Origin of the sequence: Chryseomicrobium imtechense (assembly GCF_041475995.1) — a bacterium.
GTDB classification, from domain to species: Bacteria; Bacillota; Bacilli; order Bacillales_A; family Planococcaceae; genus Chryseomicrobium; species Chryseomicrobium aureum.
Genome location: NZ_JBGOBM010000015.1, coordinates 1 through 50,460, shown reverse-complemented (window position 1 = coordinate 50,460; position 50,460 = coordinate 1). Strand labels below are relative to the sequence as shown.

The following is a 50,460-nucleotide window of genomic DNA, read 5'->3' as shown; positions in this document are numbered from 1 at the left end:
ATTAGGCACGCCGCCAGCGTTCGTCCTGAGCCAGGATCAAACTCTCCATAATAGAGAACTTAATGTAAGCTCATTTTGTTGCTGGCATCATAATGATGTCCATTTTTGAACGTCCATCACAACCCGTTAAAGGATGCGACTTGGTTCGTGTTTGCGTCACGCACACCCAACGGGGGTCGGGGCAGTGACGCTCTATCTTGACGTCTTGCATGTTCAGTTTTCAATGTTCATTTTATGCGCCGCTCGTTTTGGCGACTTTACTATGATACCAAATTACGAATCGTGATGTCAATCACTTTTTTGAAAAAGTTTTCTCGATGCATTTCGTAATTTAGCAACTTGATTACTATAGCACGGGATTTTGATAGAGACAAGCACTTTCACTCAACTTTTTTCAACAAAGTTTCCCGCATTCAACATTTAGTCGAATGCTTGCTACTGTTCACTAGATATTGTGCTTTCATCTGAATACTTACAAGAAGAAAAACAATTCGCGCAACTTCTATCTCAAACAAAACAAAAGCCCTTGCCCCGATATTCCTTGGGGCAAGGGCTCTCTCATTTATTAAACTATTCTCTGTGGCGCATTAATGGGAAGAGAAGGACGTCACGAATCGATGGTGAGTTCGTTAATAACATCACTAAACGATCGATACCAATCCCTAGTCCACCTGTTGGAGGCATTCCGTATTCAAGCGCTTCGATGAAATCATCATCCATTTCATGCGCCTCGTCGTTTCCTGCTTCTTTTTCCACAAGCTGCGCTTCAAAACGCTCGCGTTGATCGATTGGATCATTCAATTCCGTGAAGGCATTCGCATGCTCACGACGAACGATGAACAATTCGAAACGATCTGTGAAGCGACCGTCTTCTGGATTCTTCTTCGCTAGAGGAGATACTTCTACCGGATGTCCGTAAATGAATGTCGGTTGTACAAGTAACTCTTCGACTTTTTGCTCGAAGAACTCATTCAATACATGGCCTACTTCCATAGAAGGTTTCACTTCTACACCATGCTCATTTGCCAAAGCATGCGCTTGTTCTTTGGTCATCTCTTGCCAGAAGTCTACACCTGTCACTTCTTTCACTGCATCTGCCATGTGCCAGCGTTTCCAGCCTGGTGCTAAATCGACTTGGTCATCGCCATATTGAACAGTCGTTGAACCAAGTACTTCTTGTGCGATATGGGCGATCAAGTTTTCTGTAAGGTTCATGATGTCTTGATAGTCTGCGTATGCTTCGTACAATTCAATCATTGTGAATTCTGGGTTGTGACGAGTCGAGACGCCCTCGTTACGGAAGACACGACCGATCTCATATACTTTTTCAAGACCACCGACAATCAGACGCTTCAAGTGAAGTTCGATTGCGATACGCATGTAGAGTTCCATATCTAATGCATTGTGGTGCGTAACGAACGGACGAGCCGCTGCTCCACCTGCGATGGAATGCATCATTGGTGTCTCTACTTCTAAGAAACCTTCGTTATCCAGGTAACGACGCATCGCTTGGATGATACGGCTACGTGTGATGAATGTGTTTTTGCTGCTGTCACTTGTCATCAGGTCTAGGTACCGTTGACGGTAACGCTGTTCAACATCTTTTAAGCCGTGGAACTTCTCCGGCATCGGACGAAGGGATTTCGTCAAAAACGTAAATTCCGTCGCTTTAATAGAAAGTTCTCCAACGTTTGTGCGGAACACTAAACCTTTCACACCGACGATGTCTCCAAGATCAGCTGTAAGGAATGTTGCGTACGCCTCGTCACCGATTGCGTCTTTACGAACGTAAATCTGGATTTGGCCACCCAGGTCTTGAATGTGCGCAAAGCCAGCTTTTCCTTTTCCACGCTTTGTCATGATGCGCCCTGCAGCGATGACTTCATGTAGTGTTTCGTCGAGTTGTTCTTTCGTGTATCCTTCAAACTCCTCTTTTATTTCATGACTCAGGTGACTGCGGTCAAAACGTGTTCCAAATGGATCCATGCCTTGCTCTTGCATTGTCGTCATCTTTTGACGTCTCACCTGTAATTGATCGTTTAATTCTTCCATGTTCGACATAGTGTCACTCCTTCGCTCTGTTCTACGCCAGATTGCAATAGTTCTATTGTACACAAATTCCGTTTAAACTTCATCTCGTTGAACTGAAGTCTGCGAATTCAGTTTATTACCATAAAAAAAACTACCACCTCTAGGTGATAGCTCTGTTTAGACATACGCGATTTCTTCTTGTGATGTCATCGCCTCTTCTGCAAATGCATTCAAGTACGCTTTCATCTCTGTTGCATCATCGAGTTGATTGATGACGGTGCGAGCGCGACCATTGCCGCGAATACCTTTCAAGTACCACGAGGCATGCTTGCGCATTTCTCGTACAGCTACTTTCTCACCTTTCAATTGTGCAAGACGTTCAAAGTGAAGTAAGCAAACATCAATCTTTTCACGAACAGAGGGCTCTGGTTTCAGTACACCTGACTCTAAGTACTCTACTGTACGGTAAATCATCCACGGGTCACCGAGAGCTGCGCGGCCAATCATCACACCATCTACACCTGTCTCATCGAGCATTCGCTTCGCATCTTGCGGGGTCTCCACGTCTCCATTTCCGATGACCGGGATAGAAACGGACTGCTTCACATCGCGAATGACGTTCCAGTCTGCATGACCTTCATACATCTGTTGACGTGTGCGTCCATGAACAGCAACTGCTGCGCCCCCTGCACGTTCGATTGCTTGCGCGTTTTCTACGGCAAGGATGTGGTCCTCGTCCCAACCGATACGCATCTTAACTGTTACGGGCTTGGATACCTTGTCGACAACAGCTGAGACCATCTCGTAAATCTTATTTGGGTCAAGTAACCAGCGGGCACCCGCTTCACACTTGATAATTTTATTGACCGGACATCCCATGTTGATATCGATGATGTCAGCGGTTGTATTTTGGTCGACATATTGAGCGGCTGCAACGAGCGTGTCTTTTTCGCCTCCAAAGATTTGGAGAGACAATGGATTTTCTCGCTCATCGATATACAGCATGCTCAGTGTCTTCTCATTCTTCTGGACAATTCCTTTGTCACTGATCATCTCAGCATATACGAGTCCTACGCCAAACTCTTTGACCGTCAAACGGAATGCCGAGTTTGAAATCCCCGCCATCGGGGCTAGTACAACGCGGTTGTCCATCTCGATGCCGCCGATCGAGAACGGCTTCGTTGGCTTATGTGTCACGTTGTTCACCTTCCTTACTACCTTTAAGTTCTTCTAATTCTATATCAAGGGCTTGGGCAATCTGTATCCATTGTACTTCTGTCGGCTCATTGACACCTCGTTCAATCTTACCAAGCGTCGCTGGAGCCATTTGCAGGATTCTCGCCAATTCAATCTGGCTCATCCGTTTTAACTTTCGGTATGCACGAATGCGTCGTCCCCATCGAATGCTGTCCATAAGCGAATGCCTTCTTTCTCGGGATCGAATTCCGCTGCCAGTTGATGAAGTGCTGGGTCCGTAGAAATCGATGCCAGTGGGATTACTACAAAAGCACGTTCTGCCATGCGCGGATGCGGAATGACTAAATCATCCGACTCTATATTTTCATCATTATACAATAAAATGTCAAGGTCCACAGTCCGTGGCCCCCAGCGAATGATACGTTTACGCCCAAGTTCTTGTTCGATTCGTTGACATGCGGCGAGCAGTTCATGCGGAGACAGTGTCGTCTCAAGTTCGACTGCAATATTTAGAAAAGCAGCTTGGTCCGTATAGCCGACAGGATCTGTTTCATATATAGAAGAAACCGTCTTTACTGTGATTTCTGGGTCAAATTGCACCATTTGGACGGCGTCTTTTAAGAACTGTAGGCGGTCGCCCATGTTCGAGCCGATTGACAAGTACGCTTTCTTCATACCTCACCTCGTGTAATTTCAACAGCCACAGATGCGTAATGCCCAGCAATAGGAGGTGTTGGCTTCACAATCAACACCTTGCATCCCTTCACTTGCTCCGCGTATCCATCGAGAATCGCAGCTGCAATCTTTTCAGCGACCGACTCAATCAATTGATAGGGACGGCCTTCTACAATCTCCTTACACAACGCATACACTTCCGCATAATTAACAGTCGCAGCCAAATCATCCGTCTCGCCCGCTTGTCTTAAATCGACTGCCATCTCGACCGTGACACGAAACAACTGTCCAAGGACGGTCTCTTCCGGAAGCACGCCGTGATAGCCATAAAATTGCATATCATTTAAGTAGATTTTATCCATTAGGTTTCCTCCACATAGTGTGTTTTGCCAACGAGGACATCCATCATACGTGTTGTCCGTACCAATTCTTTTACATCATGCACACGCACCATGTGCACCCCTTTATCAATACCGAAGCTTACAGTCGCAGCTGTCCCTTCAACTCGCTCCTCTACAGGCAATTTTAAGACATTGCCAATCAGACTTTTACGTGAAGTTGCAAGTAACACGGGATACCCCATTGCCACAAGTTCCGGAAGGTATTGCATCATGAAAATGTTTTGAGTCGTGTTCTTCCCAAACCCGATGCCTGGATCTAACCAAATTTGTTCATCATGAACACCGTGGTCTTTCGCAATCTTCAGCGACTCTTCCAAGTCCGCTTTCGCATCTGACCAGAAGTCTTGGTAATTCGCCGACTCTCTATTGTGCATTAAAATCAATGGTGCTCCGTACTCCGCAGCTAGTTGCGCAATGCCCGGATCGCGTCGCACACCCCAAATATCATTTAAAATGTCGACTCCTGCATCTAGTGCCGCTTTTGCAACAGCAGATTTATATGTATCAATAGAAAGAAAGACTGGAATTTTGGCCTCACGAATGGCACGGATAACTGGAACGACCCGTTCGATTTCTTCTTCATCAGAAATCGGTGTGTAGCCAGGACGTGTCGATTCTCCGCCAATGTCTACAATTTTAGCTCCTTGTTCCACCATTTCACGCGTACGCGCAACGGCCTGTGCTACAGAGTTGTATTGCCCCCCGTCTGAAAAGGAGTCCGGTGTGACGTTTAAAATCCCCATAACAATCGTCTCTTTTGAGAAATCGAGCGTTACACCGTGCGCCGTCCAATTCTTTGTCATGCTAGTTCGTCCCCTTTCGGTAGTGCATCCACATAAGCTGCATGTACATTTCGATAGATTTCGCCATTATTTCCCGGGAAATGATAGGTTTCGAGCTTTCGAATCGGTACAATTTCCTGTACCGCATTCACCACCCAAAGTTCATCTGCTTGTTCGACTTGTTCACGTGAATAATGCCCTTCTTTGACTGGAATTCCAGTTGTGTGCGTGTAGTCAATCAACCACTGGCGCGTAATGCTATTGAGAATTCCTGTATCCAGGGAAGGTGTATAGAGCATCCCGTTTTGTACCCAGAAAATAGAAGAAGTGATACCTTCAGCTACAATTCCGGAAGCTGTACACATAAAGCCTTCCTGCTCGGCAAGCGAAGGCAGTTCGAAACGCGCGAGCACATTGTTTCCGTAATGATGCGACTTCACTCGTGTCGGCCCTTCCGGTGAGTTGCGCGGTGTTGCAATCCAACTCGCTGTCTTTTCTGTACCACGCACGGTCGGCGGAAGCGCTTTGCGCATGACTAGTACTGTCGGATTCGGATAATGGTCAGGTTGCAATCCGATATCATGCACACCAGCTGAGACATTTAACCGAAAATACCCGTCTTCATCACCATTTCGTCGCGTCAGTCCCTGCACAACCTGAAGCAATTCTTGTTTCGTGTACGTAAGCTCGATTCGAAAAGCAGAAAGCGTCTTCTCGAGACGCTCCCAGTGCTGCTCCCAAAGGAACACTTCTCCATTGTATGTGCGAAATGTTTCAAAAAAACCGAGTCCGTATAAATACCCGTGATCATAGGGAGAAATCGTGACTTGTTCTTTTGTGAGAAATTCACCGTTTTTCCAGCAGTCCATCAGACCGACACTTCCTTCGGTTCACAATACGTTTCAATAAAGTTGCGGATGAGCTTCTTCCCTTGCTCGGTCATAATCGACTCGGGGTGATATTGCACACCTTCCACCGCAAATTCCCTGTGACGCAGCCCCATAATCTCGCCCTCTTCTGTCCAAGACGTGATTTCGAGACACTCTGGTAACGAGTCTTTTTCGACAAGCAACGAATGATAGCGCGTTGCTTGAAATGGGTTCGGCATCCCTTCATTCACACCTTTACCGTCGTGGAAAACAGGCGATGTCTTACCATGCATCAGACGTTCCGCGCGGATGACCTTCCCGCCGAACGCTTGCCCAATAGATTGGTGACCAAGACACACACCAAGCACCGGGATTTTGCCAGCAAAGTGCGTGATGACATCTAGACTGATGCCAGCCTCATTTGGTGTGCACGGTCCAGGCGAAACAACAATCATATCCGGTTGCAACGTTTCGATTTCGTCGAGCGTGATTTCGTCATTGCGAACAACGCGAATCTCGCGTCCCATCTCGCCCATGTACTGAACGAGATTGTACGTGAATGAATCGTAATTATCAATCATCAAAATCATGCCTGTTTCGTCCCTTCCGCCATGGCTTTTGCTTGCCACAATGCTTTTGCTTTGTTTAAGGATTCAATATACTCTGCCGCAGGAATGGAGTCGATCACAATTCCCGCGCCCGCTTGGATATGCGCCATACCGTCTTTGACAAAAGCCGTTCGGATGACGATGTTGAACTCAAGGTCGCCCGTATAGCCAAACCACCCGATAGACCCTGTATATAGACCGCGGCGAACAGGCTCAAGTTCTTCAATGATTTCCATCGTACGAATCTTCGGCGCTCCCGTAATCGTACCCCCTGGGAACATGGCTTGAACGATTGCAGCACTCGTCACTTCTTGACCAAGTTCTCCTTTGACGTTTGAAACGATATGCATCACGTGTGAGTACCGCTCGATCACCATGAACTCATCTACTTCCACTGTTCCATACCGTGACACTTTCCCCAGATCATTACGCTCCAAGTCAACGAGCATGACGTGTTCCGCTCGCTCTTTTTCGTTGTCAATCAACTCTTTCGCGAGCGCGATATCTTCTGCTTCATCTTTACCTCGTGGGCGTGTGCCTGCAATTGGACGCGTAGAAAGCTCCATTCCTTTTTTCTTCACAAGAAGTTCTGGCGAGCCAGAAACCACTGCAAACTCGTCCGCTTGAATGTATGCCATATAAGGAGATGGGTTGAATGTGCGCAGCGCTTCATACATCACAGCCGGCTCGACACCAAGCTCTTTCGACTGACGCACAGATAAATTGACTTGGAATACATCTCCTTGCGCAATGTACTCTTGAATACGACGAACAGCCGCTTCAAATTGAGGACCACTCATTGAGACATGCAACGTGCTGTCGTCTTGAACAACTTCGCGAGCAGCTCCCGCTTCAAATAGACGCGTAGCGATTCCTTGTTGAATGGCTGCTTTCCATTCATCTGCCCAAGTTGCTAAGTCGACCTCTGCATTCGGTAACTTCATCAACACTACTTGCTCATGTGCGATATCATAGACCGCCCAATGATCAAATAAATAAAAGAAGTTCATCGGAATTCCCAAGTCGTCTTCTGTAGACTCTGGTAATACTTCGATGACACGTGCATAATCGTAGGTCACAAAGCCAAGTGCGCCCCCTTGAAAATCGGGAAGCTCTGGATTGTAAGAAATAGCGTAACGGTTGACGAGCTGCTCAATTAGCGTAAGCGATTCCCCTTGCTGCGCTTCGATACGCCCGTCCGACCATTCAATATGTATGCCATCTTCGGTAGAGTGCACAGTTGCGAATGGGTGGAAAGCCGCGGTGCTCAAGTTACCACCGCGCGCACTTTCCAGTAACGCATGGCGGCTCGCTTTTTTTGCGAGTTCTTGGTAGCCATAATAAAATTCATCTTTGGATGCTGAGAATTTGATAGTTTCGGTTGTTTGGATCACTGAGGTTACTCCTTTTTTCACCAGAATGTGCTTTAAGTGTACCTGTATTTGAGACGTTAGAAAAGAAAAAAGACCGCCCCTTCGGACGGTCTAGTAACTAGAGAATTAATTGTTTTCGAAGTTGTAAAGAGGTGTGCTCAAATAGCGCTCTCCGTTTGATGGAATGATGGCAAGGACCTTCTTGCCTTTTCCAAGTTTCTTGGCAAGTTCAAGTGCCGCATAGACAGCCGCACCGGATGAAACTCCACCAAGAATCCCTTCCGCTTTTGCAACTTCACGCGCTGTCGCATAGGCATCTTCATTCGATACTTGGATGACACTGTCATAAATCTCAGTATCCAATACGTTTGGAACAAAACCTGCACCAATTCCTTGGATTTTATGAGGACCTGGTGATCCACCCGATAAGACCGGGGAATCCTTTGGCTCGACAGCGGCGATGTGAATGCCCGGGAAGCTCTCTTTTAAGACGCCACCCGCTCCTGTGATTGTTCCACCAGTACCAATCCCTGCAACAAAACCATCGAGTGTATCGAAGGCTTTAACGATTTCAGGGCCTGTTGTTAAGCGGTGCACTTCAGGGTTTGCTTCATTATTGAACTGCTGCGGCATAAAGTAGCCTTCTGTAGCGGCTAGTTCTTCTGCTTTCGCAATAGCCCCTTTCATCCCATCAGCGCCTGGTGTCAACACAAGTTCAGCACCATACGCACGCAACAGGTTGCGACGTTCCATACTCATTGTATCTGGCATGACAAGTACAGAATTGTAGCCTTTTGCAGCAGCTACCATCGCAAGTCCGATCCCTGTGTTTCCACTTGTAGGTTCCACAAGCGTAGCACCTGGTTGTAAGTCGCCTGATTTTTCGGCAGCTTCAATCATTGCAAGGGCAATACGATCTTTGACACTGCTCCCTGGATTAAAATACTCCAATTTCACGTAGACTTCTGCATCATTTTCATTTGTGACACGATTCAATTTCACAATAGGGGTATGCCCTACTAGTTCTGTAATGGATTGTGCTGTTCTCGCCATACGCTCACTCCTAATTCCTAGTTTTTTGATAGGTTTTAGTTATCTTACCAATACTCTAAATTGTCTGTCAACTAGTTCCTATTACCATCATATACCCAGCTTGCATCAAATTCTTCCCAAAAAGCACGTGGTGTCACGGATTGTGGAAGTTGTTCAAGCGCCAGCTCTCGTTGAATATGATTTTTCACTTGTTCAAATGTAAAACTGTTGCCAGGAGATACACTCTGCACCTGAACAATTGCAAAGCTTCCATCCGTAAGTGGCAGTGGTTGACTCAGTTCCATCGGCTCAAGTTCTCCCGCTGCACGTACGAGATTTGGGTCGAGCGCTGTTGTATTCGCACTGATAAAGCCAAGGGAGCCACCAAGAGACGCTGTGCTTGCATCTGTAGAGCGCTCACGTGCCAACCCTTCAAAAGACGATCCATTTTCAAGTTCTTGTCGAACAGAGTCACCCTCTTCTTGTGAAGGTACAAAGATGGCTTTGACATCATAGGAAGTTGGTATTTCATATAGTGTCTTATTTTGCTCATAATAGGCCTCAAGTGCCGAGTCTTCCACTACGACATCTTTTGCAAGCACTTTTTCCAAGATGATACGTGCACGAATTTTCTTGGTCATCTGCTCTTCATTCAACCCTAAAAAAGTTTGATCCGTAGCTTCTGTTGCGCTGCGGTAAAGAGCGAGCTCAAGCTCAATTTCTTCATCCGTGACCTCAATCGCATGTTTCTCCGCTGCCGCTTCCATTACTTTTTCGTTCACCAAGGCTTCTAATGACTCACGACCGACTCGCGATTCCATCTCAGCCACCCATTCCTCATGGCGAATCGCTTCTCCTTCTACTTCTGCAACAGTTTCCGTGTTGCCGGTATCGTTTGGAATCAGCCAAGCAATAAACCATAGCAAGTTTCCAAGTAGTAGGATTCCCATGACAAGAAGGGCTGGTTTTGTTTTTAATCGTTTTGATTTACGTGGTTCAGTTTGGACGTTTTGCCTCATCAATCATTGTCTCCAGTTCATCTACGTTATAGTGATACTGTTCCATACAGAAATGACATTGCGCTTCAGCACCGCCATCTTCTTCAATCATAGCACGAATTTCGTCTGGTCCGAGAGAAATAATCGCTGCACCAAAGCGGTCTTTCGAACAGTTACAGCTAAAGGATACTGGTTGGCTATTCAAAATCGTGACATTGTCTTCTCCTAAAATTTCTTGTAACAGTTCTTCTGGAGTCAAACCACGTTCAATCAGCTTAGAAACAGGCTCCATACGCGCCAAGTGGTTTTCAATTTCTGTGATCGTTTCATCTTCTGTGCCAGGCATCAACTGGATGATGAATCCACCTGCTGCAAGGATTGAGTTGTCTGGGTTTACAAGAACACCGAGCCCTACAGAAGATGGCACTTGCTCAGACGTTGCGTAGTAATACGTGAAGTCTTCTGCGATCTCTCCCGATACGATAGGCACCTGGCCACTAAAGAAGTCACGCATGCCAAGGTCTTTTACAACTGTTAGCGCACCTTCTGTCCCAACTACGCGACGCACATCAAGCTTGCCCTGCTCGTTTAAATCAAAATGCACATGTGGATTGGTAATGTATCCACGTGCTTCTCCGTGCGCATTGGCATCAATAATGATCGGTCCTGCGGGGCCATTGCCTTCCACTTTGACCGTCAATTTGTCGTCTCCTTTTAACATCGCACCCATCATAACAGCGGCTGTCATCGAACGACCAAGTGCCGCTGAAGGAATCGGCCATGTATCATGGCGACGTTGTGCTTCTCCTACCATGTCTGTTGTCCGTGTTGCAAATGCACGTACTTGTCCATCAAACGCTAAAGCGCGTACTAAATAATCACTCATTGTTTATTCCTACTTTCTCATTTCGTTTATAAAGTAAATACAAGCCTTTTAAAGTTAAAAAGGGGTCTATCTGGTCAATGACTTTAGTTTCTGCAGCAATCAGCGGCGCTAAACCTCCCGTTGCAATGACTTTTGCGTTTTTCGTACCCGCTTGCTTCATGCGGTTGACGATTCCCTCGACTTGGCCAACATAGCCGTAGACGATTCCTGCCTGCATCGCAGAAACCGTATTTTTGCCAACGATATGACCAGGCATCGTCAACTCAATACGCGGTAATTTACTCGCACGTGAGAACAACGCTTCTGTCGAAATCCCGATGCCCGGTGCAATTGCACCACCCATGTAATCTCCGCGTTCATTGATATAGCAATAGGTCGTTGCCGTACCAAAATCTACGATGATGAGGGGTGCTCCGTAATAGTGTATGCCAGCAACTGCGTTGACAATGCGGTCTGCACCCACTTCTCGAGGGTTTTCATATTTGATGTTGAGGCCCGTCTTGACACCCGGTCCTACAACAAGAGGTTTTTGTTTAAAGTATTTGGTGCACATGGCTTCTAGCGAAAACATGATCGGCGGTACGACAGACGATAAGATGATGCCATCGATATCTTCGAATGCAAGACCTACGTGTTGAAACAAGGCCTTCACCTGCATCGCATATTCATCTTCCGTTTTCATGCGATCCGTCTCCATTCGCCAGTGGTGTTGCAACTGGTCGTTATGATAGACGCCTAGCACAATGTTAGTATTTCCGATATCCATTACGAGTATCATACATGTCCCTCATTTCACCTTGAATCATACCACAGCCAATTAAGAGAAAGAAAAGCGTAAGCACCAGAGCGGCACTTACGCTTTCTATTATTTACGGTCTTCTTGAATTGGATTGTCAGGACCTGCATCTTGAGAAGATGTTTCAGATGGTAAGTCACCCGTCGTCGGATCAGACGGTGCGCCTGTTGCATCTGTCGTTTCTTCTTCAACTGCTGGCTCTTCAAACTTACGTTCAGGAAGTGTGCCGTGCTCTTTCAAGTGAATGATTTGCCCTGCATCTAGTGTTTCCACTTCAAGCAATGTTTCAGCAATCAAGTTTAGAAGATCACGTTTTTCCGTTAGAATTTCTTTTGTGCGCGCATATTGCTCTTTGATCATACGCTGCATCTCTTGGTCGATTTCATAGGCAATCGCATCGGAGTAGTTTTGCTCCGAATTGAAGTCACGTCCTAAGAAGACGTTGCCTCCTTGCGATTGACCGAATTGCATCGGTCCAAGCTTGTCACTCATTCCGTATTCTGTAACCATGCTGCGGACAATGCCCGTCACACGTTGGAAGTCATTATGTGCACCTGTCGAGACTTCGCCAAACACGATGTCCTCTGCTACACGACCGCCAAGAAGTCCGGAAACTTTATCAAGAAGTTCAGGTTTTGTCATGAAGTAACGATCTTCTTTCGGAAGCATTACTGCGTATCCGCCGGCTTGTCCACGAGGGACAATCGTCACTTTATGCACTGTCTCTGCGTTATCAAGCGATAAGCCGATAACTACGTGACCAGCTTCGTGGAATGCCACGATTTTGCGCTCTTTTTCAGAGATAACTTTTGTTGATTTCGCAGGACCTGCGATAACACGGTCTGTTGCTTCATCAATGTCATGCATATCAATCTTACGTTTGTTACGGCGTGCTGCAACTAGTGCTGCTTCATTTAACAAGTTCTCAAGGTCTGCACCCGAGAAGCCTGGTGTACGCTGTGCGATTGCTTTTAAATCTACGCCTTCTGCTAAAGGTTTGTTACGCGCATGTACTTTAAGTACCGCTGCACGACCTTTTAAATCCGGGCGACCAACCGTAATTTGACGGTCAAAACGTCCAGGACGAAGAAGAGCTGGGTCAAGAATATCTGGGCGGTTCGTTGCGGCAACGATGATAATTCCTTCGTTCGCTCCGAAACCATCCATCTCAACTAATAATTGGTTCAATGTTTGTTCACGCTCATCGTGACCGCCACCTAAGCCGGCGCCACGTTGACGACCTACTGCATCAATCTCATCAATAAAGATGATACACGGTGCGTTTTTCTTCGCGTTTTCGAATAAATCACGTACGCGGGATGCCCCGACCCCTACGAACATCTCAACGAAATCCGAACCGGAAATCGAGAAGAATGGTACGCCAGCTTCCCCGGCTACAGCACGAGCAAGTAACGTTTTCCCTGTTCCTGGAGGACCAACTAGTAAGATCCCTTTTGGAATACGTGCACCAAGTTCTGCGAATTTACTTGGATCTTTTAAGAAGTCAACGACCTCTACAAGTTCCGCCTTTTCTTCGTCAGCACCTGCAACGTCTTCGAATTTTGCTTTTTTCTTATCATCGTACAATTTCGCTTTGCTCTTCCCGAAGTTCATCACACGGTTTCCGCCACCTTGTGATTGGCTTAATAGGAAGAAGAACAAGATGATGATGATTAGGAATGGTAGAAGTCCCGTTAAGAACTGTACCCATCCACTTGTTTGTGGAGCTTCTTCAGTATCCCATTCTGTTCCATTCGCATCAGCAATCTCATAGATGTCTTGCTCTGAGAACTGACCGTTGTATGGAATGCGGGCATTAAAAGTCTCGCCTTCTTTTGCACCGACTTTTTCACCTGTGATTACATACACGTTGTTCATAGGTTGTAATGTAAACGTTTCAATTTCACCATTTTCCATGGCCGTAATAAACTGATCTGTTGTCAGATCTTCTGTTGGCGCTCCGCTTTGATTAAACGTAGCAAATATCCCAACGATCACAAAAAAGATCAATAAATATAATATCGCGTAGCGCAGTGCTCGATTCATTCCTAGCCTCCTCACGGACTTAGTCAAAAAATCACATCTCAAAACGGTCGAGATGAGGTGTTTTTAGGTGATGAAAGAAAGTTTTTCCACTTTCTTGTCGTTCAAAAAACTATAGAATATCTTATCATAGGAAAATTAGCACGTACAATGAAATGCCTTTATTCCAAGATGTTCAACTTAAAACGAGTAAACTTCTTTTTTCAATACACCTACGTATGGCAGATTGCGGTAGCGTTCTGCATAGTCAAGACCATAGCCGACCACGAAAGCATCCGGAACGATAAAGCCTACATAGTCTGCTTCTAGATCCACTTTACGGCCTGATGGTTTATCGAGAAGTGTCACAATTTTGATGGATTTTGCTTTGCGGTATTTGAAGAGGTCGATTAAGTAGCTAAGTGTCTTTCCGCTATCAATGATGTCTTCTACGATGATGATGTCGCGACCTTCCACACTTGTGTTCAAATCTTTCACGATTTTTACTTCACCAGAAGATACAGTTGCGTTTCCGTAACTAGAAACGTCCATGTAGTCCATTTCAACGTATGCGTCCACATGTTTCATTAAATCAGACATGAACGGCATAGCTCCTTTCAGAATACCGATCGCAAGTGGGAACTTTTCTGCGTACTCTTGTGAGAGAACTGCACCAAGTTCTTTTGCCTTCTCCTGAATTTGCTCGTCCGTTAATAAAATTTCTTGAATATCCTTTTCTAACATGTGGAATCCTCCTGTTTTATCCATATCACCCAAGGGGTTTTTTTCGTTTTTGTCAGCCGGCTGCTATGGCGTAGGCCGATTAGTCCTAGTATACCATTCTTTTGTGTGACAAGCAGGGGCCAGCCCTCACGTTTTTCACGCGGGATTTTTGAATCGATGAAAAGTCGTGATACCTTCTTGTGATGGGTTCCTAGATCGAGTACATCACCCATTCGTCTCGTGCGAATATGAAGCGGGAAATCCTCGTTTTCGAGTACTGCATACCACCGTTCTCCTTCATACATTTTGTCACTTTGCGTGATGAGGAGCTGCATGTCTTGACCAATTGAAACCCATTCATCAACTGGCAGCTCACCGGAAAGTGGGATAGGTTTTTGATCTCCCTTCGCCACCGTCACCGTTGTATAAGCACGTGTCCACACGTAGCCATTTGGAAGAGAGACCGATTGCGTACCCTCTCGCCGTTCTGTCACTTGAATGATGGAAGCGACAGTTGAAGCGGATAGGGCAGAGGCATGCGGTTGCAAGTACTTCCATACTAAAAGAATGAACCGACGTTGTAAAGCAATCGCCATTTCGCAAAATTCAGTCGTATCAAGGGTTAGAGAACCTTCTTGAAATGTCACGAGCTCGTCAAATTTTGTTCGTGCCAGTGTTTGGAGAATGTCTTCATCTTGCTTGCGTTCTTCGACTAACCGCCGCACCTGTTGATCAAGTGTGCGATTTTCTTCGTATAAAGATGGCAGGACCCGTTGCCGGAAGCGATTTCGCATATACGTAGTAGATTCATTACTTGCATCTTCTCTATACGGTTGATGAAGGGTATGTAAGTAGCGTTCGATTGTTGTGCGGTTCACACTGAGCAAGGGGCGGATTAAAGGTTTCCCAGCGAATTCCCGCTGTTCCGGTATTCCCCGCATCCCTTGGCCTTGGACTAGCTCCATCAATACGGTCTCAATTTGGTCATCCCCGTGATGCCCTTGTGCCAACACGTCGTAACCGTATGTTGTTAGGATAAATGCAAAATAGGCATACCGCTCTTCGCGGCATACCTGCTGTGTATTCCCACCATTTTGAAGCTTGTCTTTCACAGCTAGCTCTTTACTATAAACAGGAATGTCGAGTTGTTCAGCAAGAGCTTCCACAAATACTCGGTCTTGAGTTGATGCGTCTCCTCGTAATCCGTGGTCTGCATGCACGATACCGAGCATCCAATTGTTTTGCTGCGCATAGTGATGAAAAAAGCGGACAAGCGCAACAGAGTCAGCCCCCCCTGAACAGGCCAGAAGGATTCGCTTCCCTTGGTACATCATGTGATGTTCGGTCATGTAAGTCAGTACCTCTTGCTCCATTGTCACGCCTCCTTTTTGTTCAGTTTACCACGCGGGTCACTTGGCGGGGAGTAAAAAGAGACCCACTTGGCAAACGCTTCGAGACATGCAGACAGATGACGGTTTGATCATCCGTCGCCGTTCCAAAAAATCGCGTTTTCCATTCCATAAATTCAGCAGCGGTCGGAGACTCTTCTGTCCACCACGCCATATAGTGTTGTTCCTGCACATCAAGTTCAATCGTTTCTTGGAACACTCCATCAGAAATCATCCATATTTGGTCGCCGTGTTTCAACTCCATACTTTGTTCGACGAGTGCAGAAGAATGATAACCATAAAAAAATGCTGTCACCACCCACTTTTCTTTTTGGACAAGATGCCCCCTCCAAGACGCCAATCGATGGAATGGTTGTGGTACTGAAAGTAAACGCATAACAATTTCCCCTTTCTGTTATACAAAAGCATACGGCGTTAGACGGAAAAAATCTGTCATGCTGTGCGGGGAAAGAAAAAAAGAATTCGACGTTTTTCATTCTTTTTTTCAAAACTGTATTGACTTCTTTTCGCTACGCTTGTATGATACTAATTGTCCGAAAAAAACAAGGCGGCCTAGCTCAGCTGGCTAGAGCGTACGGTTCATACCCGTGAGGTCGGGGGTTCGATCCCCTCGGCCGCCACCATTTTTATTTCGGCCCCTTGGTCAAGCGGTTAAGACACCGCCCTTTCACGGCGGTAACACGGGTTCGAATCCCGTAGGGGTCATAACAAGCACTGGTTCGCATAAGATATGCGGGCTGGTGTTTTTTTAGTTTTAGATGTGGAGCCGACTGTTCAGAAATTGTGCGAAATGACAGCGTGGACCGTGAAGCGCTTTTTGCTTCATGGGCTGCGATGGCTTTTTGCGGGATTTCTAGGAGGCGCAACTCGATTCCATTTAGAGTCGCAACTCGTTTCTTTTAGATGTGGAGAACGCCACTGACTTTAGTACGTTAGCAGATTGATTAGTACATTCATCCGGCTAATTGTGACGTTAGTGGCTTCTATTAGGACATTAACTCGCTCCATTCTTACATTAGCGGTCCCCATTCCGACATTGCTCATATTATGGAAACTAATTCGCAGGCCAAACCCTTCATTTCTTAAGATCTTACTAGTAAGACCTTCCCCATACAAAAAACCGCCCCTTCAATTGAAGGGACGGTTTGACACACTCTATGTTATGAACACTTTTTTACGCGTAGTCAGACAATAGGATTAGCCTCGTTTTGCGCCACGGCCACCACGTTTAGATTCAGTTGCACGTTTAAGTGTAGAAAGACGCTCTTCGCTGTCTTTTAAGAAACGTGACATTTTTGATTCAAAGTTCTCTTTTGGTTGTGGACGATCACGATCATTTGATCGGAAATTGTTGTTACGTGGACGTTGTGGTCGCTCAGGACGCTCAGGTCGTTCAGCTTGCGGTTTCGCTTTACGGATTGACAATCCAATCTTCCCGTCCGCTTCAACATTCATCACCTTCACTTCGACCATATCGCCAACCTTTAAGTGATCGTTGATATCTTTGACATAATTATCCGCAACTTCACTGATGTGAACCAGACCTGTTTTCCCACCTGGCAGTTCTACGAATGCGCCGAAGTTTGTGATCCCTGTTACTTTACCTTCTACCTTGCTGCCTACTTCAATTGACATAAAAAAAATGCTCCTCCTTAAAAATACACTGTGACGTACTACGACACGCTATCTTAATTATAACCAACAAAAAAAGAGTGTCAATCATGGCACTCTTTTACTCGCCCGATTTATCTTCTTCCTTGTCTTTTGGAAGAGTGAAAATCAGTTCATTTTCTTCAGATAGGAAATAATCTTTCCGCAAAAGTTTACCGATATATTCATCGTCATTTAATTTCGCAATTTCAAGTTCTAATGACTCTTTGTGATCAAGAGTCTCCGTTAACACTTGCTCTACCTCGACATGTGTAGCTTTTTTATTCGCTAAGGTCTGCTGGCTAGAGACAAGGGAGTGAACAAGAAAGCCGATGACCGCAATCGCGAGTAATCCAAAAACCGATAGACGACGATAGAGGCGCACGCGTTGCGCTTGCTGGCGTTTCTTTTTCTTTTCCACGGAGCGCACGTATTCGGAATTGATCGATGAAATTTGTTGTTCCAATTGATTGGTCCGTTCATTTTGATTCATCAGGCTTCCCCCCCTCCTACGTGGTTCCCTATAGTATACCGAACTTTCAGGTTTCTTTGTAGTGTAGTTGGAAATATTTTTCCGCTTCCTCTATAGGTCAATCGGTAGAGAATTGCCACGAATTTGACAAGAATTCTTACGAGCAAGCGCACTATGGTCACAAGAAGGTGAAGAAACTTCCAAAGTGGCCTCATGAATACCAGGTCCTTCCCCCTTCCGATGAGACGTAGGGGATCTTTGAGAACCTGATGATAAAGCGCAGCGCTCCATTGCTTTGACGGCTGTGACATCCATGCGTTTTCGGTTGCGGAGGGAGATGGCTAGTGAGGGAAGATAAAGGTGTTTCTTGAGTATAGGTCAAGTCGTCTCTCCTTTCATTCCCTTCACTCTATGACAAAGAAAAACGGAGTATGCCCTTGGGCTACTCCGCATCATCGATAAATTCTGGTTCTACTTTCGCTAATCGCTCTTCGTTTAAAATCGTGAACATCATCGCTGCTTCTTCTTTCTTCGCATTTTCACGAATACTCTCGACGCGTGCTGTGACAATCTTTTGTCCAAAACGAATGCGTAGTTCGTCTCCTGCTTTCACTTCACTGCTTGCTTTCGCTGTCTTGCCGTTGATTTCAATCCGTCCTTGGACGGCCACTTCTTTTGCGAGTGTACGTCGTTTGATCAAACGTGACACTTTCAAGTATTTATCTAAACGCATATTAACCCCTTCTTTCTTCGTGCTTCGCTTGTTGCCAGAACTCTTCTAGTTCATCGAGCGTGTAGTCGCCAAAGTCCCCACGTCCTTCACGGACAGAAGTTTCGACAAAGCGGAAGCGTCGCTCAAATTTTTGGTTCGCTTGCTGCATCGCAAGCTCTGGTGAAAGTTTCAAGAAACGTGATAGGTTCACAAGTGTAAACAATACGTCTCCTAGTTCATCGACTTGTTGCTCTAGCGTCCCATGTTCAATCGCATGCTTCCACTCTTGTAACTCTTCGTCAAACTTGCTCCAAGCTCCTGCTACATCTGGCCAATCAAACCCAACCGTCGCCGCTTTCTTTTGGAAATTGAACGATGTCAGTAGTGACGATTCTTCGCGGCGCTGCCCTTGTAACAGATGCTCGACCTTTGGCTTTTCCGTTTCCTTAATGGCTTGCCAGTTCGAGAGGACCTCCCCAGAAGAGTTCACTGTCACTTCTCCAAAGACATGCGGGTGACGACGCACCATCTTCTCAGAAATCGATTGAAGGATATCTTCCATGCTGAAGTATCCCTCGTCTTCTCCAATCTGTGCGTGCAAGAATACCTGCAACAACACATCGCCAAGTTCTTCGACAATCGCTTCGTCGTCTTGCTCATTGATGGCTTGAATCAATTCATAGACTTCTTCAATAGCGTAGCGCTTTAATGACTCATGCGTTTGTTCGCGGTCCCATGGACACCCTTCTGGACTGCGCAGGATGGCTACGATTTCGCGGAAGGTCTGCCACTCTTTGTAGCGCTGTTCACGCTCGTTCGCAGGCGGTACGTAAACCGTCGTCAAATTCGATAGTTCCATTCCTCGGTCAAGTTCAAATAAGGGCACAGTACGAATAACTTCCTTAGAAGAACCCGCTGCCGTCACGATTGTGACTGGGAAATCGTCTGGATACTTTTCCATCAGGGTCAGTTTCACTTCAGACGCACTAAACGCATCATACACTTGGCCGATGAACAAATGTTGATTCATCTGAATGTCGTCGCGTCGCATTGCGGTCCCATCCAGTAGCTGAAAGCCTTCAATCGGATCGACACGTACTGCAGTAAACAAAGGGTCGAGGAAGCTTTGTCCGCCTTTAATTTGAAGAGACACTTTCCCTTCGCGTTCTGCTTCAATCAAGTGCTGGACGGTCTGTTCCGCAACGAGTGGATGGCCAGGTACCGCGTAAATCACATCTTCTTTAGCAGCGAGTGCAATCAAGGTGTCCGCGATTTCACGGTAGACTGCTGAAAAGTCTTCGTGCTTTTCATAGACCGCATCAAAACTTGTGAATGTGATTCCTTCTTCCACAAGCTCTTGTACGACCGGGTGATCTTCCGTACGAATATAGAAAGATTTTGCTTGTTTTATAAATTTATAAAGACCTAACGGCAGCTGATCGAGTTCCGCTGCTCCTAGTCCAATTACTGTAAGTGCCGGCATATATGTGTCATCCTTTCTTTCGGTTCAGAAGCAGTTGAACGCCTGCTAAGCGCTTCCCAAACGGAAGGAGGTACCATTCTTTCGGTCGCAACAGTTGGCGCTTCATGATCACTATCAAAAACATGACTACTCCAACTGGAACGCTAAACGCTGTAATCATGAGAGACTGTAGGCGACTTGATAAAAAATCTAAGAGAAAGGCGTCGAGCACTACTTCGATGCTGACCACACTTACACTCATTGCACCTACTGCAAGTGCAAGTCCTGCATAGAAAGCCGCCCCGGCAAGTCGCTCCTTCCACTGACGCTTTACTTCGTAAACAATTCCCGCAAGCGCTACAACCATCGCTAAGTTTCCTGCGATTGCTGCTCCGAGAATTCCATAACTGTCAATCAGCCAGACATTGCTAATTGCTTTCACAATCAGGCCAATCACAAGCCAAAGTGTCGGACGCCAAATCCGGCCCACGCCTTGCAGGATAGCCATAAATAGAAGAATCAACGATAACCAGAGGACTTGGCCACTTCCAACCATAAGCACGACAGATAAATCGCGTGTCTGGAATAACGTTTCGTTCACATAAGGCATCGTGGCAATCAATCCTGCAGCTGCTGCACTCCCAAAGACAAGTGCGACGCGATACGACAATTGAATGAATGGCATCGCGCCTCGTCCATCTTGTTGTTTTGAGCGACTTGCAATGAGCGGAACCAAAGCGAAGGCAAGTGACGTTGTCACAAGAATTCCCATTTGAATGAGCGGTTGGACACGGTCATAGATTCCTTTTGTTTCTTTGGCTTGCTGCAAGTCCACTCCCGCCGCTGTCAGACCATTGACGACCGTCATGGAATCGACGAGTTGCATCATCAGGAAGAACAGGCTACTAATACTTGCGCTGACACTGATCCATGTGAGGTCTCGTAAAATCGTTTTAGTGGACAAGGATGAGCTCGTCTTCCGGAGGATGGCACGGTCTTTTTTCGTCAGCCACCAGCCAAGAAGAAGGATGCCCGCTGCTTCTCCTATACTTGCTCCTAAAAGAGCGACGGCTCCTGTTGCATAAAGATCATTGGTCCAGTTTAACACGAGATAGGCGCCGACGAGAATGAAGCCCACTCGGACAGCTTGCTCAATCACTTGGGCAAAAGCGAGTGGCGTGAGTCGTTCCGTTGTTTGGTAAATACTTTTCAGAACGGCTAAAAACGGCATTGCCAACAGGACGACTGCACCAATCTGTAGAAGAGGTGCAAGTTTGGCATCTCCCATCGCCTCAGCAAGTGCGTCCGCTCCAAGTAAAAAGGCGATGAAAAACAGGATGGAGAGGATGCTGATATATGTAAAGCCAACTTGTTTAATTTTTTGAACGCCTTCCATGTCACCTTTTGCCATCTGATCAGACATCAGTTTGGCAAGCGCGACAGCAAACCCGACAGACGTCCAGGTCGTAATCATACCGATGAACGGATAGATTTGTTGATAGATGTAAAAGCCTTCGTCCCCGACCATGTTTTGGAACGGGACACGGTAAAGAGCGCTCAGAATTTTGATGATTAGCGCAGAAATGGTGAGCATGGCTGCACCTTTCATATAACTGGACATTTTCCACTGTGTTGACATAGGTACACCTGCTTACTTCGTTTCTCTTTCCGTAGTATACCAAAAAACCGCACCTCAAGAGGCACGGTCTCAGGATCACCCATTCATTTGTTTGGCTAAAAAACTAGCAGCTGTCTCGAGCGTTTCGTATAATGCCTCTGCATACTCTGTAGCGAACGTACCAAGTTCGTATTCCAGTTGCTTTCATACCTTGCCACCCTTCCTACTCTTTCTTGTGTAGTATGGTGAAAAGTGGCAAAAAGTATGCATGTATACATTAAGAAGTTTGTCGAATTGCTTGCGGGGATACTTCCATCATTTTTTCTAGAACATCAAACGGATGGTGTTTTCCGCCTTTTAAATCGATTTTAATCAAGAATTGTCCTTGATCAACACCAAAATTGACTTGTTTCCCATACGTCATCGATTTCTCATAGAAGATCGCAGCATCAAACTGTTGAGACGTCGTTTCAGTAAAGCGCACGACCAACTTGCCACCTTGCTCTTTGATGCTCTCCACGCCACTTTGACGGCCCCATACTTTCATACGGGCAATCCGCAACAAGTTCTCGGCTTCAAGCGGTACATCGCCAAATCGGTCTTGCAGCTCGTCGTAAATATCATGGTACTCTTCTTCTTTATCAAATGCCTTGATGCGCTTGTACATTTGAATCTTTTGATAACCGTCTGCAATGTACGTATCCGGAAGATAAGCATCAAATGGAACGGAGATTTCAATCTCCACCACTTCTTCTTGTTCTTTCCCCGTACGTTTCCGCTCAACAGCTGCTTCAAGAAGCTGTGTATAAAGATCATATCCGACAGAATCGATAAATCCATGTTGCTGAGAGCCTAAAAGATTTCCGGCACCGCGAATCGACAAGTCACGCATTGCAATCTTAAACCCAGACCCAAGCTCTGTGAACTCTTTGATGGCTTGTAGACGTTTTTCTGCGACATCTGTCAGCACTTTATCACGCTGATGCATGAAGTAAGCGTACGCCACTCGGTTGGAACGACCCACGCGTCCACGCAATTGATAGAGTTGAGAAAGACCCATGCGGTCCGCATCGTGCACAAATAACGTATTAACGTTCGGAATATCAATACCCGTCTCGATAATCGTTGTCGTGACAAGTACGTCATATTCCCCTTGTAAGAAACTGATAAGAATCGACTCGAGCTCTGTCTCTGTCATCTGACCGTGCGCATAGGCGACTCGAGCAGATGGAACGAGACTCTGGATTTCTTCGACCTTACGCGTGATATCTTCCACACGGTTGTAGAGGAAGAACACCTGCCCACCACGCGCCATTTCTCGCTCAATGGCTTCACGTACTAGAGCCCCATTGTATTCAACTACATATGTCTGAATCGGGAAACGGTTTTTCGGCGGCGTCTCGATTACCGACAAGTCGCGCACTCCAATCATCGACATATGAAGCGTACGCGGAATTGGCGTCGCTGTAAGTGTGATGACGTCTACGGATGTCTTCAACTGTTTGATTTTCTCTTTGTGTTTCACGCCAAAACGCTGCTCTTCATCAACAATAAGAAGGCCTAGATCATGGAACTCCACGTCTTTTGACAGTACGCGGTGCGTTCCGACGACCACATCGACCAATCCTTTTTTCAAGCCGCTCGTCGTTTCCCCTTGTTGTTTCTTTGTGCGGAAACGGCTCAATAAGCCGACTTCAATCGGGAAATCTTGGAATCTTTCCACCAATGTATCAAAATGTTGTTGCGCGAGTATCGTCGTCGGACACAAGAACGCGACTTGCTTACCATCCATTACTGCTTTAAACGCAGCACGAATCGCAACTTCTGTTTTCCCGTAGCCAACATCTCCACACACGAGTCGGTCCATCGGGCGTGCTTTTTCCATATCGCGCTTGATTTCTTCAATTGTGCGCAGTTGGTCCTCTGTTTCTTCATACGGGAAGGCTGCTTCAAATGCTTGTTGTAGATCGCCATCCACTTCATATGCATGACCAACTTCGGCTTCGCGCTTGGCATAAAGCTTGATTAACTCGTCTGCAATATCTTCTACTGCTTTGGAGACCTTCGTTTTTGTCTTCTTCCAGTCCGCTCCACCTAGTTTGTGCACTTTCGGCTCTTTTTCACCAGAACCGACATATTTTTGAATCAAGTCAATCTGATCGACCGGCACAAATAACTTATCATCGCCTTTATAGCGAATGTGCAAATAATCTTTGTGAATACCGTTCATCTCGAGCGTTTCAATTCCGATATACTTTCCAATCCCGTGATGAATATGCACGATCCAATCGCCCGGTTTGATATCCGAATAACTCTTGATCCGCTCGGCGTTTGAGAGTTTTTGGCGGTTCGCACGTTTTTTAGGACGCGCTTTAAAAAGTTCGGCATCTGTAATGACTGTCAGGCGCTGCAAGGGCAACTCAAAACCTGTATTGAGATCCCCATCTAGCAAATACACACCAGGTTCCGTGATGACAGCCTCTGGGTGCAGAATCTTTGAAGACATGTCATAGTCTTCAAATACCTCTTGAATTTTTTTCAGACGCTCGTTTCCTTCTGCTAGAATCACAACCCGGAAGTTTCCTTGTTTCCAGCGCTCCATTTCTCCAGCGAGTAAGTGCATCTGGCCATGGAATTCTTGCATCGGTTTACACGAGAAACTGAGTGTCGATTTGATTGGAATACCGCCAAATGTACGAGCAAACAGCGAATAATAGATCTGCTTTTGCTGCATGCCTTGCATGATGGCTTTCAAAGAAGAAGCTGGTTTCGCTTTATGGACGATCAACCCTTCTTCTAATAGCGACATGAACCAGTCCATCTCTTCCCGCTCTAACGTCTCTGCTGTCTCTTGAATGCGTCCGAGCTCATCAAAGATTACCAGAGTGTTTGGACTTACGTAATCTAGTAAATCTGACGTGTAGCCATCTAAAAGTGGTAAATACTTCGCGACCCCGTCCGGAACGAGTCCATCTTTCAATAATCCGATGTCACGAGAAATCGTGTCCATGAACTGTTGTTGTGTTTGCGGGTTTTTCACTTTCTTTAAAGATTCACCTAGCGCCACTTCAAGGCGCTCTTTCAGTAATAGGCGCTTTTCAGTCGACCACAAATAATCCGTTGCAGGCAAGATGCGAATTTCTGTTAAGCGTCCCATTGACCGCTGATCATCTGCTGAAAACTGGCGAAGGGAATCAATCTCCGTATCAAATAGTTCGATGCGCACAGGGTGTTCCGATTGCAGTGGATAAATATCAACGATCCCCCCGCGCGTGGCAAACTCTCCAGGTGCAGACACCATGCCTTGCCTAGTATAGCCAAGGTCTACAAGCGTGTGAAGGAGCGTTTCCGGCTCGATGTCTTCACCTTCTCGTAGTGTTAGCGTGAGTTGTGCCCATTCCGATACCGGGGTAAGTTTTTTGCGGAAAGCTGCCACAGGCACAATGAAGATTCCTTTACGATCGGTCGACATATAATCTAGTGTTTCAATGCGCTCTGCCCGAAGTTCAGGACTCGCAATCGCCATATCGGCAGCGATTAACTCATCTGCCGGGTACAAAAAGACATTGTCTTCGCCCATGATGCGGGCATAGTCGTCTTTCACTTTTTGGGCATGCAAAAGGTTCGGTGTCACAATCAACACCGACTGATTGGTTTCATCATAAATTTGTTTTCCAAGAAGTGTTCGAGCGCTGCCGGTGAGTCCGGTGATCAATTGATGGTCGGTCCCTTTTTGCAAAGTGTCGATCCAGTCTCGCACTTTTTTCTCTTCTTGCAGTAGCTGTAGTAATGCGTGCATAGCAAATCCTCCAGTGAAAACAGAAAAAGGCTTTGGAGCTGATCCCAAAGCAGTTACTGTATCCATTTGTTTAGTGAAAAGTACAGTGGATTGCGCTCCATCGCATCTCGGCAGTCCAAACAAACGCGATCTACGAACCACCGACCAGGTCTTTCTTCGGTCATGAGCGGGTGCCACTGCACTTCTTTTGTTGATACGCGTTCCACAATTTCGGTGAACGACTCGTAAGGAATCGCACTCGTCTCTTGTCGGCAATATTTACATCGGCTTCGTATCATGCGCACACACCGCCTTTTATAGACAGTGTATCCAGTTTCGGTTCGATTTATGCACCGTTATAGTCGTTCATTACTTCTAAAAACGGTTTGTCCATCCAAGTTTTACATGCCTCAGCACTGTTATCGATTGCACGTGCCATGTCCGGCTGCTCTTCCTCCCGGAAATTCGCAAGCACGTAATCTGCAACCTTCGTCCCAGCTGGCGGACGACTGATACCAATCCGGATTCGGTTGAAGTTTTGCGTTCCCAGGTGCTGAATTAACGACTTGATCCCGTTGTGTCCTCCAGCACTTCCTCGCTGACGCAAACGAAGCTTTCCAGTCCCGAGATCCAAGTCATCGTAAATCACAACGATATCGTCCACTGGAATATCAAAGTATTTCATCAAAGGAGCAACCGCTTCCCCTGATAAATTCATATACGTATAGGGTTTAACGAGCAACACTTTCCCTTTTGGGGTATGGGCAATCGCGTACAAAGCATGGAATTTCGTTTGATTGAGTTCCACACCATACTGTTTCGCCAACTCGTCAATCACCAGAAAACCAATATTGTGGCGTGTCTTTTCATATTTTTTCCCTGGATTCCCCAGGCCTATGATCATTTTCATTTATCAATACCTCTTGTTCTAAAATGCGTACTGCTCTTAAGTGTACTAGAAAAGAAGAGGAACTGCCATTCCTGACAATTCCTCTTTTCATTACTCTTATTCAGCTTTTTCTTCTTCAGGTGCTTCTTCCGTAGCTTCTACATCAGTAGCATCTGTTTCTTCGTCAGTAGAATCAAGCTCTTCTAACTCATCGTCAGAGCGCGGTGCTGCTACTGAGAATAATGCATAATCATCTTCTTCAAGTACTTCAAAATCGATTTTGTCGCGTACTTCACCAAGTGTTAGAGTATCGCCGATCGCCAGTTCACTTACGTCCACTTCAATGTGGCCTGGAATATCCGATGGTTTTACACGAACTGTTACTTGGTAGTTAGCTTGCGTCAATGAACCACCTTCGTTTACGCCAGCAGCGTCGCCTACAGGTGTTACATTTACCGATACTTCAAGCTCTTCAGACATGTTAATTGCCAAGAAATCAGCGTGTACAAGATGCCCTTTGATTGGATCTTGTTGATAATCCGTTAATACGGCATTGACGGATTTCCCATCAACGTCTAGCTTCATAACTCCGTTACGTCCAACTTCACGTAACGTTTTGATTAGCTCGATTTCTTCTACAGCAATCGCTGTACTTTCAGTTTTATATCCATAGACTACGGCCGGTACAAAGCCCTTTGCACGTAGTGATGTATTTTCTTTCTTTGACTCGCGTTTCTGAGTTGTTACCTTTGTCATAGTCATTCACTCTCCTAGTTATACTAGTTAAATGTTTACCCCGTGACTTCAGGAACTAAACCTATCAATCAAATAAAGTGCTGACAGACTTCTCTTCATAGACACGTACGATTGCATCTGCAAGAAGCTTGGCAATAGATAGTTCCACGATTTTTGACGATTTTTGTGAGTCATCTAACTTAATGGAATCTGTAACGACTAATTCCTTGATGACTGAGTTTTCAATACGCTCCATTGCTGGCCCAGAAAGCACTGGGTGTGAACAACAAGCATAAATTTCTTTTGCGCCATTTTCTTTTAATGCAGACGCTGCAATAGAAATTGTTCCAGCTGTGTCGATAATATCATCGATTAAAATAGCTGTTTTCCCTTCTACATTCCCTACGATATTCATAACTTCTGCCACATTTGGACGTGGACGACGTTTATCGATAATAGCAATCGTTGCTTTTAAGCGGTCTGCCATTTTACGAGCACGCGTTACGCCACCATGGTCTGGTGAAACAATAACGATTTCAGAAGGATCAAAGTTTTTCTCAAGGAAGTAATCCGATAACAATGGCACTGCCACTAAGTGGTCGATTGGAATATCGAAGAAACCTTGAATCTGTGGTGCGTGTAAATCTAAAGTGATTGCACGCGTTGCGCCAGCAGATGTTAAAAGGTTTGCAACGAGTTTCGCTGTAATCGGCTCACGTGAACGCGCTTTGCGGTCTTGACGTGCATAGCCATAATACGGAATTACTACGTTGATTGTACGCGCAGAAGCACGTTTTAATGCATCTAACATAATAAGCAGTTCCATTAAGTTTTCATTCACTGGAGATGACGTAGATTGAATAACGAACACGTCACTACCGCGAATACTCTCTTCAATATTGATTTGCACTTCTCCATCACTGAAGCGTGTAACCGTTAATTTTCCAAGGGGAACTCCAACTTCTTTCGCAATGCTTTCAGCGAGTTCCGGATTCGAATTTAGTGTGAAAATCTTTAACTTTGAACCTGCGTATTGATAGGGCATGATAATCCTCCTGGGTTTGGGTAGATTGGGTTTACTTAATACGTTTAGCGTAACCTTCTTTATTTTCCTGCTTTACGCGTCCAATGGCTAGTGAATCTTCTGTTACATTTTTCGTCACGGTTGTTCCAGCTGCGACATAAGCGCCTTTTCCGACTGTGACAGGTGCGACAAGATTCGAGTTACAGCCGATAAAGGCATTGTCCTCGATTGTTGTTGTAAATTTATTTTTTCCATCATAGTTCACTGAAATCGTACCACAGCCGATGTTCACGTTCTTTCCGATTTCCGCATCACCCATGTACGTAAGGTGAGAAAGTTTGGAACCTTCTTGAATCGTCGACTTTTTCACTTCCACGAAATTCCCGATTTTCACGTGATCGCCAAGATCAGAACCTGGACGAATGTGCGCGAATGGACCAACTGCCACGTGGTCTGCAATTTTGCTGTCCATCACAACAGACGAATGAACTGTCGTCTCGTTGCCAATATGCGCATTTTTCAAGTGCGTATTCGGACCAATCGTGCTCTTTTCTCCGATGACTGTGTTGCCTTCTAGCATTGTGCCCGGAAGAAGAACAGTGTCTGAACCGATAACGACGTCTGCACCAATGTAAGTAGATGCTGGATCGATAATCGTCACACCTTCACGCATATGGTGAAGGGCTAAGCGATTGCGCATGTAGCTCTCTGCTTGAGAAAGTGCCACTCGGTCATTGACTCCTAAAAGTTCATCTGCATCAGCAGCTGCGAACGCAGCGATTGCTTCACCTTGTTCTTTCAAGATGCTGATTACGTCTGTTAAGTAATATTCGCCTTGTGAATTGTTGTTATCCACTTTTTTTAGCGCTTCAAACAGTGCTTGATTGTCAAAACAGTACGTGCCCGAGTTAATTTCCTGCACTTTTTGTTGATCTGGTGTAGCATCTTTTTGCTCTACGATGCCTGTTACTAGGTCATCTTGTCCGCGCAAGATACGGCCGTAACCAGTTGGGTCTTCCACAATAGCTGTTAGAATAGTGGCTTTTGCTCCCGCTTCTTTGTGCGTCTCCATCAACTGTTGAATCGTTTCCGGAGTGATTAGCGGTGTATCGCCACAGATGACGATTGTTGTGCCTTCACGTCCATCTAACACTTGCTCTGCTTGTTGCACCGCGTGCGCTGTGCCAAGTTGCTCTTCTTGCACGACGTATGTCGAACGGTCGCCAAGCGTCTCTTTCACCATTTCAGCTCCGTGGCCGACAACTGACACGATTTCAGAAGCGCCAAGCTTCTCCATGTTGCCGACAACGTGGTCGACCATTGGTTTGCCACAGACTGGGTGAAGAACTTTATATAAAGATGATTTCATTCGTGTGCCTTTACCAGCCGCTAAAACGACTGCAAATAAGTTTGTCATTGGTCATCCTCCATGTCATTTCCTCTTTTGACTATAGCCGATAAAATTGCATTTTTCAACAATTTCTCTATTGACAAAATTGCGAGAAAACATTATGTTTATACGTTTCGATTTTTGTCACTCACGCCCTTGCTAGAAAGATCTTGGGAAATTGGGGGTGGGCTTGCGGATTGATTTCCATAATATGAGCATTGTCGGAATGGCGACCGCTAACGTAAGAATGGAGTGAGTTAATGTCTGAATGGAAGCCGTTAACGTCATAATTAGCTGAGCTAATGTAATAATCAGCGTAGTAGTGCACTAAAGTCAGCGGCATTTCCACATTTGAAACTAAAGTTGAGTGGAATGGAGGGTTGACTCCAGTGGGATCAAAGTCTGCCGTGAGATCCCGCAGGAGCCTGCGACGAGGAAGCTCACGCAGCGCCCACGGAAAGCAGCCCCGCAGTGGAACTCAACGCTTTAAACAAGTTTCGACTTCGAATGAAATCGAGTTGCGCCTCCTAGAAATCCCGCAAGAAGCCATCGCACAATTTCTGATCAGTCGGCTCCACATCTAAACAGAAAAAAACAAAGCTATTAAGAATAGCTTTGCTCGGCTGCCATTGGTGCAGTTTCGTCCTGTGGCTGTGTATCTGATTGATGGTACGCGGCAAGAACAGCATCTTGCACCTTCGTACGTGTTGTGGCATTGATTGGGTGCGCAATATCCCGAAACTCGCCGTCTGGTGTGCGCTTGCTTGGCATCGCGACAAATAATCCGCCATTGCCATCAATTACACGTAAATCATGAACGACGAATTCATGGTCTAACGTAATCGACGCAATCGCTCTCATTCTGCCCTCTGTCTCTACTTTTCGTAACCGAACATCCGTTACTTCCACGGTTGTCACCACTCCTCATTCTAAGATGTACTTGTCCTGCTCTTATAAAATTTCTACAAAAGTGTAACAATTCCTTCTAGTTTATTAAAAAAATTTCAAATAGTCTAATAAATTTAAGAATTCGAGGAAGAACGCAAAAAATCCGCTTGCCTCCTAAGAGACAAACGGATCATTTAATTACTCAGCCACTACTGCAATGACTTCAATTTCAACTTTCACATCTTTGGGTAGACGCGCAACTTCAACAGCAGAGCGTGCTGGCTTATGACCACCAAAATGCTTTTCGTACGCTTCATTAAATTCTACAAAGTCGTTCATATCTTTTAAAAACACCAGTGTCTTCACAACGTGTTGAAGAGATGATCCGGCTTCTTCGAGAACCGCTTCTAAGTTTTTAAACACTTGTGCTGTCTGTTCGACGATGGAACCGTCGACAAGCTCGCCGTCCGCTGTCAATGGAATTTGACCCGAACTATAAAACATACCGTTTACGACCATCCCTTGTACGTAGGGACCGATGGCTGCTGGTGCTTTTGTTGTAGAGACTGTTTTCATTCGTGTTGTCCACCCTTCTGAAAATAGTTGCCTTCTTCAAGTACGATGGAGCCGTTTCGCTCATCGACTTGCTTTAATTTTAATAAAGAGACGTAATCTTGCACAAGTACTTCCGCTGTATGCTCAGCTTCAATCAGTACCGCGATCCCTGCAAGTTCGCCATCAAATTCAGCAAGTAAGCTCTTCATTCCATTCATCGTTCCGCCCACTTTCATAAAGTCATCGGTGAGAAGGACACGTTTGCCTTTTTCCATACTGCGTTTCGATAACACCATTGTTTGAATACGACGCGCTGAACCTGAGACATAGTTGATACTCACTGTTGGTCCTTCGGTTACCTTGCTGTCTCGGCGCACTACGATAACAGGCACATTTAGATGGCGTGCGATAGCATGAGCGATCGGGATTCCTTTCGTTGCAACCGTCATGATAGCATCAATTTTTTGCTTGGCATACACCGATGCAAAGACTTTTCCAATGCGATTCATCAACTCTGGATCGCCTAAAAGGTCTGTCATATATAAATATCCACCTGGCAACAGTCGATCAGACTGTGACATTCTTGTTTTCAATTCGTCTGTAATCGCACGAATTTCCGTTTCATCTAACTTAGGAATGTATTTCACACCGCCTGCTGCGCCTGGTACGGTTAACAGATGCCCTTTGCCTCGTGCCTCTAACGTTTCACTGACAATCGTTAAATCTTCACTGATAGAAGACTTGGCAGAATCATAAAGAGATGCGAAATACGTTAAGGGAATAAGACGGTGGGGATGTTCCAGCAAGTGCTGTGTCATATCGACCAGCCGTTCACTACGTTTCCACTTCACGTGATTTCCTCCAATTCCGAATATTTTACAGTAAACGTACCACAATTATACGCCTTTAGGCAACTACTCCCGGTCTCCTAGCATTCGTACGCAATAGACTTCATCACAGAATCCACGTAATGCATTGACGACGCGTTGAGCACGAGACTCTTGCTGAACGATTCCAAACACGGTGGGGCCGCTTCCGGACATCAAAACGCCTTCTGCACCGAAGCGCTTCATCTGCTCTCTTAACTCTTTCACTTCTGGATAAAGATGTAACGTTACGTCTTCAAGCGTATTGCCTAGGCCATCGACCATGGCTTGGAAGTCTTTCTCTTCAATAGCGCGAATCATCGCCTGTGTATCCGGGTGAAAAGCAGTCTCTAAGTTCAATTGCCCATAGATTTCTGCGGTAGACACTCCAATGACAGGTTTGGCGAGAATGACCCAACATGCAGGTGGTGCAGGAAGATGTTTAATCTTCTCCCCACGTCCTGTCGCCAGCGCCGTTCCTCCGTATACACAAAATGGAACGTCCGAACCGATCTGGGCACCAAGCTCTGCCAATTCATCAAGTGACAAGCCAAGTTCCCATACATGATTCAGACCACGAAGTGTCGCAGCTGCATCAGAACTACCTCCAGCAAGACCCGCTGCAACTGGAATCGTTTTTTCAATTGTGATGGAAACGCCTTTCGTGACGTTATATTTCTTTTTAAGAAGGTCTGCAGCCTGATAAGCCAGGTTCTTCGCGTCATTCGGAATGAAGCGGTCGACAGAGACGATTTCAATGACGCCATCTTCCCGTGCATCCAATCCAATGCGGTCTGCAAGGTCCACAGTCGTCATGATCATCTCGACTTCATGGTAACCATCGTTACGTTTATACAAAGTATCTAGTGTTAAGTTAATTTTGGCAGGTGCTTTTACAAAATACATACCGGTCTAATCCTTTCGATGCAAAGCGTGTTTGCTAAATTCTGTGTTCTCAGTGTAACACAAAAAAGCACCTCTCTCCTTATGGAAAGAGGTACTCTTATGTATAAGTGCTAAAAGAATAAAAGCCTATTTGACGGAGACTAAGTTGTTGGCATCATCGTAAATCGAGATTTCAACTGCTTCAGTCAAAACGTCCGCATAACTATACGATACACGTTCAAAAGCGTTCTCTTCTTGATCTAAATCTATTACAAATACAGCGTGGTACGTTTCGCGCAAAATTCCTGCACGTTCTACTGTTTTCTTGCGACCACCATTGGCGCGTAACTGCAAACGTTTGCCTAGGTGGCAATCTAACGACTTTTTAATATCCGCTAATGTCTTTGGCATTCTGCATACACCTCACTGATATTTAGTGTAACACGATGTCATGAAAATGTCAAAATTTAATATTTTAACAAGGATACACAAGCACTGTCAACGATTATTTATTTTCAGAACGCCACATTGGGTAAAAAGTGTCGTATAAAGCATCTGCTAATGCTCCAAACTCTTGTATGGATAGGGTTTCTCCGCGTCGAGACGGTTCAATACCAGTATCTTGCAGTGCTTTCAGGATTTCCTCTTTATGTGCTTTCCCTTCAGGAAGAGACGTCTGGAGGTTGTTCAAAATGGTTTTACGTCGTTGAACAAACGATCCGCGGCTAACGAGGAACAAGAAATCTTCGTCTTTTACGATTACTACAGGTTCTGTGCGACGCGTTAATTTGATGACAGCAGAGTCAACATTCGGCGGCGGCATGAAAACAGTCTTCGGCACCGTCATTGCGACCTCTGCATCCATATAGTACTGGATAGCAATCGACAACGAGCCATACTCTTTCGTCCCTGGTTTTGCAGTAATACGGTCTGCTACTTCTTTTTGCATCATCACGACCATTCCACGGATTGGCAAACGATCATGAAGCAGCTTCAAAAGAATAGGTGTCGTCACGTAATATGGCAAGTTTGCAACGACCATCACATCTTCATAGCTCGCAAGCTCTCGTTCGAACACGGAGTCTGTGTCCGCTTCTAAGATGTCGCTATGAATGATCTGTACATTATCATATGGGGACAATGTATCTTCTAGAACCGGAAGAAGGCGTTGATCGATTTCAAACGATACGACCTTTCCTGCAGCGCGCGCCAGGTGTTCGGTGAGTGCTCCGATACCAGGTCCGATTTCAATGGCTGCTGAATCTTTTGTCAGTCCTGCGTGGGACACGATGTTGCGTAAAATATTTGGGTCAATCAAAAAGTTTTGTCCAAGGCTCTTTTTGAATGAAAACCCGTATTTTTTTAAAATTTCCTGCGTGCGTACAGGGGTTGCGATATCTTTCATTTTTTATCCTCCTGTTCCAGTGCATCGAGGGCTTGTTGCCACTCCTGCTGGGTGACCCGGAACATATCTAGTCGTTTCAATAGTTGTTTGCCATTTGTATAGCCAATTTGCAAGTGCTCCCCTAACCGCTCTCTACGCGCTGCTGCGTCAGGGTGGCCTATCAGCCGTGCCTCGATCAATTGACGCTGTGTAAATGTGGCTACAGGACGATCCTCAGGGGTGTAGACGTGTTCAAGGGCTGCACGAATGTCTTCATCCGTCGCGTGCTCGATTCCGACACCACTACCGTTTTTGGCAATCGCTTGGTGTTTTGGCAAAAATGCATGTTTGACGCCTGGGATGGCCTCTTCAATAATCGCCCGGATGCGTCGTCCTGGATAGTCAGGGTCCGTAAAGACAATGACACCGCGGACGTCTTGGGCACGTTTAATCTTGTGTAAGGTCTCTTTCGACACAGCAGAGCCATTCGTTTCAATCGTATCGGCTTGTACAGCACGTCGAATGGCTGTTGTATCGTCTTTACCTTCCACCACGATTACTTCTTTGAATGTCATGTGGAATCCCCTTCCTCCATTGTACGCAGAAAAGCTCTCCCTGTCATCGCAAGGAAGAGCTGATCCCGGTACTAATTAATAATTTTAATACGAACAGTTTTTCGTCCGAATGCGTAGGCTTGATCTTTTGTTGGAACAAAAATATCGATTTTGTTGCCTTTGATGGCACCGCCAGTATCTCCAGCGATGGCATAGCCATACCCCTCTACCCATACTTTTGAGCCAAGCGGGATGACGTTAGGGTCGACTGCAATGACTTTCAAGTGTGGATTGGCTTTTAAATTGATTCCCGTTGCGGTGATTCCTGAACACCCTGTGCATGAAGCTGTATAGGCTGTTGCTGTTACATAGAATTCACGTCCAGCAGGTTCAGATGAGTCATTCCGTGAGACCGGTTGAGAAGCAGGTGCAGAAGCTTTTTGAGTTGTTGCCGCTGCTACTATCACTTTTGTTCCGACGTGCACGACTTCATTCGTCGCCTTTTCTTTCACTTCTTCAGAAACGACTTTCTCTTCTACTACTTTGCCGTTTTCTTTTGTGATTTCGACTGTACGCGCTACTACTCCAGGTTTCCCTTCACGTACCACTTTTTCTTTGCCTTTTAAAAGCGAATCGTCTTTTTTAGTTTCCGTTTTAAACGCTATGTCTTCTTCCACTACATCGGTGACTTTTTCTACACGAGTAATTTCAATTACAGAATCAGGTGTCACCACCTTTTCTGGTTCTAAGTTGACTCGGTCGAGTTTGGATAAATGAATGCTATTTTGTTTTAAAAAGTCAGCGACCGTAGTCGAAGTGGACCAAACGAGTGTTTCTTCAGTTCCGTCGATCAATTTTACTTGATACGCTTTTGCTATCGAAATTTCATTTTGTTGTCCGACCTCCGCATCTGCGGCAGGTGCAATCTGGTCATACTCGGTTACTTCAACGCCAGCTTGGGCTAAGATTTCTGATACGCGATCCGCGGTTGTATCGATGGTTTGTGTTTTTCCATCAATTCGAATCGTAATGGTTTGTGCCTGTTCCCACTCCACTGCTAAATCATGAGCAATTGAAGTGTTCAATGAGGGATATACATGATCGGCTTCTGCAACATCGATTTCTTGTTCCTCGAGAAGTTCGCCTACTGTATCTGCATGAGTTGCTAATTCTTGTTGTTGTCCGTTGACAGTCAAGCTGACCGTCTTTTTCGTTCCTTCGAATAGTACGAAAGATACGACTGCAAGAAATACAAGTAGAGTGACGATTGTCATCCACGTATCCTTGCTCCTCAATGAGTTAGAGAACAGGTTTTTCATGGTAAAATTTGACACGAAAAACGCCTCCTTATTCACTCGGATGATTATATCTAGTTGTCGAGATAATTGTCAAGCTCGATTGTCTGACCTTTATGTCGATCTCGTGTCATCCGGTATAGTTTTCAGTATGGAGGCGTTCATCGTTTTTTAATCAAATCCCGAAAAATTTCTCTGCATTTTTTGTCGTGCGCGTTGCTACTTCTTCCACGCTCAACTCTTTTAACCGCGCGATTTCTTCAGCCACGAGCGGTACATAGGACGGTTCATTCCGTTTCCCGCGATATGGGTGCGGTGCGAGGTAAGGTGCGTCTGTTTCAATGAGCAAATGATCTAAGTCAATTTCTTTTGCAACTTCTTTTGGTGTCTTCGCATTTTTAAACGTCACAGGCCCACCGAGTGAAATCATAAAGTTCATACGGATGGCTTCTTGCGCTGTTTCCACACTGCCACCGAAACAATGCATAATTCCACCGGTCAGATGAGCCTCTTCTTCTTGTAAGATCCGCAGTACATCACCTGTCGCATCACGATTGTGAATGATTAGAGGAAGTTGTACGCGTTGCGCCAAACGAATATGTTTACGGAACAGGTCTTGTTGCACATCTTTCGGTGATTTGTCCCAGTAATAATCAAGACCGGTCTCTCCGATTCCTACAACCTTCTCATGGCTCGCCAACTCCTCTATCCATGCTAGGTCCTCTTCCGTACAGTCGACTGCATCTACCGGGTGCCAGCCTACCACTGCGTAAATGTCCGGATCAGCTTCTGCGATAGCGATTGCGCGGTTGATTGTTTTTGTATCAAATCCGATGACGACCATCTTCTGTACACCTTTTTCACGCGCACGTGAGATGACCTCTTGTAGATCTTCGTCGTACTGGTTTGCGTTTAAATGAACATGTGTATCTATAAATTGCATCGTCTCATCCTTTCTTGGTTCTGTGAGAAAAAAGAACCCGCACATACTGGCGGGCTCTTCACTGATTTATTTGACTTGTGCACCGTTTTCAAGCTTGTCATCCACTTCAGCGAGTGTCAGGTAGCCATTTTTCGATCCAGCTAATATCATTCCTTGTGACAACTCTCCGCGCAATTTGACCGGCTTCAAGTTGGCGACAACAATCACTTTTTTACCGATGACGTCTTGCGGCTTGTAATGCTCTGCAATACCGGAGATTACTTGACGCTGCTCGTAGCCAAGATCGAGTTGAAGTTTCAAGAGTTTTGATGTTTTCGGCACGGGTTCACACGCTGTCACCGTTGCTACGCGTAAATCTACTTTCATAAAGTCATCAATCGAAATTTCTTCAACTTCTGGCGCCTCTTCTTTTGGTTCTTCTACTACTGGAGTCGCGCCACCTTGCATCTGCTCACGAATGTACGCTGCTTCTTCCTCTACATCAAGACGAGGGAAGATTGGAACACCCTTTTCAACAACTTTTGTTCCTTGTGGAATACCGTGGAATGCATCTAAACCTTCCCAAGCTAATCCCTTCTCAGAAAGCCCCAGTTGACGCATAATCTCCGCTGGGTTTTTCGTCAAGAATGGTTGAATGAAAATAGCCGTCAAACGCAAACTTTCTGCCAAGTGCACCATAACAGACGCAAGTTTCCCGCGGTCTGCTTCGTCTTTTGCAAGAACCCATGGTTGTGTTTCATCAATGTATTTATTCGTTCGTGAAATAAATGTCCAAATATCTGACAACACGATGCTAAACTGCATCTTCTCCATGTTGTCTTCTACTTTTTGTTTCGTTTCCGCAAAGAGCTCATGCAATGTTTTGTCGAATTCCGTCTCGACAGCCTCTTCTACCGGAATCGTTCCGTCAAAGTACTTGTTGATCATCGAAATTGTGCGGTTCAGCAAGTTCCCTAGGTCATTTGCTAAGTCATAGTTTGTACGCTCTACAAATGACTCCGGCGAGAACACTCCGTCCGCACCAAATGGCAACTCACGCAGTAAGAAATAACGTGTCGCATCTAAGCCGTATCGCTCCACAAGCATTTCTGGATACACGACATTGCCTTTTGATTTCGACATCTTGCCGTCTTTCATCATAATGAACCCGTGCGCAAATACTTTTTTCGGAAGCGGTAGATCAAGTGCCATCAAGAAAATCGGCCAGTAAATTGTGTGGAATCGAACGATGTCTTTTCCAACAACGTGAACATCCGCTGGCCAGTAGTTTTTGAACTTCGAATCGTCATCTGACCCATATCCAAGTGATGTGATGTAGTTGGATAATGCATCTACCCATACGTAGATAACATGTTTCGGGTCTCCAGGTACTTTGATTCCCCAGTCAAAGGATGTGCGTGATACAGAAAGATCTTCTAGACCTGGTTTGATGAAGTTATTGATCATCTCATTTTTACGCGATTCCGGTTCGATAAATCCTGGGTTTTGTTCATAATAGGTAAGCAAGCGGTCTGCATACTTTTTCATATTGAAGAAATACGATTCTTCTTTGACCTTTTTAACAGGACGTCCACAATCCGGACAATTGCCATTGACCAATTGCTTTTCAGTGAAGAACGATTCACACGGAGTACAATAGTTGCCTTCGTACTCGCCTTTGTAAATATCGCCATTGTCTAAAAAGCGTTGGAAGATCTTTTCGACAGCGTCTGTGTGACGCTTTTCTGTTGTACGAATAAAGTCATCATAGCTGATGTCCATGATTTCCCATACTTTTTTTGCTGCTTCTGCAATTTCATCCACGTACGCTTGTGGCTCTTTGTTATTTTCTTGCGCTTTTTCTTGGATCTTTTGTCCATGCTCATCCATTCCCGTCAAGAAACGTACGTCATAGCCTTTCAAACGCTTATAACGCGCAATCGCATCGGAAGCCACGGTCGTGTAAGCTGTCCCGATATGGAATTTACCGCTTGGATAATAGATCGGGGTTGTAATGTAAAATGTCTTTTTCTCTTGAGTCATGCGAATGCGCCTCCACTTAGTTTCATTATTGTTCATTGTATCGAAATCGACGTGTCGATTCAATTAGTCCGGAAAAAGTGTTTGTCGACAAGACTTTGTAACATCATTCGACAAATCCACTTATTCCCTTAACTTGCTCTTTTTACGTCACTTTTGGTAACTCGAAAGAAATTGACGTTATATTTTTATTATCATTTATTAATATTATCATTTTTTTACCATTTAAGTCGATTATTTTGAAGTTAAACGAATTGACGTATTTGGGAGTTGTTGGTATGATAAAATCCATAACCAAAACTATTTGTCGAAAAATGACGAATTATATTCCGAGAGGGGAAACAACTAATGAAATCTACAGGTATTGTACGTAAAGTTGATGAACTAGGACGCGTAGTTATTCCAATCGAACTTCGCCGCACACTAGGTATTGCAGAAAAAGACGCTCTTGAAATTTATGTGGATGACGATAAAATCATCTTGAAAAAATACTTACCAAACATGACATGCGCAGTTACTGGCGAAGTGTCAGACGACAACTTACGTTTAGTTGGCGGAAAATTAATTCTTAGCCCAGAAGGCGCTGAGCAATTAATCAACGAGATCCAAACAAGCTTAACAAAATAAGCGTATTCCTCTTTTTATATAAAGCTGCCTTTCCTCGGAAAGGCAGCTCTCTTTTTATTCCTCTTCTAAATGATACGCCGCATACACGTCGCGCTTGTTCATCTGGCGTGCGACCGCCACTTCTTTGATTGCCTGCTTTGAGGATAGGTCTTGTTGAAGCATCAGCGCTTCTACGTGACGCTTTACATCTAACTCTTCCCACCATTCTGCAGATTTGTTTTGCTCTACTACTTGTTCAGAAGTCCCTTCAATGACAAGGCAAAACTCCCCGCGCACCTCTTTGCTCGACGCCCATTCTATCGCTTCTTCTACAGTCCCTCGAATGAACTCCTCGAATTTTTTCGTCAGTTCACGAGCTACTACAATTTTACGTTGACCACCTAATACATCCTGAATGGACTGCAAAACTTCTTTTAATCGGTGCGGTGCTTCATAATAGATGGATGTCTCCGTTCGGGCCAACAGCACCTCTAACGCCTCTTTGCGCTCTTTTTTCCCGCGTGGAAGAAAGCCATAGAACGTGAAAGGTTGCGCATTGATTCCAGAAGCAATAAGAGCAGTCAGTGCTGCGTTAGCTCCAGGTACCGGTACAACTGCGAACCCTTCAGCTAAGGCTTTGCGAACAAGATCATCTCCCGGATCAGAAATACACGGCATACCTGCGTCACTTACTAAGGCTACAGATTTGCCCTCTTTCAGCATGTGTAACAATTTTACACCGCCCGCTTCTTCGTTATGAGCATGATAGCTCACTAATGGGGTCTCAATCTCATAATAATGACAAAGTTTTTTCGTATTTCTTGTATCTTCAGCTGCAATCACGTCTACTTCTTTTAAGATACGAATCGCCCGGAAGGTCATATCTTCTAAATTTCCAATCGGCGTTGCCACTAAGTATAGACAACTCGTCGATTCAAATTGATGGGAGGATTGGATGTGCATGCTCTCGCTTCCCTTCTATATACTGCTCTTTTTGTTTTCGTGTTAACTGCTTAAATGCATACTCTTGTTTCATCGCAAGTGAACGTGTTTCAAATTCCTCAAAATGGACTAATTTTACTGGGAGTCGTGGCCGAGTATATTTAGCCCCTTTGCCGTCATTGTGTTCCTTCAATCGACTTAGTACGTTCTTTGCATAGCCCGCATAAAAAGTCGCATCTTTGCAACAAACTACATAGAAATAATGACTATTTTTTATTTCCATATAAAATCACCTCAATTTCAGGTGTGTAGCTCCCATTTTCCTGATACACCGTTACAGGAGGCAACACCTTTAAATCAGGCTTCCCATCTTTGATTCCTTCTATTAATACTGTATTTGCTTCTCGTCCTTCTTTTGGATAGACCAGTTGAATACGTTTCGGTTCTAGTCGATTGCGCCGCATCGCGTCAATCAACTCAATCAAGCGGCCTGGACGGTGCACAAACGCAGCCTTCCCACCTTGCTTGAGAAGGCTGCTCGCGTTGGCAACGGCTTCTTCAAGTGACAAGTGGATTTCATGGCGCGCAATGGCCTGATGCTCCGATAATTTTTTATCCGGTGCTGCTTCTACCGGAAAATAAGGCGGGTTGCACGTCACCATATCATACTTCTCTGACCCCAACACTTTGGCGATTCCGCGCACATCTCCTTGCTGAATCGTGATTTGTGATTCTAGTTCGTTGTAGTGGACGCTACGTGTTGCCATATCCACCAAACGCTCTTGTAGTTCTACACCAATAATCGGCGCACTTGTTCGTGCACTGAGAAATAACGGAATCGCTCCATTTCCTGTGCACAAATCTACAATTTTCCCTCGCTTGAGTGGAATGGACGCAAAACGTGCAAGCAATACTGCATCAAGTGAGAACGAAAATACAGAAGGACTTTGTATGATCCGCAAATCCTCTGCAAGCAGATAATCCAATCGTTCATCTCCTTGTAAGTACTCCATTTGATTCACCTCTTCCTAGCATTCGAAAAAAGCTGACACCGCAATCGGTATCAGCTCCTCATTACGTATCTTTATTTAAAAATGCGAGACAGAACATACAATCAAGCTCTTTTCGCGGACTCCCAAATTGAGGATGGCAGACATGAAAGCCTTCTTGATAGAGGCGAGCCAAGTTATCATAGCCTTCTCCGACATCCCGCTTGGGTGGTCGCTTTTGTTCTTGTTGTAGTTTCGCTTCTTCTGCATGCATCGCATCGAGGCGCTCACGCAGATGGCGATTCTCTTGCTGCAATGTCTGATGTTCTTCCATCATTATGGCAACGAACTCTTTTAAAGCCCGAAATTGCTCTTGCGTGGACTTTAATTGTTCTTCAAACGCAACAATCGTCTCCAAAAAATTACGGTCCATCACAACTCACCTCATCCATCTCTGCAGGTTACGAATGCTGCACTAATTCTTCTAGGGAATACTCCAGGACACGCTGCCCTTCGTATAGTTCAACGCGTAAAACGCGCTCTAAAATGTTCAAGCCGACAACCTTCCCTTTCCCTTCAGGTGTTGTCACGCGCTGCCCTAAGTCCGGCAGAAGCGCACGAGCTTGTTCATACTCATCATTTTCATATTTCAAGCAACACATTAAACGACCACAAAGTCCTGAAATCTTAGAAGGATTCAATGACAAGTTCTGATCTTTCGCCATCTTGATAGAGACAGGCTCAAAGTCGCCTAGGAATGTCGAACAACAGAGCATACGCCCACATGGCCCAATTCCACCAAGCATCTTCGCCTCATCTCGTACTCCGATTTGACGCAGTTCAATACGCGTGCGGAATACAGAGGCCAAATCTTTCACAAGGTCTCGGAAATCGACACGGCCTTCTGCAGTGAAATAAAAAATAATTTTGTTGCGGTCAAATGTAAATTCGACATCCACAAGTTTCATCTCTAGTTTGCGTTCACGGATCTTGGCATCACCAAGAGCAAGTGCTTGTAGGGATTCAGACTTATTTTCTTCAACTTGCAAACGATCTTTTGGAGACGCTGGTCGTACAACTTTTCGGAGCGGTAAAACGACATCGTTTTCTTCAACTTCCCGAACGGCTATAACAACCTTTCCAAATTCGACACCACGTGCGGTTTCGACAATCACATAGTCATCTAGTTCACAGACATAGTCACCTGGATCAAAATAATATATTTTACCCGCTTTCTTGAAGCGGACACCGATTACTTTATACAACTGAATTAACCTCCCGCAGCTCTATAACTAGCTGCTCCATTAACAACGTACGATTCGCATTCTGATGAAGGCGACGTCTGGCTTTCATGATGTGCTCTAGCTGGTAGGTCAGTTGCTCAAACGTGCTTCGCATCGCGATTTGCTCCCATAGCGCACTCTTATCGGGAAACGTACTGCTGCTGCCGGGATTTGCTTTGTTTGCAACGATATCTCGATAAGCAAAAAGCAGTAAATCCAGCACGCGCTCTGCTTTTTCTTTATCTTTGAGCAGCGGAATGACGTGCTCATGCGCTTGTACAAGTGCATGGGCTGTTCCACGTTCCAATGCTTCCATTAATTTTAACACGCCTTTTCGTGCAAGTCCAAACTCCTCTTCCTCTACCATCGCCAGTGCATCCTCTAAAGAAGAAGCAAGTTTGCTAACCGTCGAAGCCATGCTTTCTGAAACATTTTGTTCCATCAGCTGCACTTTCAACTGCTCAGGAGGAACAGGTTGCAAGGTCATCTGCTGACAGCGCGAGCGAATGGTCGGAAGCAGGGCGTGTGGCTGATTCGTCAGTAGAATAGCCGTGACTTCACTTGTTGGTTCTTCTAGAAATTTTAGAAGCGCATTGGCACTCGATGCATTCATACGATGCGCATCATGTACAATATAAAATTTCCGACTAGACTCACGAGCTGTCTTGCTAAGTTCATGAATCAATTGATCGATTTGCGCCCGCTTGATGAATTGACCGTCTGGTTCAATCGTATGTACATTCAAATGGTTGCCTGATGTCACTAATCGACATGGTCGACATGTTTCACATGGAACATTTTGCGCATTTTCGCAAAGTGTCAATTGAATGATAAAGTGGGCGACCGCCAGTTTCCCAGTGCCTTGATCGCCGGTTAACAGAAGGGCGTGGCTGAGTCGATCGTTTTGAATCATTCGGGTAATTTGGGCGACCAGACGCGGCTGACGTTCTGGTGCTTGAGTTGCTTGCCAGTCCATGACTGAGTCTCCCTTCGGTTAAATATGGACGAACGTCTTTCACATCTAGTTTTGTCCAGTTGTAAAGACTCTGCATTTCTCGGTATCGAGTTGCAGACGTTAGAAATTCACGCAAAAACCATTCACCCCAACGGAGGCAAAAAGCGCCTCCATTGGTGCGCCTGGATTTCACGCGATTTCTGAGCGAACGTCTTCCACATCTAGTTTTAAAAAAAGCCGCATGCGCAAATTATGCGACACACGGCCCTTCGTGTTTATTAGAAGTGATGGAAATGCTCGATTGGCATGACGAACACAGTTGCTCCGCCTACCTCTACTTCCACCGGATACGGAATATACGAATCCGCATTGCCACCCATCGGAGAAACCGGGGCGACCATCTGTTCACGTGCGCGACAGTTATCTCGTATTAAATCAAGTACAGTAGGTACAAGATGATCTTCAGTTCCAATTAAAAATGTTGTGTTTCCAGAACGCAAGAAGCCTCCGGTACTCGCAAGCTTAGTTGCTCGGAATTTCGCCTTAGTCAGGGCATTCGACAAACGGTTGCTGTCCTGATCCTGAACGACTGCGACGACTAATTTCATAGGACCCACCTCCATTCTCTTTAGTATACCATATTTAGGTCGCGACGAATGTGTGCATACATCTCTTCTTCGACCTCTTCTATTGATTTTCCTGCGTCAATTCGAACGATGCGCTCTGAAAATTTTTCGAGAAGATGCTGATAGCCTTCGTACACTTTTTTATGGAAAGCCAGCCCTTCTTCATCAAGACGATTTACTTCCCGCACGTCAGATGCTTCGATTCTTCGTAAGCCTTCTTCCGGTGTGATATCAAAGAAGTATGTGCGCGTGGGAAGAAAGCCCTCAATCGCAAATTGATTGATGGACCACACTTCATCCACACCCAAACCACGTGCATAGCCTTGATATGCAAGAGAACTATCGACAAAGCGATCGCAAATGACAACTTTTCCTTCTGCAAGGGCTGGTCGCACTTTCTCGACAAGGTGCTGACGGCGTGCCGCTGCGTATAAGAGTGCCTCTGTGCGACTATCCATTGCTGTATTTTTTGTATCATGCAAGACTTCTCGTATTTGTTCCGCAATTGGAATGCCACCTGGTTCACGCGTCATCATGACGTCGACACCCTCTGCTTTCAGACGTTCAGCCACACGATTCGTGATGGTCGTCTTTCCTGCGCCATCTGGGCCTTCAATTGTAATAAAATATCCACTCATTTTAATTGGTTTCCTCCAGTACATAAACCTGTCGTTGTGCTAACCTATGTTCTCCTTGAAATGCAGCCTTGCCCATCAAACATTCTTCTAGCTGCACAAGTGTCTTTACTGTAAACCGTTCTCCAGGAAGAAGCAACGGAATTCCAGGAGGATACGGGATGATGGCGCCTTTTGCGATGCGTCCGATTGCCTTCGTATAGGAAATCCATTCTCCGTTTCTGCGTTGCACTTCTTCAAGAGCAACCTCAGGCTTCGTCAGCTGATTGGCCGCAACAGCCGTCACTACTGGAAGGGCTTGTGGACGCACAGACTTCAACGCCTCACAAGCGCGCTTCACGCGGCTTCGCAACTCCGCAAACCGGTAATCTTCCCCGTATTTCAATAGAGGCAACATCCATAAAACATGCTGACCGTGTGCAAGTTCAACATATACGCCTTGTTGTTCGAGCGCATCGCGGACTTGGTGCCCAGCATGCGTTCCTATTCGAATCATCAGTTTCAATGGATCGTCTACTTCGACGATATCGAGCCCGGAAATCCCTTGTAAACTATCTAAGAATAATGCGCGCTTATCCATGAAATGATGGTAATCCCTGGCTGTGAATGAAGCGAGATACGCACGGGCATCGTCAAGAGACGCCATCACGGGATATGAAGGACTGCTCGACTGCAACATACGGAGTGCATGCTCCAAGCGGTCTTTCCCTACAAATTTAGATTTGCTATGTAAGAATGACCCCATTGTCATCGCCGGCAAACTTTTATGAGCGGACTGAACGACAACATCTGCCCCACATTCAAGAGCGGATACCGGGAAGTAATCGGACCCTTGGAAATGCGCTCCATGCGCTTCATCGACAAGTACTGGCACACCTTTTGTATGACAAAATTCCACGATTTCGAGTAAGTCAGATACAACGCCAAAATAGGTCGGAGTTGTCAGAGCCACCGCCCGAATGTCCGGAAACTCGTGAAAAGCCTGTTGAATGCCTTGCAAAGAGACATGCGCTGCAGTTTCTGTTCGGTGATCCCATTCCGGAGTGATAAATACAGGGCGGACTCGCGCAAGCTCGACTGCATGAAATACAGATTTATGCGCATTGCGCTGAATAAGGACGCGGTCTCCAGGGGTGGTCGCTGCAAGCATCATCGCTAGGTTACCGACCGTGGACCCATTCACTAAAAAGTAACTCGCATCACTTCCGTAAAAGGTTGACAACAGGTCTTGTGCTTCTTGAATGATGCCTTCTGGAGCGTGCAGATCATCGAGTCCTGTAAGCTCTGTCACGTCATAACTCAAACTATCTCGCAGTGCTTTTGGCAGCGTGCTAAAATAGCCATTTTTATGACCTGGAACATGCAGCGACATAGGCTGCTTCTCCACAAACTGCTGAAGTTTTTCTACTAGGGGTCGCCGCATTTTCATTCCTCTTTTCTATGTGTTTTCAGTATACCATCCATCAAGAAGGCGATTGATTGATTTTTTTGAGCATCCGGTATAACTGTTCTTTTTCTTGATCCGTCAATGCCGAAAAGTTTTCTTCTAAATAAGTAAAATGCTCATCTAACAGACTCGTGATCAAACGATTGCCAAGCTTTGTGATTTCTACAAACGAGCAGCGTCGATCTGTTGGACATGGACGTTTCGTAACAAGTTCCTTTTTCAATAGACGATTCGTAACGCTCGTTATACTGCCACTTGGAATGCCAAGTACCGTACTGAGTTGTTGCACTGTATAGGTTTGCTCAGGAGTCCCCTGCAACAGTTCTAACACACGGAAACTGTCCAACGTTAGACCATACCCTTCCATTCGTCTCGTCACACTTTGGAGATATTGTTTGCTCGTTTGAAACCAAAGCGCATACAAATTATCTGTCGCCATCCCGCATTCCTCCTGTAATCGCTTTCAAAACTTTACCTATAGGATATCTAAAAAATTCGCAATAATCAAGGTATAACAACACCTTCTATTTGTATTGACTCCTAATTAGCCTAATGATAGGATTAAATGTTTTTGACATATATATGGGGCCCTATTTGGAGGGACTTGTTGACTCCTTTGCTTCTGAGCAAGCAAAAGGAATGACGGGTCAGACGATGATCATCGATGGTGGATATACAGCTCAATAATAGACAAAAAGACAGTCCAATGCGGACTGTCTTTTTTGTTTTCTTCTATTATTATAGTACTTTACTTAAGAAAGATTTCGTACGCTCATGTTGCGGATTGCCAAACAACTCTTTTGGCACATTCTCTTCAACGATGTATCCTCCATCAATAAAGATCACGCGATCTCCCACTTCTGCAGCGAAGCCCATCTCATGGGTTACGACGATCATCGTCATCCCCTCTTTCGCCAAGTCCTTCATAACATCCAAAACGTCTCCTACCATTTCTGGGTCAAGCGCTGATGTCGGCTCATCGAATAACATGACTTTTGGATCCATCGCAAGTGCACGCGCAATAGCCACACGTTGCTTCTGACCACCCGACAACTCCCCAGGGTAGGCTTTGGCTTTTTCACGTAGACCGACTTTGTCAAGAAGCGCAAACGCCTTCTTCTCAGCATCTGCCGGTGATAGTTTCTTCAACTTCACAGGTGCGAGTGTAATATTCTGAAGAACCGTCATATGTGGAAACAGGTTGAATTGTTGGAACACCATACCTACGTCTTGACGAATTTTATTAATATTGTTCTTATTGTCGGTAATATCTTGACCATTTACAAACACATGACCATCTGTGATTTCTTCTAGACGATTTAAGCAACGTAAGAACGTACTCTTCCCCGAACCAGAAGGTCCAATCACACATACTACTTCAGACGGTTCAATCACTGTACTGACGTCTTTTAAGACTTCAATGTCTCCGAATGACTTCTTTAAGTTTTCGACACGAATCATACTCATCGTAAGACGAACCTCCTTTCTAGGTAGCTAGAGAGTAGGGACAATAGATAAATAATCACAAAATACATAATTCCTAGTAATAAATATATTGTAAACGGATCATATGTAGCACTTACTACCACTCGACCTCGTTGCGTCAAATCCGCGACTCCAATGATAGAAAGAAGCGATGTATCTTTTAATGAAATAATCGCTTGATTCGTAATCGTTGGTAACATGCGGCGGAACGCTTGTGGAAGTACAACGAAACGCATATTTTGCGTGGAATCTAGTCCTAATGAGCGAGCTGCCTCTGTTTGTCCTTTATCAATCGATTGAATCCCTGCACGGATGATTTCAGCGAAGTATGCACCCGCATTAATAGCCACGGTTAAAATCCCAGCCCATGTATTATCAAGTGAAATAAATGACAGTGAGTTTAAACCAAAATAGATAAAGAATAACTGAACAATAAATGGCGTTCCCCGAATTGCATCTACAAAAATCTTTGAGATCCACTGTAGCGGTTTAATTGGTGATAAACGGAAAAGAGCCATCACTAAACCAATTAAGAAACCTAAGACAATGGCCACTGCAAAAATATAAAGCGTTACTTGAAGACCATCAAGTAATGTAGGCATCGCGGCTTTTATCTTATCATAAAGTTCCGTTAATGCTGGTATAAAGTCTTGCACCTAACTTCAACTCCTTTGTATCAAAAAAGACGCGGTTACTGCCGCGCCTTTCCAGTTTGATTAGTTATTCAGTGATATACGTGTTGATGATTTCGTCATATTCGCCGCTATCACGAAGTTCTTGTAGACCTGCATTGATTTTCTCAAGTAGATCTGCATTTTCACCTTTTAGAACTGCGATACCATAGTTATCACCATTCAGACGTTCACCCACGATTTGAAGATCTAAGCTACTTTGTGCAATTGCATATGCAATTACTGGGTAGTCTTCAATCAGAACATCTGCATTGCCATTTGAAACTTCTTGGAACATAGATGGGCTGTCTTCTAACGTTGTGATTTCAAACCCATATTCATCTTTGTTATCTTCTGCAAATTTAGCACCCGTTGTACCTGTTTTTACAACTACACGTTTGCCTTCTAAATCTTCTAGGCTAGTGATTTCATTGTTTGAAGCAGCTGTAACTAATGTTAAACCAGCTTCAAAGTATGGATCTGAGAAATCAACGACTTCTTTACGCTCATCTGTAATACTCATTCCTGCAATCGCCACGTCTAATTGACCGGCTTGTACTGCTGGAATAATTCCACCAAAGTCCATTGGATTCAGTTCAATTTCAAATCCTTGGTTTTCAGCGATGGCACGAATCAAGTCAACATCGATACCTTTGTATTCGCCGTCTTCTTCATATTCAAATGGTGGATACGTTGTATCAATACCTACTTGATACACTTTTCCTTCAGAATCTCCTGAACCTGCATCGTCTGACCCACATGCTGCTACGATAAGTAGTAGTGCTACGAGTGCTGCGAGTAACGCTAACATTTTGCTCTTCTTCATGTGTAGAACCCCCTTGTGTTATGTTACGTTTTTCACTATACCATACTTTAGACCCTAATTGTAGCAATAGCCAGAGAATTCACACTTGATGTAGTGTTGACTGGTTAGAAGCTGCGTCATAATTCGGGATGTCTCTCAAAAAGTTAAATCCACCTTACGATGTTTGTTCTAAAGATCAAAGTAAGAACGAAGAGGACAGGGGATCCGATGCATCCGCATATAGTCTGTATGGCGGAGTGTTCTTGAGAAAGCCAGATCCATCTTACGATGCTTGCTCTAAAAATCAAATTAAGAATGAAGAGGACAGGGGCCGCTCGAATTGAGCGGCCCCTGCGCAGTTCTTCTTAGTTTGACCTTCCACAATCATCTCCAGCTGGACCTGGCTAGTTCAAGCGCTTATTTTCAGGAAGGTGTGCCCTGCATCTTCTTCGAGTCGGCTCCGCCTCTATTTTGTCTTTTACTAGAATTAGAGCGCACAACTTCAGAGTCGCGACTCGCTGCGCTAACGCGAGGCTCTATTCATTTTCACAAGAAGCACTGTGGAGGACAGCGGGCATTCGATCACTGACAGACCAGATCCTATTAGAAATGCATTTCGACATCAAAGGTCTTCCTAGAAACGTATTTTGTAATCAAGCCCTTACAAGAAAGTGAAGTTTGTGAACAGTCGCTGTCCTCGACAGTGTGTGGTGGATTGCTAATAGAGCCTCACGTTAGTGCAGTGAAGAAGATGCTATGAAGTTTCCACTGATTATGAGATTCACAAGGATCAGTAGAGGCGGAGCCGAGATGAAGAGTTAGTTGGATGCAGTCATCCTTACAAGAAGGTCTTATCTTGTATCGATGGGTCGTACTGGAGATGATCGGCGTGGGACGGATCACGAAGAACCGCGCTTGGCCCGCGCTGAAGGGGCGGGCCAAGTCCTCTTCGTTCGTGAACTGTCTTTTAGACGAGCATCGCAAGGAAGACACATCCATCTGAGAGAAGACAAACAGTGCGGGAAAAGATTATGTCTACTTTTTTGCACACAAAAAAGGCCACCCCTGACGGGATGACCTTCTTCTCTGTTGCCC

General features: G+C 45.3%; 52 protein-coding genes and 2 tRNA genes. 3 read left to right on the top strand and 51 right to left on the bottom strand.

What is annotated here, in order from left to right; genetic code table 11:
• Positions 1-570: 570 nt before the first annotated feature.
• The 17 genes from lysS to AB5N96_RS12005 form a co-directional block, all read right to left on the bottom strand.
• Complete coding sequence (lysS, locus tag AB5N96_RS12085) at positions 571-2,061, bottom strand: lysine--tRNA ligase (RefSeq protein ID WP_499705635.1); 1,491 nt, start codon at positions 2,059-2,061, stop codon at positions 571-573.
• A gap of 147 nt (positions 2,062-2,208) precedes the next feature.
• Entirely contained in the window at positions 2,209-3,183 is a 975-nt protein-coding gene (dusB, locus tag AB5N96_RS12080) for a tRNA dihydrouridine synthase DusB (RefSeq protein ID WP_204591123.1), read from the bottom strand.
• A 34-nt stretch (positions 3,184-3,217) separates the two neighbouring features.
• Positions 3,218-3,445, bottom strand: coding sequence for a helix-turn-helix domain-containing protein (locus AB5N96_RS12075; protein ID WP_499705634.1), 228 nt, complete (start codon positions 3,443-3,445; stop codon positions 3,218-3,220).
• On the bottom strand, positions 3,397-3,903 hold the full coding sequence (gene folK, locus AB5N96_RS12070) for a 2-amino-4-hydroxy-6-hydroxymethyldihydropteridine diphosphokinase (RefSeq protein WP_204591017.1): 507 nt from the start codon (positions 3,901-3,903) through the stop codon (positions 3,397-3,399). The genes AB5N96_RS12075 and folK overlap by 49 nt, the downstream gene beginning before the upstream one ends.
• The gene (folB, locus tag AB5N96_RS12065) at positions 3,900-4,265 is read right to left on the bottom strand and encodes a dihydroneopterin aldolase (RefSeq protein WP_204591018.1); all 366 of its coding nucleotides are present in this window, start codon (positions 4,263-4,265) and stop codon (positions 3,900-3,902) included. The genes folK and folB overlap by 4 nt, the downstream gene beginning before the upstream one ends.
• A complete protein-coding gene (gene folP / locus AB5N96_RS12060; protein WP_204591019.1) occupies positions 4,265-5,107 on the bottom strand; it encodes a dihydropteroate synthase in 843 nt (280 codons plus the stop codon). Before folP ends, folB begins: the two co-directional genes overlap by 1 nt.
• The gene (gene pabC / locus AB5N96_RS12055; RefSeq protein ID WP_204591021.1) at positions 5,104-5,955 is read right to left on the bottom strand and encodes an aminodeoxychorismate lyase; all 852 of its coding nucleotides are present in this window, start codon (positions 5,953-5,955) and stop codon (positions 5,104-5,106) included. The genes folP and pabC overlap by 4 nt, the downstream gene beginning before the upstream one ends.
• A complete protein-coding gene (gene pabA, locus AB5N96_RS12050; protein ID WP_204591023.1) occupies positions 5,955-6,545 on the bottom strand; it encodes an aminodeoxychorismate/anthranilate synthase component II in 591 nt (196 codons plus the stop codon). The genes pabC and pabA overlap by 1 nt, the downstream gene beginning before the upstream one ends.
• A complete protein-coding gene (locus tag AB5N96_RS12045) occupies positions 6,542-7,954 on the bottom strand; it encodes an anthranilate synthase component I family protein (RefSeq protein WP_499705636.1) in 1,413 nt (470 codons plus the stop codon). Before AB5N96_RS12045 ends, pabA begins: the two co-directional genes overlap by 4 nt.
• 108 nt (positions 7,955-8,062) lie before the next feature.
• Complete coding sequence (gene cysK / locus AB5N96_RS12040) at positions 8,063-8,989, bottom strand: cysteine synthase A (RefSeq protein ID WP_204591025.1); 927 nt, start codon at positions 8,987-8,989, stop codon at positions 8,063-8,065.
• A 71-nt stretch (positions 8,990-9,060) separates the two neighbouring features.
• The gene (locus tag AB5N96_RS12035; RefSeq protein WP_204591027.1) at positions 9,061-9,987 is read right to left on the bottom strand and encodes a peptidyl-prolyl cis-trans isomerase; all 927 of its coding nucleotides are present in this window, start codon (positions 9,985-9,987) and stop codon (positions 9,061-9,063) included.
• Entirely contained in the window at positions 9,965-10,852 is an 888-nt protein-coding gene (hslO, locus tag AB5N96_RS12030) for an Hsp33 family molecular chaperone HslO (RefSeq protein WP_499705633.1), read from the bottom strand. The genes AB5N96_RS12035 and hslO overlap by 23 nt, the downstream gene beginning before the upstream one ends.
• Positions 10,845-11,630, bottom strand: a complete 786-nt coding sequence (locus AB5N96_RS12025; protein WP_499705632.1) for a type III pantothenate kinase — start codon at positions 11,628-11,630, stop codon at positions 10,845-10,847. Before AB5N96_RS12025 ends, hslO begins: the two co-directional genes overlap by 8 nt.
• A gap of 87 nt (positions 11,631-11,717) precedes the next feature.
• The gene (ftsH, locus tag AB5N96_RS12020) at positions 11,718-13,694 is read right to left on the bottom strand and encodes an ATP-dependent zinc metalloprotease FtsH (protein ID WP_204591033.1); all 1,977 of its coding nucleotides are present in this window, start codon (positions 13,692-13,694) and stop codon (positions 11,718-11,720) included.
• A gap of 177 nt (positions 13,695-13,871) precedes the next feature.
• Positions 13,872-14,414 carry a hypoxanthine phosphoribosyltransferase gene (gene hpt, locus AB5N96_RS12015; RefSeq protein ID WP_204591035.1) on the bottom strand — a complete coding sequence of 181 codons (543 nt, stop codon included), beginning with the start codon at positions 14,412-14,414 and terminating at the stop codon, positions 13,872-13,874.
• Positions 14,408-15,766: a tRNA lysidine(34) synthetase TilS gene (gene tilS, locus AB5N96_RS12010; protein WP_499705631.1), complete on the bottom strand. Its 1,359-nt coding sequence runs from the start codon at positions 15,764-15,766 to the stop codon at positions 14,408-14,410. Before tilS ends, hpt begins: the two co-directional genes overlap by 7 nt.
• Positions 15,767-15,785: 19 nt before the next feature.
• Positions 15,786-16,178: a hypothetical protein gene (locus AB5N96_RS12005; RefSeq protein WP_499705630.1), complete on the bottom strand. Its 393-nt coding sequence runs from the start codon at positions 16,176-16,178 to the stop codon at positions 15,786-15,788.
• 170 nt (positions 16,179-16,348) lie between these two features.
• On the opposite strand from AB5N96_RS12005, the gene AB5N96_RS12000 reads away from it, so the two are divergent.
• A tRNA-Met gene (locus tag AB5N96_RS12000) sits at positions 16,349-16,425 on the top strand.
• A 10-nt stretch (positions 16,426-16,435) separates the two neighbouring features.
• Positions 16,436-16,507, top strand: a tRNA-Glu gene (locus AB5N96_RS11995).
• Positions 16,508-16,999: 492 nt separating this feature from the next.
• Here AB5N96_RS11995 and AB5N96_RS11990 read toward each other — a convergent pair.
• The 21 genes from AB5N96_RS11990 to metG form a co-directional block, all read right to left on the bottom strand.
• A complete protein-coding gene (locus tag AB5N96_RS11990; protein WP_204591041.1) occupies positions 17,000-17,437 on the bottom strand; it encodes a S1 domain-containing RNA-binding protein in 438 nt (145 codons plus the stop codon).
• A gap of 97 nt (positions 17,438-17,534) precedes the next feature.
• Positions 17,535-17,945, bottom strand: coding sequence for an FtsB family cell division protein (locus tag AB5N96_RS11985; protein WP_499705629.1), 411 nt, complete (start codon positions 17,943-17,945; stop codon positions 17,535-17,537).
• Between the two features lie 421 nt (positions 17,946-18,366).
• Entirely contained in the window at positions 18,367-18,657 is a 291-nt protein-coding gene (locus tag AB5N96_RS11980; RefSeq protein WP_204591045.1) for an RNA-binding S4 domain-containing protein, read from the bottom strand.
• Position 18,658: 1 nt separating this feature from the next.
• On the bottom strand, positions 18,659-20,119 hold the full coding sequence (yabN, locus tag AB5N96_RS11975; protein WP_499705628.1) for a bifunctional methyltransferase/pyrophosphohydrolase YabN: 1,461 nt from the start codon (positions 20,117-20,119) through the stop codon (positions 18,659-18,661).
• Positions 20,120-20,126: 7 nt separating this feature from the next.
• Positions 20,127-21,737: a putative polysaccharide biosynthesis protein gene (locus AB5N96_RS11970; protein WP_499705627.1), complete on the bottom strand. Its 1,611-nt coding sequence runs from the start codon at positions 21,735-21,737 to the stop codon at positions 20,127-20,129.
• 256 nt (positions 21,738-21,993) lie between these two features.
• Entirely contained in the window at positions 21,994-25,515 is a 3,522-nt protein-coding gene (mfd, locus tag AB5N96_RS11965) for a transcription-repair coupling factor (protein WP_499705626.1), read from the bottom strand.
• A gap of 53 nt (positions 25,516-25,568) precedes the next feature.
• Positions 25,569-25,793 carry an anti-sigma-F factor Fin gene (locus tag AB5N96_RS11960; RefSeq protein WP_204591053.1) on the bottom strand — a complete coding sequence of 75 codons (225 nt, stop codon included), beginning with the start codon at positions 25,791-25,793 and terminating at the stop codon, positions 25,569-25,571.
• Between the two features lie 47 nt (positions 25,794-25,840).
• The gene (gene pth / locus AB5N96_RS11955; RefSeq protein ID WP_499705625.1) at positions 25,841-26,404 is read right to left on the bottom strand and encodes an aminoacyl-tRNA hydrolase; all 564 of its coding nucleotides are present in this window, start codon (positions 26,402-26,404) and stop codon (positions 25,841-25,843) included.
• Positions 26,405-26,500: 96 nt separating this feature from the next.
• Positions 26,501-27,139, bottom strand: a complete 639-nt coding sequence (locus tag AB5N96_RS11950) for a 50S ribosomal protein L25/general stress protein Ctc (protein ID WP_239584955.1) — start codon at positions 27,137-27,139, stop codon at positions 26,501-26,503.
• 64 nt (positions 27,140-27,203) lie between these two features.
• On the bottom strand, positions 27,204-28,163 hold the full coding sequence (locus AB5N96_RS11945) for a ribose-phosphate diphosphokinase (RefSeq protein ID WP_204591060.1): 960 nt from the start codon (positions 28,161-28,163) through the stop codon (positions 27,204-27,206).
• A gap of 31 nt (positions 28,164-28,194) precedes the next feature.
• On the bottom strand, positions 28,195-29,559 hold the full coding sequence (gene glmU / locus AB5N96_RS11940) for a bifunctional UDP-N-acetylglucosamine diphosphorylase/glucosamine-1-phosphate N-acetyltransferase GlmU (protein WP_499705624.1): 1,365 nt from the start codon (positions 29,557-29,559) through the stop codon (positions 28,195-28,197).
• Between the two features lie 576 nt (positions 29,560-30,135).
• On the bottom strand, positions 30,136-30,441 hold the full coding sequence (gene spoVG, locus AB5N96_RS11935) for a septation regulator SpoVG (RefSeq protein WP_204591127.1): 306 nt from the start codon (positions 30,439-30,441) through the stop codon (positions 30,136-30,138).
• A gap of 177 nt (positions 30,442-30,618) precedes the next feature.
• Entirely contained in the window at positions 30,619-30,996 is a 378-nt protein-coding gene (locus tag AB5N96_RS11930) for a RidA family protein (protein ID WP_392455141.1), read from the bottom strand.
• On the bottom strand, positions 30,993-31,826 hold the full coding sequence (gene purR / locus AB5N96_RS11925; RefSeq protein WP_499705623.1) for a pur operon repressor: 834 nt from the start codon (positions 31,824-31,826) through the stop codon (positions 30,993-30,995). The genes AB5N96_RS11930 and purR overlap by 4 nt, the downstream gene beginning before the upstream one ends.
• Before the next feature lie 63 nt (positions 31,827-31,889).
• The gene (gene ispE / locus AB5N96_RS11920; protein WP_204591069.1) at positions 31,890-32,747 is read right to left on the bottom strand and encodes a 4-(cytidine 5'-diphospho)-2-C-methyl-D-erythritol kinase; all 858 of its coding nucleotides are present in this window, start codon (positions 32,745-32,747) and stop codon (positions 31,890-31,892) included.
• 126 nt (positions 32,748-32,873) lie between these two features.
• On the bottom strand, positions 32,874-33,137 hold the full coding sequence (gene veg / locus AB5N96_RS11915; RefSeq protein ID WP_204591071.1) for a biofilm formation stimulator Veg: 264 nt from the start codon (positions 33,135-33,137) through the stop codon (positions 32,874-32,876).
• Positions 33,138-33,231: 94 nt separating this feature from the next.
• Positions 33,232-34,131 carry a 16S rRNA (adenine(1518)-N(6)/adenine(1519)-N(6))-dimethyltransferase RsmA gene (rsmA, locus tag AB5N96_RS11910; protein WP_204591073.1) on the bottom strand — a complete coding sequence of 300 codons (900 nt, stop codon included), beginning with the start codon at positions 34,129-34,131 and terminating at the stop codon, positions 33,232-33,234.
• Positions 34,128-34,685: a ribonuclease M5 gene (rnmV, locus tag AB5N96_RS11905; RefSeq protein WP_204591075.1), complete on the bottom strand. Its 558-nt coding sequence runs from the start codon at positions 34,683-34,685 to the stop codon at positions 34,128-34,130. The genes rsmA and rnmV overlap by 4 nt, the downstream gene beginning before the upstream one ends.
• A gap of 71 nt (positions 34,686-34,756) precedes the next feature.
• The gene (locus tag AB5N96_RS11900) at positions 34,757-35,998 is read right to left on the bottom strand and encodes a ubiquitin-like domain-containing protein (RefSeq protein ID WP_204591077.1); all 1,242 of its coding nucleotides are present in this window, start codon (positions 35,996-35,998) and stop codon (positions 34,757-34,759) included.
• A 136-nt stretch (positions 35,999-36,134) separates the two neighbouring features.
• Positions 36,135-36,902 carry a TatD family hydrolase gene (locus tag AB5N96_RS11895; protein ID WP_204591079.1) on the bottom strand — a complete coding sequence of 256 codons (768 nt, stop codon included), beginning with the start codon at positions 36,900-36,902 and terminating at the stop codon, positions 36,135-36,137.
• A gap of 66 nt (positions 36,903-36,968) precedes the next feature.
• Entirely contained in the window at positions 36,969-38,924 is a 1,956-nt protein-coding gene (gene metG / locus AB5N96_RS11890; RefSeq protein WP_204591081.1) for a methionine--tRNA ligase, read from the bottom strand.
• Between the two features lie 345 nt (positions 38,925-39,269).
• On the opposite strand from metG, the gene abrB reads away from it, so the two are divergent.
• Positions 39,270-39,548: a transition state genes transcriptional regulator AbrB gene (gene abrB, locus AB5N96_RS11885; RefSeq protein ID WP_204591083.1), complete on the top strand. Its 279-nt coding sequence runs from the start codon at positions 39,270-39,272 to the stop codon at positions 39,546-39,548.
• A 54-nt stretch (positions 39,549-39,602) separates the two neighbouring features.
• On the opposite strand, the gene rsmI is transcribed toward abrB, so the two are convergent.
• The 13 genes from rsmI to AB5N96_RS11820 all read right to left on the bottom strand — a co-directional run bounded on the left by rsmI (position 39,603) and on the right by AB5N96_RS11820 (position 49,386).
• Complete coding sequence (gene rsmI, locus AB5N96_RS11880; RefSeq protein WP_204591085.1) at positions 39,603-40,490, bottom strand: 16S rRNA (cytidine(1402)-2'-O)-methyltransferase; 888 nt, start codon at positions 40,488-40,490, stop codon at positions 39,603-39,605.
• Positions 40,462-40,752 (bottom strand): GIY-YIG nuclease family protein, encoded by a 291-nt coding sequence (locus tag AB5N96_RS11875; RefSeq protein WP_204591087.1) that lies wholly within the window; start codon positions 40,750-40,752, stop codon positions 40,462-40,464. The genes rsmI and AB5N96_RS11875 overlap by 29 nt, the downstream gene beginning before the upstream one ends.
• Positions 40,736-41,482 (bottom strand): tRNA1(Val) (adenine(37)-N6)-methyltransferase, encoded by a 747-nt coding sequence (locus AB5N96_RS11870; protein WP_204591090.1) that lies wholly within the window; start codon positions 41,480-41,482, stop codon positions 40,736-40,738. The genes AB5N96_RS11875 and AB5N96_RS11870 overlap by 17 nt, the downstream gene beginning before the upstream one ends.
• Before the next feature lie 61 nt (positions 41,483-41,543).
• Complete coding sequence (gene yabA / locus AB5N96_RS11865; RefSeq protein WP_338032469.1) at positions 41,544-41,894, bottom strand: DNA replication initiation control protein YabA; 351 nt, start codon at positions 41,892-41,894, stop codon at positions 41,544-41,546.
• A gap of 25 nt (positions 41,895-41,919) precedes the next feature.
• Positions 41,920-42,723: a PSP1 domain-containing protein gene (locus tag AB5N96_RS11860; protein ID WP_204591094.1), complete on the bottom strand. Its 804-nt coding sequence runs from the start codon at positions 42,721-42,723 to the stop codon at positions 41,920-41,922.
• The gene (gene holB, locus AB5N96_RS11855; RefSeq protein WP_204591096.1) at positions 42,716-43,717 is read right to left on the bottom strand and encodes a DNA polymerase III subunit delta'; all 1,002 of its coding nucleotides are present in this window, start codon (positions 43,715-43,717) and stop codon (positions 42,716-42,718) included. The genes AB5N96_RS11860 and holB overlap by 8 nt, the downstream gene beginning before the upstream one ends.
• 257 nt (positions 43,718-43,974) lie before the next feature.
• On the bottom strand, positions 43,975-44,304 hold the full coding sequence (gene darA, locus AB5N96_RS11850) for a cyclic di-AMP receptor DarA (RefSeq protein WP_094941883.1): 330 nt from the start codon (positions 44,302-44,304) through the stop codon (positions 43,975-43,977).
• A gap of 20 nt (positions 44,305-44,324) precedes the next feature.
• A complete protein-coding gene (gene tmk, locus AB5N96_RS11845) occupies positions 44,325-44,960 on the bottom strand; it encodes a dTMP kinase (protein ID WP_204591098.1) in 636 nt (211 codons plus the stop codon).
• Between the two features lies 1 nt (position 44,961).
• Complete coding sequence (locus tag AB5N96_RS11840; protein WP_499705622.1) at positions 44,962-46,380, bottom strand: aminotransferase class I/II-fold pyridoxal phosphate-dependent enzyme; 1,419 nt, start codon at positions 46,378-46,380, stop codon at positions 44,962-44,964.
• A gap of 40 nt (positions 46,381-46,420) precedes the next feature.
• On the bottom strand, positions 46,421-46,843 hold the full coding sequence (locus AB5N96_RS11835; protein WP_204591102.1) for a MarR family winged helix-turn-helix transcriptional regulator: 423 nt from the start codon (positions 46,841-46,843) through the stop codon (positions 46,421-46,423).
• A gap of 299 nt (positions 46,844-47,142) precedes the next feature.
• Positions 47,143-47,871: an amino acid ABC transporter ATP-binding protein gene (locus AB5N96_RS11830; protein WP_499705621.1), complete on the bottom strand. Its 729-nt coding sequence runs from the start codon at positions 47,869-47,871 to the stop codon at positions 47,143-47,145.
• Positions 47,868-48,491, bottom strand: coding sequence for an amino acid ABC transporter permease (locus AB5N96_RS11825; protein ID WP_204591129.1), 624 nt, complete (start codon positions 48,489-48,491; stop codon positions 47,868-47,870). The genes AB5N96_RS11830 and AB5N96_RS11825 overlap by 4 nt, the downstream gene beginning before the upstream one ends.
• Positions 48,492-48,609: 118 nt before the next feature.
• The gene (locus AB5N96_RS11820) at positions 48,610-49,386 is read right to left on the bottom strand and encodes a transporter substrate-binding domain-containing protein (protein ID WP_499705620.1); all 777 of its coding nucleotides are present in this window, start codon (positions 49,384-49,386) and stop codon (positions 48,610-48,612) included.
• Positions 49,387-50,460: the final 1,074 nt, after the last annotated feature.

What these genes read in the sequence shown, in the direction of transcription:
- rsmI (WP_204591085.1), bottom strand. Translation starts at nt 40,490, where the DNA reads ATGCACATCCAATCCTCCCATCAATTTGAATCGACGAGTTGTCTATAC.
- AB5N96_RS12035 (WP_204591027.1), bottom strand. Translation starts at nt 9,987, where the DNA reads ATGAGGCAAAACGTCCAAACTGAACCACGTAAATCAAAACGATTAAAA.
- AB5N96_RS12005 (WP_499705630.1), bottom strand. Translation starts at nt 16,178, where the DNA reads ATGCGTTTACTTTCAGTACCACAACCATTCCATCGATTGGCGTCTTGG.
- AB5N96_RS11875 (WP_204591087.1), bottom strand. Translation starts at nt 40,752, where the DNA reads ATGGAAATAAAAAATAGTCATTATTTCTATGTAGTTTGTTGCAAAGAT.
- AB5N96_RS12025 (WP_499705632.1), bottom strand. Translation starts at nt 11,630, where the DNA reads ATGATACTCGTAATGGATATCGGAAATACTAACATTGTGCTAGGCGTC.
- AB5N96_RS11950 (WP_239584955.1), bottom strand. Translation starts at nt 27,139, where the DNA reads ATGACAAAGGTAACAACTCAGAAACGCGAGTCAAAGAAAGAAAATACA.
- AB5N96_RS11895 (WP_204591079.1), bottom strand. Translation starts at nt 36,902, where the DNA reads ATGCAATTTATAGATACACATGTTCATTTAAACGCAAACCAGTACGAC.
- AB5N96_RS11945 (WP_204591060.1), bottom strand. Translation starts at nt 28,163, where the DNA reads ATGCCCTATCAATACGCAGGTTCAAAGTTAAAGATTTTCACACTAAAT.
- ispE (WP_204591069.1), bottom strand. Translation starts at nt 32,747, where the DNA reads ATGTATTTTGTAAAAGCACCTGCCAAAATTAACTTAACACTAGATACT.
- metG (WP_204591081.1), bottom strand. Translation starts at nt 38,924, where the DNA reads ATGACTCAAGAGAAAAAGACATTTTACATTACAACCCCGATCTATTAT.
- folP (WP_204591019.1), bottom strand. Translation starts at nt 5,107, where the DNA reads ATGACAAAGAATTGGACGGCGCACGGTGTAACGCTCGATTTCTCAAAA.
- holB (WP_204591096.1), bottom strand. Translation starts at nt 43,717, where the DNA reads ATGGACTGGCAAGCAACTCAAGCACCAGAACGTCAGCCGCGTCTGGTC.
- AB5N96_RS11980 (WP_204591045.1), bottom strand. Translation starts at nt 18,657, where the DNA reads ATGCGTTTAGATAAATACTTGAAAGTGTCACGTTTGATCAAACGACGT.
- AB5N96_RS11835 (WP_204591102.1), bottom strand. Translation starts at nt 46,843, where the DNA reads ATGGCGACAGATAATTTGTATGCGCTTTGGTTTCAAACGAGCAAACAA.
- tilS (WP_499705631.1), bottom strand. Translation starts at nt 15,766, where the DNA reads ATGGAGCAAGAGGTACTGACTTACATGACCGAACATCACATGATGTAC.
- pth (WP_499705625.1), bottom strand. Translation starts at nt 26,404, where the DNA reads ATGAAAATGATCATAGGCCTGGGGAATCCAGGGAAAAAATATGAAAAG.
- AB5N96_RS12075 (WP_499705634.1), bottom strand. Translation starts at nt 3,445, where the DNA reads ATGGACAGCATTCGATGGGGACGACGCATTCGTGCATACCGAAAGTTA.
- AB5N96_RS11830 (WP_499705621.1), bottom strand. Translation starts at nt 47,871, where the DNA reads ATGAGTATGATTCGTGTCGAAAACTTAAAGAAGTCATTCGGAGACATT.
- rsmA (WP_204591073.1), bottom strand. Translation starts at nt 34,131, where the DNA reads ATGAAAGATATCGCAACCCCTGTACGCACGCAGGAAATTTTAAAAAAA.
- pabA (WP_204591023.1), bottom strand. Translation starts at nt 6,545, where the DNA reads ATGATTTTGATGATTGATAATTACGATTCATTCACGTACAATCTCGTT.
- AB5N96_RS11985 (WP_499705629.1), bottom strand. Translation starts at nt 17,945, where the DNA reads ATGAATCAAAATGAACGGACCAATCAATTGGAACAACAAATTTCATCG.
- AB5N96_RS11870 (WP_204591090.1), bottom strand. Translation starts at nt 41,482, where the DNA reads ATGGAGTACTTACAAGGAGATGAACGATTGGATTATCTGCTTGCAGAG.
- AB5N96_RS11970 (WP_499705627.1), bottom strand. Translation starts at nt 21,737, where the DNA reads ATGTCAACACAGTGGAAAATGTCCAGTTATATGAAAGGTGCAGCCATG.
- AB5N96_RS11960 (WP_204591053.1), bottom strand. Translation starts at nt 25,793, where the DNA reads ATGATACGAAGCCGATGTAAATATTGCCGACAAGAGACGAGTGCGATT.
- tmk (WP_204591098.1), bottom strand. Translation starts at nt 44,960, where the DNA reads ATGAGTGGATATTTTATTACAATTGAAGGCCCAGATGGCGCAGGAAAG.
- hslO (WP_499705633.1), bottom strand. Translation starts at nt 10,852, where the DNA reads ATGAGTGATTATTTAGTACGCGCTTTAGCGTTTGATGGACAAGTACGT.
- AB5N96_RS11825 (WP_204591129.1), bottom strand. Translation starts at nt 48,491, where the DNA reads ATGCCTACATTACTTGATGGTCTTCAAGTAACGCTTTATATTTTTGCA.
- AB5N96_RS11990 (WP_204591041.1), bottom strand. Translation starts at nt 17,437, where the DNA reads ATGTCAATTGAAGTAGGCAGCAAGGTAGAAGGTAAAGTAACAGGGATC.
- veg (WP_204591071.1), bottom strand. Translation starts at nt 33,137, where the DNA reads ATGCCAAAGACATTAGCGGATATTAAAAAGTCGTTAGATTGCCACCTA.
- folK (WP_204591017.1), bottom strand. Translation starts at nt 3,903, where the DNA reads ATGAAGAAAGCGTACTTGTCAATCGGCTCGAACATGGGCGACCGCCTA.
- lysS (WP_499705635.1), bottom strand. Translation starts at nt 2,061, where the DNA reads ATGTCGAACATGGAAGAATTAAACGATCAATTACAGGTGAGACGTCAA.
- mfd (WP_499705626.1), bottom strand. Translation starts at nt 25,515, where the DNA reads ATGCACGCATTACTACAGCTACTGCAAGAAGAGAAAAAAGTGCGAGAC.
- AB5N96_RS11840 (WP_499705622.1), bottom strand. Translation starts at nt 46,380, where the DNA reads ATGCGGCGACCCCTAGTAGAAAAACTTCAGCAGTTTGTGGAGAAGCAG.
- pabC (WP_204591021.1), bottom strand. Translation starts at nt 5,955, where the DNA reads ATGGACTGCTGGAAAAACGGTGAATTTCTCACAAAAGAACAAGTCACG.
- darA (WP_094941883.1), bottom strand. Translation starts at nt 44,304, where the DNA reads ATGAAATTAGTCGTCGCAGTCGTTCAGGATCAGGACAGCAACCGTTTG.
- ftsH (WP_204591033.1), bottom strand. Translation starts at nt 13,694, where the DNA reads ATGAATCGAGCACTGCGCTACGCGATATTATATTTATTGATCTTTTTT.
- hpt (WP_204591035.1), bottom strand. Translation starts at nt 14,414, where the DNA reads ATGTTAGAAAAGGATATTCAAGAAATTTTATTAACGGACGAGCAAATT.
- abrB (WP_204591083.1), top strand. Translation starts at nt 39,270, where the DNA reads ATGAAATCTACAGGTATTGTACGTAAAGTTGATGAACTAGGACGCGTA.
- cysK (WP_204591025.1), bottom strand. Translation starts at nt 8,989, where the DNA reads ATGGCGAGAACAGCACAATCCATTACAGAACTAGTAGGGCATACCCCT.
- dusB (WP_204591123.1), bottom strand. Translation starts at nt 3,183, where the DNA reads ATGGACAACCGCGTTGTACTAGCCCCGATGGCGGGGATTTCAAACTCG.
- rnmV (WP_204591075.1), bottom strand. Translation starts at nt 34,685, where the DNA reads ATGACATTCAAAGAAGTAATCGTGGTGGAAGGTAAAGACGATACAACA.
- folB (WP_204591018.1), bottom strand. Translation starts at nt 4,265, where the DNA reads ATGGATAAAATCTACTTAAATGATATGCAATTTTATGGCTATCACGGC.
- AB5N96_RS11930 (WP_392455141.1), bottom strand. Translation starts at nt 30,996, where the DNA reads ATGAAAACAGTCTCTACAACAAAAGCACCAGCAGCCATCGGTCCCTAC.
- yabN (WP_499705628.1), bottom strand. Translation starts at nt 20,119, where the DNA reads ATGCCGGCACTTACAGTAATTGGACTAGGAGCAGCGGAACTCGATCAG.
- AB5N96_RS11820 (WP_499705620.1), bottom strand. Translation starts at nt 49,386, where the DNA reads ATGAAGAAGAGCAAAATGTTAGCGTTACTCGCAGCACTCGTAGCACTA.
- glmU (WP_499705624.1), bottom strand. Translation starts at nt 29,559, where the DNA reads ATGACAAACTTATTTGCAGTCGTTTTAGCGGCTGGTAAAGGCACACGA.